Source organism: Leptospira gomenensis, from assembly GCF_004770155.1.
GTDB classification, from domain to species: Bacteria; Spirochaetota; Leptospiria; order Leptospirales; family Leptospiraceae; genus Leptospira; species Leptospira gomenensis.
Window position 1 is genome coordinate 1 of sequence record NZ_RQFA01000048.1, and the last position, 57,671, is coordinate 57,671.

52 protein-coding genes (1 of these 52 running past the window's edge) are annotated in these 57,671 nt (G+C 46.0%); 27 read left to right on the forward strand and 25 right to left on the reverse strand.

The features are described from left to right. The coding region (locus tag EHQ17_RS11655) for a hypothetical protein (protein ID WP_135736184.1) at positions 1-304 on the reverse strand (304 nt) is incomplete at its 3' end. A gap of 151 nt (positions 305-455) precedes the next feature. Further along, on the reverse strand, positions 456-1,163 hold the full coding sequence (locus tag EHQ17_RS11660; RefSeq protein WP_425460708.1) for a hypothetical protein: 708 nt from the start codon (positions 1,161-1,163) through the stop codon (positions 456-458). A 409-nt stretch (positions 1,164-1,572) separates the two neighbouring features. On the opposite strand from EHQ17_RS11660, the gene EHQ17_RS11665 reads away from it, so the two are divergent. The 5 genes from EHQ17_RS11665 (at position 1,573) to EHQ17_RS11685 (ending at position 6,036) form a co-directional block, all read left to right on the forward strand. Next, entirely contained in the window at positions 1,573-1,857 is a 285-nt protein-coding gene (locus EHQ17_RS11665; protein ID WP_135591415.1) for an LIC10235 family protein, read from the forward strand. A gap of 64 nt (positions 1,858-1,921) precedes the next feature. After that, a complete protein-coding gene (locus EHQ17_RS11670) occupies positions 1,922-2,446 on the forward strand; it encodes a tetratricopeptide repeat protein (protein WP_425460706.1) in 525 nt (174 codons plus the stop codon). A gap of 85 nt (positions 2,447-2,531) precedes the next feature. Further along, on the forward strand, positions 2,532-3,749 hold the full coding sequence (locus EHQ17_RS11675; RefSeq protein WP_135591413.1) for a cyclic nucleotide-binding domain-containing protein: 1,218 nt from the start codon (positions 2,532-2,534) through the stop codon (positions 3,747-3,749). Between the two features lie 143 nt (positions 3,750-3,892). Next, complete coding sequence (locus tag EHQ17_RS11680; protein ID WP_425460707.1) at positions 3,893-4,501, forward strand: DNA-3-methyladenine glycosylase family protein; 609 nt, start codon at positions 3,893-3,895, stop codon at positions 4,499-4,501. 317 nt (positions 4,502-4,818) lie between these two features. Next, positions 4,819-6,036, forward strand: a complete 1,218-nt coding sequence (locus EHQ17_RS11685) for a hypothetical protein (RefSeq protein WP_135591409.1) — start codon at positions 4,819-4,821, stop codon at positions 6,034-6,036. A 311-nt stretch (positions 6,037-6,347) separates the two neighbouring features. Here EHQ17_RS11685 and gmd read toward each other — a convergent pair whose 3' ends face one another. Next, positions 6,348-7,370 carry a GDP-mannose 4,6-dehydratase gene (gene gmd, locus EHQ17_RS11690; protein WP_135591407.1) on the reverse strand — a complete coding sequence of 341 codons (1,023 nt, stop codon included), beginning with the start codon at positions 7,368-7,370 and terminating at the stop codon, positions 6,348-6,350. A gap of 417 nt (positions 7,371-7,787) precedes the next feature. Further along, entirely contained in the window at positions 7,788-9,161 is a 1,374-nt protein-coding gene (locus EHQ17_RS11695) for an MATE family efflux transporter (protein ID WP_135591405.1), read from the reverse strand. 134 nt (positions 9,162-9,295) lie between these two features. Between EHQ17_RS11695 and EHQ17_RS11700 the strand changes: the two genes are divergently transcribed. Genes EHQ17_RS11700 through EHQ17_RS11715 form a run of 4 tightly spaced genes read left to right on the forward strand, consistent with a single transcriptional unit; the run spans position 9,296 to position 13,957 of the window. Then, entirely contained in the window at positions 9,296-10,597 is a 1,302-nt protein-coding gene (locus EHQ17_RS11700; RefSeq protein WP_135591403.1) for an amidohydrolase family protein, read from the forward strand. Between the two features lie 60 nt (positions 10,598-10,657). Further along, positions 10,658-11,431 carry a hypothetical protein gene (locus tag EHQ17_RS11705; protein ID WP_135591401.1) on the forward strand — a complete coding sequence of 258 codons (774 nt, stop codon included), beginning with the start codon at positions 10,658-10,660 and terminating at the stop codon, positions 11,429-11,431. Beyond that, a complete protein-coding gene (locus tag EHQ17_RS11710) occupies positions 11,431-13,230 on the forward strand; it encodes a TrkH family potassium uptake protein (RefSeq protein ID WP_135591399.1) in 1,800 nt (599 codons plus the stop codon). Before EHQ17_RS11705 ends, EHQ17_RS11710 begins: the two co-directional genes overlap by 1 nt. 13 nt (positions 13,231-13,243) lie before the next feature. Beyond that, a complete protein-coding gene (locus tag EHQ17_RS11715; RefSeq protein WP_135591397.1) occupies positions 13,244-13,957 on the forward strand; it encodes a potassium channel family protein in 714 nt (237 codons plus the stop codon). On the opposite strand, the gene EHQ17_RS11720 is transcribed toward EHQ17_RS11715, so the two are convergent. Beyond that, the gene (locus EHQ17_RS11720; RefSeq protein ID WP_135591512.1) at positions 13,942-14,928 is read right to left on the reverse strand and encodes an aldo/keto reductase; all 987 of its coding nucleotides are present in this window, start codon (positions 14,926-14,928) and stop codon (positions 13,942-13,944) included. The two genes, EHQ17_RS11715 and EHQ17_RS11720, sit on opposite strands and share 16 nt — an antisense overlap. 200 nt (positions 14,929-15,128) lie before the next feature. On the opposite strand from EHQ17_RS11720, the gene EHQ17_RS11725 reads away from it, so the two are divergent. Further along, complete coding sequence (locus EHQ17_RS11725) at positions 15,129-16,658, forward strand: exonuclease (protein ID WP_135591395.1); 1,530 nt, start codon at positions 15,129-15,131, stop codon at positions 16,656-16,658. Between the two features lie 22 nt (positions 16,659-16,680). On the opposite strand, the gene EHQ17_RS11730 is transcribed toward EHQ17_RS11725, so the two are convergent. The 3 genes from EHQ17_RS11730 to EHQ17_RS11740 are packed head-to-tail and all read right to left on the reverse strand — an operon-like array spanning position 16,681 to position 17,894. Then, complete coding sequence (locus EHQ17_RS11730; RefSeq protein ID WP_135591393.1) at positions 16,681-16,968, reverse strand: acylphosphatase; 288 nt, start codon at positions 16,966-16,968, stop codon at positions 16,681-16,683. Between the two features lie 3 nt (positions 16,969-16,971). Further along, positions 16,972-17,409 (reverse strand): globin domain-containing protein, encoded by a 438-nt coding sequence (locus EHQ17_RS11735; RefSeq protein WP_135591391.1) that lies wholly within the window; start codon positions 17,407-17,409, stop codon positions 16,972-16,974. Then, positions 17,406-17,894 (reverse strand): RNA pyrophosphohydrolase, encoded by a 489-nt coding sequence (locus EHQ17_RS11740; RefSeq protein ID WP_135591389.1) that lies wholly within the window; start codon positions 17,892-17,894, stop codon positions 17,406-17,408. Before EHQ17_RS11740 ends, EHQ17_RS11735 begins: the two co-directional genes overlap by 4 nt. A 152-nt stretch (positions 17,895-18,046) precedes the next feature. Between EHQ17_RS11740 and EHQ17_RS11745 the strand changes: the two genes are divergently transcribed. Continuing rightward, positions 18,047-18,478, forward strand: a complete 432-nt coding sequence (locus EHQ17_RS11745; RefSeq protein ID WP_135591387.1) for an SET domain-containing protein — start codon at positions 18,047-18,049, stop codon at positions 18,476-18,478. Between the two features lie 32 nt (positions 18,479-18,510). Here the strand turns inward: EHQ17_RS11745 and EHQ17_RS11750 are convergent, their stop codons facing one another. The 4 genes from EHQ17_RS11750 to EHQ17_RS11765 all read right to left on the reverse strand — a co-directional run bounded on the left by EHQ17_RS11750 (position 18,511) and on the right by EHQ17_RS11765 (position 21,863). After that, a complete protein-coding gene (locus tag EHQ17_RS11750) occupies positions 18,511-19,557 on the reverse strand; it encodes an alpha/beta hydrolase (protein ID WP_135591385.1) in 1,047 nt (348 codons plus the stop codon). A 138-nt stretch (positions 19,558-19,695) separates the two neighbouring features. Further along, entirely contained in the window at positions 19,696-20,481 is a 786-nt protein-coding gene (locus EHQ17_RS11755; RefSeq protein ID WP_135591383.1) for a glycerophosphodiester phosphodiesterase, read from the reverse strand. Positions 20,482-20,563: 82 nt separating this feature from the next. Then, positions 20,564-21,373 carry a hypothetical protein gene (locus EHQ17_RS11760; protein ID WP_135591381.1) on the reverse strand — a complete coding sequence of 270 codons (810 nt, stop codon included), beginning with the start codon at positions 21,371-21,373 and terminating at the stop codon, positions 20,564-20,566. 106 nt (positions 21,374-21,479) lie between these two features. After that, positions 21,480-21,863 (reverse strand): phasin-related domain-containing protein, encoded by a 384-nt coding sequence (locus EHQ17_RS11765; protein ID WP_135591379.1) that lies wholly within the window; start codon positions 21,861-21,863, stop codon positions 21,480-21,482. Between the two features lie 318 nt (positions 21,864-22,181). Between EHQ17_RS11765 and EHQ17_RS11770 the strand changes: the two genes are divergently transcribed. Further along, complete coding sequence (locus EHQ17_RS11770; protein ID WP_135591377.1) at positions 22,182-22,892, forward strand: hypothetical protein; 711 nt, start codon at positions 22,182-22,184, stop codon at positions 22,890-22,892. A 252-nt stretch (positions 22,893-23,144) separates the two neighbouring features. Here the strand turns inward: EHQ17_RS11770 and EHQ17_RS11775 are convergent, their stop codons facing one another. Then, positions 23,145-25,112, reverse strand: a complete 1,968-nt coding sequence (locus tag EHQ17_RS11775) for a motility associated factor glycosyltransferase family protein (protein ID WP_135591375.1) — start codon at positions 25,110-25,112, stop codon at positions 23,145-23,147. Between the two features lie 18 nt (positions 25,113-25,130). Further along, on the reverse strand, positions 25,131-26,936 hold the full coding sequence (locus EHQ17_RS11780) for a penicillin-binding protein (protein ID WP_135591374.1): 1,806 nt from the start codon (positions 26,934-26,936) through the stop codon (positions 25,131-25,133). A 694-nt stretch (positions 26,937-27,630) separates the two neighbouring features. Here EHQ17_RS11780 and hrcA point away from each other — a divergent pair. From hrcA to EHQ17_RS11815, 7 genes are all read left to right on the forward strand, one after another. Next, complete coding sequence (gene hrcA, locus EHQ17_RS11785) at positions 27,631-28,659, forward strand: heat-inducible transcriptional repressor HrcA (protein WP_135591372.1); 1,029 nt, start codon at positions 27,631-27,633, stop codon at positions 28,657-28,659. A gap of 15 nt (positions 28,660-28,674) precedes the next feature. Continuing rightward, a complete protein-coding gene (gene grpE / locus EHQ17_RS11790; protein WP_135591370.1) occupies positions 28,675-29,316 on the forward strand; it encodes a nucleotide exchange factor GrpE in 642 nt (213 codons plus the stop codon). Positions 29,317-29,358: 42 nt separating this feature from the next. After that, entirely contained in the window at positions 29,359-31,290 is a 1,932-nt protein-coding gene (gene dnaK, locus EHQ17_RS11795; RefSeq protein ID WP_135591368.1) for a molecular chaperone DnaK, read from the forward strand. 6 nt (positions 31,291-31,296) lie between these two features. Beyond that, complete coding sequence (dnaJ, locus tag EHQ17_RS11800; protein WP_135591366.1) at positions 31,297-32,415, forward strand: molecular chaperone DnaJ; 1,119 nt, start codon at positions 31,297-31,299, stop codon at positions 32,413-32,415. A 114-nt stretch (positions 32,416-32,529) separates the two neighbouring features. Continuing rightward, positions 32,530-33,498 carry a Gfo/Idh/MocA family protein gene (locus EHQ17_RS11805; protein WP_135589977.1) on the forward strand — a complete coding sequence of 323 codons (969 nt, stop codon included), beginning with the start codon at positions 32,530-32,532 and terminating at the stop codon, positions 33,496-33,498. A 25-nt stretch (positions 33,499-33,523) separates the two neighbouring features. Continuing rightward, positions 33,524-34,072, forward strand: coding sequence for a YqgE/AlgH family protein (locus tag EHQ17_RS11810; protein WP_135590847.1), 549 nt, complete (start codon positions 33,524-33,526; stop codon positions 34,070-34,072). Positions 34,073-34,145: 73 nt separating this feature from the next. Then, the gene (locus EHQ17_RS11815) at positions 34,146-34,436 is read left to right on the forward strand and encodes a hypothetical protein (RefSeq protein WP_135590848.1); all 291 of its coding nucleotides are present in this window, start codon (positions 34,146-34,148) and stop codon (positions 34,434-34,436) included. Between the two features lie 116 nt (positions 34,437-34,552). On the opposite strand, the gene EHQ17_RS11820 is transcribed toward EHQ17_RS11815, so the two are convergent. The 3 genes from EHQ17_RS11820 to EHQ17_RS11830 form a co-directional block, all read right to left on the reverse strand. After that, positions 34,553-35,104: a DUF1564 domain-containing protein gene (locus EHQ17_RS11820; protein ID WP_135590849.1), complete on the reverse strand. Its 552-nt coding sequence runs from the start codon at positions 35,102-35,104 to the stop codon at positions 34,553-34,555. 186 nt (positions 35,105-35,290) lie between these two features. Beyond that, complete coding sequence (locus EHQ17_RS11825) at positions 35,291-37,828, reverse strand: ABC transporter permease (protein WP_135590850.1); 2,538 nt, start codon at positions 37,826-37,828, stop codon at positions 35,291-35,293. After that, positions 37,825-38,562 (reverse strand): ABC transporter ATP-binding protein, encoded by a 738-nt coding sequence (locus EHQ17_RS11830; protein ID WP_135590851.1) that lies wholly within the window; start codon positions 38,560-38,562, stop codon positions 37,825-37,827. Before EHQ17_RS11830 ends, EHQ17_RS11825 begins: the two co-directional genes overlap by 4 nt. A 302-nt stretch (positions 38,563-38,864) precedes the next feature. Here EHQ17_RS11830 and EHQ17_RS19815 point away from each other — a divergent pair, with 302 nt between their 5' ends. Further along, the gene (locus EHQ17_RS19815) at positions 38,865-39,032 is read left to right on the forward strand and encodes a hypothetical protein (protein ID WP_167881190.1); all 168 of its coding nucleotides are present in this window, start codon (positions 38,865-38,867) and stop codon (positions 39,030-39,032) included. A gap of 8 nt (positions 39,033-39,040) precedes the next feature. After that, positions 39,041-41,629 (forward strand): leucine--tRNA ligase, encoded by a 2,589-nt coding sequence (gene leuS / locus EHQ17_RS11835; protein ID WP_135590852.1) that lies wholly within the window; start codon positions 39,041-39,043, stop codon positions 41,627-41,629. A gap of 243 nt (positions 41,630-41,872) precedes the next feature. Here leuS and EHQ17_RS11840 read toward each other — a convergent pair whose 3' ends face one another. From EHQ17_RS11840 to EHQ17_RS11860, 5 genes are all read right to left on the reverse strand, one after another. After that, positions 41,873-42,943 carry an LIC10486 family protein gene (locus tag EHQ17_RS11840; RefSeq protein WP_135590853.1) on the reverse strand — a complete coding sequence of 357 codons (1,071 nt, stop codon included), beginning with the start codon at positions 42,941-42,943 and terminating at the stop codon, positions 41,873-41,875. A 10-nt stretch (positions 42,944-42,953) separates the two neighbouring features. Beyond that, positions 42,954-43,679, reverse strand: coding sequence for a hypothetical protein (locus EHQ17_RS11845; protein WP_135590854.1), 726 nt, complete (start codon positions 43,677-43,679; stop codon positions 42,954-42,956). 95 nt (positions 43,680-43,774) lie between these two features. Continuing rightward, positions 43,775-45,124 carry a threonine synthase gene (gene thrC, locus EHQ17_RS11850; RefSeq protein WP_135736185.1) on the reverse strand — a complete coding sequence of 450 codons (1,350 nt, stop codon included), beginning with the start codon at positions 45,122-45,124 and terminating at the stop codon, positions 43,775-43,777. Between the two features lie 3 nt (positions 45,125-45,127). Continuing rightward, the gene (locus tag EHQ17_RS11855; protein WP_135594257.1) at positions 45,128-46,120 is read right to left on the reverse strand and encodes an SPFH domain-containing protein; all 993 of its coding nucleotides are present in this window, start codon (positions 46,118-46,120) and stop codon (positions 45,128-45,130) included. Between the two features lie 87 nt (positions 46,121-46,207). Continuing rightward, positions 46,208-46,786, reverse strand: coding sequence for an LIMLP_15305 family protein (locus EHQ17_RS11860; RefSeq protein WP_135594259.1), 579 nt, complete (start codon positions 46,784-46,786; stop codon positions 46,208-46,210). Positions 46,787-47,021: 235 nt separating this feature from the next. Between EHQ17_RS11860 and EHQ17_RS11865 the strand changes: the two genes are divergently transcribed. Then, a complete protein-coding gene (locus tag EHQ17_RS11865; protein WP_135594261.1) occupies positions 47,022-48,641 on the forward strand; it encodes an LA_3751/LA_3752 family putative glycosyltransferase in 1,620 nt (539 codons plus the stop codon). 194 nt (positions 48,642-48,835) lie between these two features. Next, positions 48,836-50,473 (forward strand): LA_3751/LA_3752 family putative glycosyltransferase, encoded by a 1,638-nt coding sequence (locus EHQ17_RS11870; RefSeq protein WP_135594263.1) that lies wholly within the window; start codon positions 48,836-48,838, stop codon positions 50,471-50,473. A gap of 63 nt (positions 50,474-50,536) precedes the next feature. On the opposite strand, the gene EHQ17_RS11875 is transcribed toward EHQ17_RS11870, so the two are convergent. Next, complete coding sequence (locus tag EHQ17_RS11875) at positions 50,537-51,724, reverse strand: acyltransferase family protein (protein WP_135594265.1); 1,188 nt, start codon at positions 51,722-51,724, stop codon at positions 50,537-50,539. Positions 51,725-51,905: 181 nt separating this feature from the next. Here EHQ17_RS11875 and EHQ17_RS11880 point away from each other — a divergent pair, with 181 nt between their 5' ends. The 4 genes from EHQ17_RS11880 to EHQ17_RS11895 all read left to right on the forward strand — a co-directional run bounded on the left by EHQ17_RS11880 (position 51,906) and on the right by EHQ17_RS11895 (position 56,616). Then, positions 51,906-53,495: an LA_3751/LA_3752 family putative glycosyltransferase gene (locus tag EHQ17_RS11880; RefSeq protein ID WP_135594267.1), complete on the forward strand. Its 1,590-nt coding sequence runs from the start codon at positions 51,906-51,908 to the stop codon at positions 53,493-53,495. 65 nt (positions 53,496-53,560) lie between these two features. Then, complete coding sequence (gene lepB / locus EHQ17_RS11885; protein WP_210412895.1) at positions 53,561-54,142, forward strand: signal peptidase I; 582 nt, start codon at positions 53,561-53,563, stop codon at positions 54,140-54,142. A 67-nt stretch (positions 54,143-54,209) separates the two neighbouring features. Next, on the forward strand, positions 54,210-55,403 hold the full coding sequence (locus EHQ17_RS11890) for an acyltransferase family protein (RefSeq protein ID WP_135594270.1): 1,194 nt from the start codon (positions 54,210-54,212) through the stop codon (positions 55,401-55,403). Positions 55,404-55,431: 28 nt separating this feature from the next. Continuing rightward, positions 55,432-56,616 carry an acyltransferase family protein gene (locus EHQ17_RS11895; protein WP_135594272.1) on the forward strand — a complete coding sequence of 395 codons (1,185 nt, stop codon included), beginning with the start codon at positions 55,432-55,434 and terminating at the stop codon, positions 56,614-56,616. Here EHQ17_RS11895 and EHQ17_RS11900 read toward each other — a convergent pair. Further along, positions 56,613-57,395 (reverse strand): hypothetical protein, encoded by a 783-nt coding sequence (locus tag EHQ17_RS11900; RefSeq protein ID WP_135594274.1) that lies wholly within the window; start codon positions 57,393-57,395, stop codon positions 56,613-56,615. The two genes, EHQ17_RS11895 and EHQ17_RS11900, sit on opposite strands and share 4 nt — an antisense overlap. Before the next feature lie 57 nt (positions 57,396-57,452). Continuing rightward, a protein-coding gene (locus EHQ17_RS11905; protein ID WP_135594276.1) for an Lcl C-terminal domain-containing protein crosses the window boundary here: on the reverse strand, positions 57,453-57,671 show its 3' portion. It continues 1,191 nt past the right edge of the window; 219 of the gene's 1,410 nt are visible here — the last part of the coding sequence; its start codon lies off the right edge, out of view; its stop codon occupies positions 57,453-57,455.

The following is a 57,671-nucleotide window of genomic DNA, read 5'->3' on the forward strand; positions in this document are numbered from 1 at the left end:
TTCGTGTGAGTTCCCGCACTTCTTTGTAGGGAAAACTTTCGTTCCAACCGGAGAAGTTTCGTGTGAGTTCCCGCGCTTCTTTGTAGGGAAAACTTTCGTTCCAACCGGAGAGGTTTCGTGTGAGTTCCCGCGCTTCTTTGTAGGGAAAACTTTCGTTCCAACCGGAGAGGTTTCGTGTGAGTTCCCGCACTTCTTTGTAGGGAAAACTTTCGTTCCAACCGGAGAGGTTTCGTGTGAGTTCCCGCACTTCTTTGTAGGGAAAACTTTCGTTCCAACCGGAGAAGTTTCGTGTGAGTTCCCGCATTTCTTTGTAGGGAAAACTTTCGTTCCAACCGGAGAGGTTTCGTGTGAGTTCCCGCGCTTCTTTGTAGGGAAAACTTTCGTTCCAAACCTCCCCTTCGCACAACCGGACCAGAGCGCACAGCGCACCCGTAAGAGCTCCTACAAAACGAAACTCAGTTGACTTCGACCCGATTCAATTCGTCCAACTCCACATTCCAAGAATGAACGATCTGAACCATCACATCCAAAACCTCGGGATCGGGAGAATCATAAGAATCCGCCGCAAACGAATCCACGTTCCGAAAACCGCGAATCGAATCCAAAGAAACGCGTTCCACCCTTGCCCGAAAAACCTCGAACTCTTCGATCGATTCCGTAGGAGAATTTTTAACGTAATACGGCTTAACGATGCTGATTCGGAAACTTTCTATCGGAAGTTTCTGCAACGTTTGCCACAGGCGAAACGTCATCAGAGCCACCTCTAACTTCATTCTTTCCTTATATTCTTTTTGACCCAAAAACGTAAGCGCCGAATTTCCTCCCACGGACAAACTCACCTTCAGTTTACCGCTCGGAGTTCCGTCCACTCCTATATCGGGAATAACTTCGATCTCCTTCAAACGATCTCCCAAAAGCAAAAACGAAGCCTGACGCACTTTTTCCTCCGCGGGGACGCGCGGATTAACGATGATTTTTTGAATTTCGTCTTTCGGATTCTGCTTACATCCGATCGAACAAAAAAATAAAAGACAAAACGAAGAACAAAAAATGGCCAAAGACGACGAACGGTTCGAGTCGTCAAAACGCTGTTTGGCGATCATAGATCGTATAGGGTGAAACACCCTATGTACGAAATAAAAAGCGGCAAAAATCGGAAACATACGTGCACAGCTAAACTTCTCCTGGCTGATCATTTTGATTTGAATTGAATTCTTCATAGGAAACGTCCTTTCTTGATTCTGAAACGAAGATTCTTAAATTTTATCCGTTTTGCGACCTTTGGCAAGCCTTTCGCCGATTGGAAAAACTCCTTCTTTCCGCATCTTGGACGCCGTAGAATCGAGGAATCCACCGACCGATGGTCGGCGCTTTCGGATAAGACGAAACCGATTCGTTGAGGAAATACGGAGAATCCGAAAGGACGCATAATGGAAAAAAATTATAAACCTAAGAAACGAAATGAAAGGAAATTCAACGACCGTCGGTCGTTTTGATTCCGCTTTTAAAAAAAAACCTAACAACGATTTTTTTGTGTAATTTTAATTAGGTGATTTCGTCTCAAATAAAAGTATGAAACCAAAGAAAATCTCAAACGAAGATCTTGAATCCCTGGTAACGGGAGTAAAGACCCAGTCCCTCGAAGCAGTAGGTAATTATCTATATAAAGGATTCAGAATACAGGTAAGTAAATACAATCTTTCCGGCGCGGAAAGGGTCCAACTTCTGTATCAAAGAAGAAGAAACAACGGCCTTTGTATCATCTGCGGAACCAAAGTCGCCAAAAAGAACCCGTCTTCCGGCAAACTTTACAGACTTTGCGAACAGCACCGCAAAACGATCGACAAGAAAAAGTAATCAACCTTTTCGAAAAACCTGCAGATAATCGTAAGTAGGGAAGAACATTCCCTCGAGGTTTATCTTGCAGGCGAAGGTTTATTTTCTTTTTTTACTCGTTCCGACTCTAACGGCGGTTATCCTTTCCGGGCCTTTGCGATCGGAAACCTCGCCGAAGTCGCTTTTGGAAACTCAGGCGGAAAATCTTCTTCGAATCGCGGAGGAAGCCTACAAGGACCGCAAATTCCACAAATCCATAGAAGAAATAAAAAGTTTCCTGATCTTATATCCGTTCAGCAAATCCAAAAATCGCGCCTACGAAGTCCTAAAAAATAATTATTCACGTTTGGGTCGTCCCGAAAAGGTTCTGGAAATCAGCCTTCGTCAGTACGCGGAAGAACCTACTTCCACCCTCGGGCTCAATTCCTATTTCGAAGCCGGTAAATTGTATTTGGAAATCGGAGAAGAAGAAAAGGCGAAAAAAGTGTTCCAATCCATCTGTAGCCAATCTTTTTCCAGGGAATTGGCCGAAAAAGCCTCTTTAGAACTCTCGGAATGGGAGATTTTAACCGGATCCAAGTCTGAAATACAGGAATGTGCGGAAAAGTAGTTCTTTTTTTGAGGTTTTGATTCCTAAAAACCGATAATGAAAACAGTTGAACTCTGATTTTCAAAAAAAATACTAACCCAACAGCATGTCCACAGGCATCTTCCAAATCGTCAATTTTCAAAAAGGCTCCTACATTATCGTAGAGGGAAAAAAGGATTCGCCTAGTTTCTTTATCATTCGCGAAGGGAAGGTGAAAATCGGTCGGGAAAACCCCGTAGTCGGAGAAGATCCGAACTCGGTGCAAGGACCCGGCGACTTTTTCGGCGTCGTTGCCGCCATGAGCCAACACGCACAGATCGAATCGGCGGTGGCTCTCACCGATGTTTCCGTGATCGAAGTGAGTTACGATCAATTCGGGACCCTCATCCAAAGAAACACTCCCGTAGCGATGAAAATCATCCGCTATTTTTCGATGAAACTGCGGCAGTTCGATCAGACCATCACCCGTTTGACCTTCCGTTCCGCCGTGGAAGAGGATCCGAACGAACTTTATAACATCGGGGAAAATTACTTCAATCAGAAGAATACCCAACACGCTACATACGCGTTCCAAAAGTATCTGCAATATCTTCCCAATGGTCCGTTTGCAACCCAGGCAAAACTGAAACTGCAGACGATGAATCAGCCGATGCAGGCGCCGGCGATCGATCTTACGAAATTCAACCGTATGTACGCCGACAACGAGATGATCTTTTGCGAACACGAGCCCGGCCGCGAATTGTATATCATCCAAAACGGTAAGGTAAAAATCACAAAAATCGTCGATAAGAACGAGGTGCTTCTCGCGGTTCTTCAAAACGGAGACATCTTCGGAGAAATGGCCCTTCTGGACAACAAACCGCGTTCCGCTTCGGCGATCGCCTGGGGAAACGTTCAACTACTCGCGATCAACAAAGCCAACTTCGAAGGAATGGTGAAAGCGCAGCCTCAACTTGCGACTCGTCTGATCACTCTTCTTTCGGAAAGAATCTGGACCGCTTACAAACAACTCGCCAACTTGATGATCAACGATCCGCAGGGAAGAATCGCGGATACTCTCCTCACTCTTGTGGAAAAAAATAGGATCAAAATTTCTCCGAAATTCTCCTATAACTTCGAAATCGGGACCAAGGACTTGATCAAGATGGTGGGGCTTTCCTATCCCAAGGACGAAAACCTAGTTCTGGATCTGATTACGAAAAACAAATGGATCAAGTTGGACCAGGGCAAACTCAGTTGTACCGATCTTGTAGAATTGGAAAAACTCGTTCATATTTACAGAAAAAAATCCCAGATGGAAAACAAACTTAAGAAAAGAGCATAACGCGGCTTCTTAAGATGACTTCCCCGAAAAAATCCTCGAACTCGGGAAATTCCCCCTCCGATAAAACCGTACGAAAAAATTCGAAGGGAAATCCCCCGGGTTCGTTTCGGAACGAAGGTCCTGTTTCAGATCGGGACCTTCGTTTGAAAAAAGCGACGTCTTGGCTTCGGAAAAAGGATCCGATCACCCGGAAATTGATCGATTCGGTCGGTCCTTGCGGTCTAAAAACGATCGGCGCCCCGTATCAAGTTTTGATCAAATCCGTTTTAGGACAACAATTGTCCGTCAAGGTCGCGCTTACGTTCGAGAGAAGATTGATCGCTTTGGCCGGAACCAAAAAAATCCCTTCCCCGGATCAAATAGTAAAAATTCCTAATTCAGAATTGAGAAAGATCGGCGTTTCCCAAGCGAAGACCGAAACCGTAAAACGCGTCGCGGAAGCCTACCAAGTCGGTCTTCTATCGGATTCGAAACTGCGTAAATCGGACGACCTTGCGGTCATGGAACTTCTCTGCTCCTTAAAAGGTGTGGGGCCCTGGACCGCGGAAATGGTTTTGATCTTCGCTCTGGATCGTTGGGACCATTTTTCGATCAACGATCTTATCTTAAGAAAAGCGGTCGAAAAACATTACGGAATTCTAAAAGACGATAAAAAGGAAATTCAGGAATTTCTAAAGTCGTTTTCTCCGTATCGCACCGTTCTTTCCTGGTATCTCTGGGCCGACGTGGACGGCGGAGAAGGTTGGGGTTAAGAGGGAAAATTCCGCGTCAGCGACGGGGAGCGTGCGAAGCAGTCGGATCGAAGATCCGACCGAGGCGAAAGCCGGAGCGCGGAACCGGCGCGGCCGAGCGCCGCGAGGAGACGCCCGAAACGTTTTCGAATTTTTTCCTTAAAGTATGTAACGTTATTATAATACGAAATTTCATTCCCTGCGGGATGTGTTTCGTTCCGTTTCATGGAATTTATAGTACGAATTTTTTCGATTTCAAGGATCAGGAACCGAAATTTTGGCGAAGAAGGCTTTTGAATTTCTTAATATAGATGAGAAAATATTAGGCTAGGTTCCCCATGTTAACCCAAATAAAACAACGCTCCGTCGTTACGACCCTAGAGAAATCGAAAGTGGTTCCTTACTCGGTTCGTATCTTTCTTTCTCTTTTAATCGGTTTTTTTTCCTCAACGAATTGTAATCAAAGCGGGGGAAATCAAAGTGAACTTTTGTCCTCCGTTTTATTTTTGCTCGGAAGTCGAAGCGGATTTCAATTGAATACGACTCTGAAGGATTCCAATTCGATCAACTCCGCACAAAGTTTTTCGTTACCGAACCAAGTCGGTTTCGGAGGACAAGCAGCCGCGATTTCGAACGATAACGTCCAGGGACTTTTTATCAATTATTTAGAAGCGACCGCTTTCGACTACCGCCCCGACGAAGAAGAGCAGGAATCCGTTAAAGAATACGGTGTGAACGCACCCGATTGGAGTTATTGGTTGGTCGTTCCTCCTCCCGGTTTTTTCCCTTCAACGGAAGTATACGAATCGGCGATGAATAACGTCTTAAAAATCGGCGGTGAAATTCATCCGGATTGGTATCGTCTCGGCGGAATTTCCGGTAAAAGGGATTTTGAAATAGACGCCTTTAGTCTTACCATCGATGCACCGGGTTTGGTTTATAATGACGAATATTTCGGCGTGACTTGGGGCCCAGATTCCACCGCGCTGAACGGCAAACATCCGCTGTTTAAATACGAACAATGGAGCGATGCTCCGATTCATACCGCTAAATTGGATTTTCCGGGATTCCATTCCCTGCAGGACGTTCCGGGAAATACCTTTCTTACCGACGCTTCGATCACCGTCATCTTTATCAGAAACGACGTTCTGACCGCTCCGGCTCAAATTCAATTGACGGAAGAATCCTATATTCATCCGGGAAATTATCTGAACGTCGGATACAAAAGCCGAACGCTAACGGACTCCGAAAATGACTTCGTCCTTTCGATGTTGAGACAATCGTATCCGCTTACGTATCGCACGAATATTCTTTTGATTCCGTTCGACGGTCCGATTACGATCGTTTTCGAAGGGGAAACGAACTTGGAACAGAAAAGATTCCTTTGGAAAGAAACCGACATTCAAATCGGTTTCGATTTGTCTAATATAATCGATACGGATCCGACTAAGTCCAGTTTGGAAAATCTTTCGTTTATGATGAAAGGAGATACGAATAACGTCCCTTTCGGAATGAACATGAAGGTAGTAAGAAAGGAAATCGGAATCTCTAAATAAAACGTTTAAACGAAGAGGGAAAATTCCGCGTCAGCGACGGGGAGCGTGCGAAGCAGTCGGATCGAAGATCCGACCGAGGCGAAAGCCGGAGCGCGGAACCGGCGCGGCCGAGCGCCGCGAGGAGACGCCCGAAACGTTTACCCGAACCCTTTTTGAAAAAAGAAAAAATAAGAGAAAACAAAAAAGAGAGAAAGAAAACGTTCGACCGATTCGTTTCGAAAAACGTTCTCGTGGGAGACGCAGGTCGAACGCGTTCTTAGTTCCTTGTTAGCCGTTAGGCGGTCACGGGCCCGCCGGCTACGATTCGTCGGTTAGAGTTTGATTCCGACCAGCTCACAATCCGCTTTGGTCATGATCTTGACGAGTTCCTCGAATTTTACCTTAGGTTCCCAGCCGAGTTTCTGTTTCGCCTTGGCGGGATCTCCGATCAGGATATCCACTTCCGTGGGTCGGTAGAATTTAGGATTCACTTCCACGAGAAGTTGTCCGCTTTTTGTGTCGAAGCCCTTTTCGGTATCGCCCTTTCCTTCCCAGCGGATTTGTATTCCCGTAAATCCGAAGGATTTTTCGACGAATTCACGAACCGTATGCGTTTCGTTCGTGGCCACTACGTAATCGTCGGCATCCGGTTGTTGCAACATCATCCACATCATTTCCACGTAGTCGGGTGCGTATCCCCAATCCCGTTTCGCATCCATGTTTCCGAGTTGTATCGGACCGCCTTTTTTCGCCAAAAGATTTGCGACTCCGATCGTGATTTTTCTGGTTACGAAACCTTCACCGCGACGAGGAGATTCGTGATTGAAAAGAATTCCGTTGGAAGCGTGGATCCCGAACGCTTCTCTGTAGTTTACGACCGCCCAATACGCGTACAATTTGGCGACGGCATACGGTGAACGCGGATAAAACGGGGTCGTTTCGGTTTGCGGAATGGCCTGCACTTTTCCGTAAAGTTCCGAAGTTGAGGCTTGGTAGAATCGGCTTTTGACTCCGATTTGTTTGATTGCGTCGAGAATTCTGAGTGTTCCTACCGCGTCTGCTTCGGCGGTGTATTCCGGAACTTCGAAAGATACTCCCACATGGGATTGTGCCGCAAGATTATAAATTTCGTCCGGAGCCACTTTTTCCAAGATCCGGTTTAGATTGCTCGAGTCGGTCAGATCTCCGTAATGCAAGATTAAGTTGGAGTTCCCGCGAATGTGTTCGATTCTTCCGCGGTTGAACATACTGGATCTACGGACGATCCCGTGCACCTGGTAGCCTTTTTCGAGGAGAAACTCTGTTAAATAGGATCCGTCCTGGCCTGTGATCCCGGTTATGAGCGCTTTTTTCATCTTCAGACCAAAAAAACCGCAAAAGCGGATCTGGCAAGAACGTTTAAAGGGGATTTTCCGGGGGATCGTTTGCGATTGTGATCGCTGAAATCGAATTCATTCGGTGATTTTTGTGGGAACTCCCCACCATCGGCTCCGTGAAAGGAACGATTTGTTCCCTTGTCAGTATCGGCGTATGAGTTCCCACGCGAACCGGGATAACGAATGTGAACTCGGAAACGTTTTCGTAAACTGAAAACGTGAGAGTTCCCACACGAATCTGCCTTTTTGGACGCGGCGGTTTCCTTCGGTCGAGCCGTGACGAACCGTATGAGTTCCCACATCCCTTGCCTAGTACGACAATTCCCCATCCAAGCCCGTCCGTCGATTTTAACGACGGACTTTCCGCGCCCAACCGTTTGCGGGAATTGCAGGAACTCACACCTGATTCTGCGCCCAATCCCGCTTTCTAAATCGAATCAAAAAGGTCACTGCAAGCACAAATACCCAGGCTACGATTCCGGACCACAAACCCGCCGAACCGAGCCCTAAATAAATTCCCAAAAAATACGCCGTAGGTAAAAACACAAGATAAGAAGCCGTCGTATACGCCCGAAAGACGAAGCCCTGCAAACCCGCACCGCGGAGCGCGCATGCGATGACCATATGATACGCGTCCGCAACTTGCACGATTCCTAATATTACTAAAGGCGCATACGCTTCCCGAATCAATTCCGGATCGTTCGTATAAACCGAAAGCATATCCTTTCCGAATAGAATAAAAGCCGATCCCATACTTCCCATGACACAGGCGGCGAAAAACGCCGAACGAAACGCCCCGTGATAGGCCAGCTTGGCCTTACCGGCTCCGATGGCTTGACCTAAAATAGTCGTAGCGGCGACCCCGAACGCATAACCGGGAAGAAACGAAAGACTCAATGTGCTGAACAACATATTCGTAACCGCCAAGGCCGTAGTTCCGACCACCGTGGCGAATTCCGTAAAAATCATAAAAGAAATGTTGTTGAGAAGTTCCGCGAACGCGGGCGCCGTCCCGGCCTGGAGAATTTCCTTCAGATGAGAAAAGCTGAATCCCCAAGAGATGCCGCGGAAATACTTCCCGAGACCTTTCTGATAAAAGTAAAACGGAAACGCGAGAAGCCCAGCCCCTCCGGCGAGTGAGGACGCGATCGCGGCACCCGTAACCCCCATCGCTTCGAAACCCAAATTGCCGTAAATCAGAACCCAATTCAGAAATATATTAGCAAAACATGTTATAATCATGGATGCCAGGCCGGCCGTGGTGATTCCCAAACCGTCCGTAAACGCGCGGGTAGTAAAAAGAAGAAAGAAAAACACCGTTCCTAAAAATCGATAGTAAAGATATCCGCTCGAAAGATCTAAAACGATCTTGTCTTTATTGAGAACTTCCATCAAAGGCCGGCTGATCTCCGCGCCTCCGAACGAAATCAGTGTCCCCACAACTAAACAAAGATACAGGGACGTGAGGCCGATTTTTCCGATTTCGGAATCGTTCTTCTCCCCGAACCTTCTGGAAATGATGACCTGAATTCCCATCGCAAAGCCCATCAAAAACGCGAGAACCGTAAAATGAGCGATGCCCCCGATCCCGATCGCCGCGATGGAATTTTTTCCGAGACGTCCCACCATCATCGTATCCGTAACCCAAACGACGGTCTGACTGAGCATTCCGAATACGACGGGAACCGCCAACTTTAGAATTTTCGTATTCAAAAGACTAGGTCGAATGTTTCTATAAAACGTATGAGCTAAATGACGCAATGTTTTCACGGTTCATCCAAAATTATAACGAGGGGGCAGAAAACTACCCTTTTACGAAAAAATTTCTTTCACGTTGGAGTCTTCTTTATTCGAATGCGAACTGGCATCCGTAAAACCGAAACGAAAATGCCGACCAAACTCCTATGAAACGATACGCGGATTTACACAATCATCTTTACGGTTCCATTACGGCGGAATTTTTATACGAGATCGGAAGATCCAATCCCTCTCCGCGTTGGGAAATTTTTACGAATTCGTATCTACAATGTTTCGGAGAAAAAATTTCCACCGAGACCTTTTTCGAAGACTACAAGGACCCGGCTGCGTTTCGCGGATTATATCAATTCAACCATCACGGACCGTTTCCCGAATTCCAGGCGAAGTTCAATCTTATCATCGCTCTCTCCCGATTCGATCGGGAGGAAATATCGCGCGTATCCTCTCGTATCGTGGAGGATCAATTCCGCCAAGGAGTATCGTACGGAGAATATAGGATCATGTATTCTCCTTCGGAAACCGACGAAGGAGTTTACGAAAAGACCCTGGCCGCCTGCGAAGGTCTTGCGTTAGGCGAACAAAAAACCGACGGGCAAGCGGAGGGTAAGTTGGCCGTTTCGCTTCATAGAAACGGGGACGTGTTCCGTTCGTATTCGTTATTAAAACGATTGATGGAAAAGGATCCGCTCATACGCAAGTATCTCGTAGGATTAGATTTTTGTTATATAGAAGAAGGATTTCCCCCCAAAGAAAAAAAGGAATTCTTCGAGGAGGTGAATCGGGACAACACCTCTTCGCGCGAAACCGCGCTCGCCATACTCTATCACGTGGGGGAAAGTTTTCAGGATAAATCCTTACTTTCCGCGTGTCGTTGGGTTTTGGAATCTGCGGAATGGGGAGCGCATCGTCTGGGCCACGCGATCTCACTCGGCATCGATCCTTCCGAAAGGATCCGACCAACCGTCGTCGAACCCAAATCGGAACGACTCGATCAGCTACGGTTGTATTACGATCGGAAAGAGGAGTTGGAATCCTACTTCGACGTGCCTTCTCGAGAACGGATCGGAAACGAGATCGATTCCTTAAAACACAGGGAAATCGCGGAATTAAACGGGGGACTTTCCCATCGGGAAGAATGTCTCGGCTTTCAAAACTATTGCATCGATCGGATCAAACGAACGAATGCGATCATCGAATCCTGTCCGAGTTCGAACGAATACATCGGCATGGTCCGCGATCCCGCTTCGCATCCGATCCTACGATTTGCGCGACACGGATTGAGGTTCACGATCTCTACGGACGATCCGGGAATATTCGGAACCACCATCGAAGAGGAATATTCCAAAGCAGAAAAAATAGGATTGTCCTCGGAAATTCTGGAGGAAGTGAGACGGAATTCGTTTTTATACGTTTCGGAGATTCTGAGCGGTCGAAAAACCGCACCCTAAATTCGGCTAAAATTTCTTGCCTCGCCCCGCGCCGCGAAGATTGTAGAGGAAAGGCTCCTCATGTTTTCGGAAATCCGCAAGTTTACTGCCCTGGTTCTCGTTCTCGCCTTTCTTTCCGCGAGCGGAACCAATGCGCAAAGTCAGAGCGATTTTGCGGATCCGTACGACTTCAATCTTAGAAATTATAAGGACTCCGGAGGAAGGGAAGGATATCAGGAATACACGATTCCTCCGAATTTAAAAAAGCCGTATCTCGTATCTCCGAAAAACGCGCAGGTTCCTTTTGAAAGTCCCTTCCCCACCACGGGAGGTTTACGCAGAACCGCAAGTCCGAACAACGAACGGACGCAGGAAGCGCTCGTAAATCCTCTCACGGGCGAAATCAACGTGGAAGCCATTCTCCAACGACAGGCACAACAAGCCGAACGTAAAAAAAGACAAAATCAAATCGTGGAAGAGGAAAAATATACCGAGACCACGTTCCGCCGTTTTACGATCATCTTTTTTATGACGCTACCGATCACCTTGGGAATCGGATACGCGATCGCTTCCGCGGCGAAAATACCCGGAATCGGAAAATTCCAAAAGACGTTCGGCGGATCGATATTCGTTTTCACGTTCGGAACCGGACTGGCCTTTGCGAACGCATGGCACGACATGAAGGAATACGAATCCATGAAACGGGAAAATCAACCCGCTTCTCCTCCGGTCGAACCCACTTCCTCCGATTCTCTCGGTTTCGGAAACTCGTTTCCAATGTCCGCCGCCGGAGTTTCGTTGTTTCCGGGCAAAGAATACAAGATCGATATCTCCGTATTTCAAATCAGTTTCTAATGGAACGTTTCGAGGAAATCCTTTCCGGTTTCCTGAAAGCGCGTCATAACGCGTCCGTCGTCTACGCGCAAACCGTACAACCTTATCTTAGAATTTATTATTCCTTCTGCGGAGTACTGTCGCTCGCTCTTCTCGTTCTTATATACGGATTTTATTATCCGCACGAATGGACTCACTGGATCCGAATGCTCGTAAACGGATTGGTCGTGTCGCTCGTCGTCTACGAGGCGCTTTCCTTTTTTTTCGCAATCGGAAAATTCAAGGAATATCTTGGAGCGCACAAGGTGGAAGCGCTGGTGGTTTTCCTTCTCGTTTTTCAGGAAATCATCAGCAGGGAAATTTACGAAATTCTAACGTTCAATTCTCTAAGCGGAGAAGACGCAAGCCTTGCGTTCCTTTCCCTAAGTCAGATATTTCTGTTGTTCAGCAATTTTTCCAGACTGATCCGCAAAACCGATCTTCTCAACTACAGACAAATCAGTCCGTCCTTGGTGATCGCCGGAAGTTTTGCGACGTTGATCCTACTGGGAACCTTGGCCCTTTCACTTCCGAAAGCGCAGACCGGAACGATTCCGCTCATCGACGTATTTTTCACAGTGGTCAGCGCCGTTTGTGTAACCGGATTGAGTACGATCGACGTGACGTCGCAGCTTACGGGAACCGGACAAACGATCCTCATGGTATTGATCCAAATCGGAGGATTGGGATTGATGACCCTCACCGTTTTTTTCGCGATTTTTCTCGCGGGTCAGGTGAGCGTCACCAATAAATTATTGATTAAGGATCTATTCAGTCAAGAGAGCGTCGGACGTGCGGCATCCGTGCTCAAACAGGTGGCGGTGCAGACGTTCGTAATCGAAGCGTTAGGCGCCTTGTTGTTGTTCCTATCTTATCCGAAAACGATACAAACCGATCTTAAAGGAAGAATTTTCGGTTCCTTGTTTCATTCGGTGAGTTCATTCTGCAACGCCGGATTTTCCGTCTTTCCGGGCGGATTCGAAAACGAATGGATCGTGGAACAAAAATTCTTCCTTTCGATCGTGATGATCCTGATCGTATTCGGAGGTTTGGGTTTTCCGACGGTGCATCATTTGATCGGTCTCGTTTTCGGAAAGGGCGGTTCGCCGAAACGTATGGAGTTGGAGGCGAGACTGATCCTAAACGTATCGGCGTTTTTGATACTATTCGGCGCCGCGGCTTGTTATTTTCTGGAATCTCAATATTCCCTCTCGGATCGGGGCGAAAGCGATCGGCTGTTTCATTCCCTGTTTTATTCGGTAAGTACTAGAACGGCGGGTTTTAATACATTCAATATTTCTAAAATGGGAATTCCAATGGTTTTCGTTTCTTTGTTTCTGATGTGGGTGGGCGCATCGCCGAACTCAACGGGAGGGGGAATCAAAACGACGACGCTCGCCGTAGGGGGTCTTCATCTTTTCGGTCATATACGCGGCAAAGACGAGGTGGAAATTTTCGGACGTAGAATATCGCAAGGATCCGTATCGAGGGCTTCCGCCGGAGTGCTCGTGTCCCTCTTTCTGATCTTTTTCGGAATTTTCATTTTAACCTGCACCGAACGTTTCGAATTTATAGATCTTTGTTATGAAACCGTATCCGCGTTCGGAACCGCCGGGCTTTCCCGGGGAATCACTCCTTCGTTGACTTCTTACGGAAAACTTACGATCTGTTTTATGATGTTCTGCGGAAGAGTGGGGATATTGACGATTCTGATCGCGTTCGTACCCAAAGAAAAAAAGTCGGGGCTTCGGTATCCGGAACAATCGATCATAGTAGGTTAAAGGCGGTGAACTCGTGGCGGTAAAAAGAAAAAACGGAATTCGCAAAAAACGGATCGCGGTGGTAGGACTCGGAGAGTTCGGCAAAAAACTCGTACGGTATCTGAATGAAAACGGACACGAAGTTACCGCCGTAGATAAGGACATGAAAGTCGTCGAGGAAATCAAGGATCACTGCGCGCTCGCCGTATGTCTGGATACGAGCAACAGACAAGCGCTCGAAGAATTGGATCTGGAGGATATGGACGAAATCGTGGTCGCACTCGCGGAGAACTTCGAGGCGTTGATCACTACCGCGTATCATCTTAAAGAGATGAATTTAGAATCCATCCACGTCCGTTATCATTCCGAAGTGAACCGTAAGATCCTCGAAATGATCGGCGTGAAAAATCTGTTCAATCCCGAGGAAAAGGCCGCGGCTTCCATGGCGGAACAACTCAGCTACGAAGGGGTAAAACAGGCCACTTTGTTAAGCGAAGAATACAGTCTATTCGAAGTCGAGTTGTCTCCTCTGTTGATCGGAAAAAAACTGAAAGAGTTGGGTCTTCGGGAAAAGTTCGCGCTCAACCTGGTCGCGGTTCGTAAATCCGAAACTTCGAACAAAAATCCGGAAAAAAACGGGATATTTCTCCCTGAATCCGGAATCGTATTCGAAAAAAATGAAATTCTAATACTCTTCGGAACGTCCGACAGCATCAAACGTTTTACCGAAGTTTATCCCATAGGATAAGGTATCGTTTTCGAAACCTCGTCAATTTTTTTAAGAACTTCTTCGTTTAACAAAACTTCCTTGGCCTTAAGACTTTCCTCGAGTTGTTCCACGGTGTTGGCTCCTATGATGGTGGAAGCGACGTAGTCGTGTTGTTTGGACCAGGCCACCGAAAGCGTAGTGAGCGACATCCCCGCTTCGTCCGCTATTTTCATCAGCTTTTCCGCGGAAGCGAGCGTGGCTTCGTTCAAAAACCGGTGCGCCATTTTTTTTTGTCTTTCTCCCGAACGTAAATAACGGCTGAAACGCGCGTTTTGAGGAGGATTGGGCGAATTGTATTTTCCGGAAAGAACCCCGCCCGCCAACGGGGAATACGGAAGGAGGCTGACGTTTTCCCGCTTACAGATGTCGGCTAACGCGTCTTCGAACCTTCTATTAAGGATACTGAAGTTGTTTTGTATCGACTCGTAACGCGCAAAGCCGCGACGTTCCGAAACGGACAGACTTTTCATCAAACCCCACGCGGTTTCGTTGCTGCATCCCGCATAACGCACCTTACCTTGGTCGATCAATTCGGTAAGGACCTCCATCGTCTCTTCGTAACCGAAATCCGAATCCGGCCAATGAGTCTGATATAAATCCACGTAATCAGTACCGAGACGATGTAAACTTCCTTCTATCGCCGTTCGAATATTTCTACGATCCAGAGAGGTTTTACCGGCTCGAACGGGAGGAACGAACCAACCGTGTCCCGGACCGCAAACCTTGGTCGCAATGAGGACGGAATCCCTCGGTTTCGTTTTCAACCATTTGCCGAATATTCTTTCGGTTTCATTCACATAACTCGCGTCAGGTGGAACCGGATAAATTTCGGCCGTATCGAAAAAATCGATTCCCGCGTCGTATGCCTTGTCCAAAATCCGGAACGCCTCGTTTTCGTCGCAGCTCGACCCGAACGTCATCGTTCCCATGCAGATTTCGGAAACCACCATCCCCGATTTACCCAGTCTTCTTTTTTTCAATTTGTTCCCCCGTACACAAGGACCAGAATAGGATCTTAAACGGCGAAATCAAGACCATTCGAGCAAAACGTATTTTCCGTTCGTAATGTGTTTTTTGCTGTTTATGAAAACGATCTATTGTAGAATCGTTAAACTTCGAATTCAGTAGGCCGTCTAAACGAGGTTGACTTTTGAATCAAGACTCATTGTATGATCCGCAAAAATACGAAACGCTTATGCCCTCGTATCTCTATCTCAGAAACGAGGCGGACGCGACGGATCAGGAAGCGATATTTCTCAATCCCAAAGAGATAGAAATCCTATATCAAATCCGCAACCACACCACGCTCGAGGGATTTTTTTCCGGCAAGATCCTGAAAATTTGGAAGGACGAAGGCTCCAAACCCATCTATGTGAACGTGCTTAAAAAACTTTCGGAACTCAATTTGATTTTCGTTTTTCCGGAGTTCAGACTTCAACAGGAAACGGGGCAACTAAACGTATGTCTTTGTCTCGTATCCGAAAAGGCGTTCAAACCATCCAATCGGGAGAATCTCAAGGAGATCTATCTCAACAGCCTGAGCAAATCGTCCTTCGCGATTCAAAATTACATCCTGGGAAGTGAACCGTTTCAGATCAGCGAATTGATCTCCGTACTGGAATATCTGATTTCGGGAAGGGCGGGCACTTTCGTACGAGATTCGTTTAACGTGAAAAAATGGATCCGTTCGTTTACGTTCTCCGAACTTCTCAAAGAGGAAACGATCGAGGACTCCTGCGAAATCATCATGGAAACGATCCGGGAAAACGGGCACGTCGCTGTGACAAAAACCGTCGGCCTATTTCACGTAACGCACGATTTCGCTGGAAAGGCGTTCGACGTATTGAAAAGTTTTTACCTCAATCAATTCTCGAGAAAACTGAAACAGGAATACCCGAACGCCTGGGAATCCGTCCTGAATCACCGAAAGGAATTCCGCGTGGACGAATCCGGTTCCTTGATCGGAATCGAAGAAAAATTCGTTTCGGAGGAACTGAGGATTCTCGGCGAAAATCTGACGGGAATGATTCCTAATTCATACAATGATTTTCTAATATTAGCGAATTATATCTCCGAAAAAAACGACCAAGAAAGGATTCTTCGGTCCACGAACGAGGAATTGAAATCCATCAAGATGTTGAAGACGATGATGTCCATGAAAAGCGAAACTCTCTCCCAGTTTGTAACGATCAACCTGGAGGAAGACAAGGAATTTACTCATTCGGTGGTGGACAATCTCCGAAGGGATCCGGATTGTATCGTCTGCGACTGGTATGAAAAAGGGAAAAAAATCACCTGCCTCTGCTACAAAAAGGAGGAAATCCTATTCTCCCTGATCCATAGTATGACCGAAAAATATCCGTTTAAAACGGACCTAATCAAGAACTTTCTTTTTCTCGTGAAAAAGGAAAAAAACGCGATCGGACCCTTGTATCAAAAACCCGAATTTAAAAACGCGATTTTAAGACTCAAATACGTGTGTTACAAAAACCACCTTTCCTGGTTTTCGAAAATCTTCGCGGTGTTGGGCGCTTACGGAATGTTGGAATCCTCCCTGGATCACGAGGAATCCGTCACGCAGTTCGAGCAGTTAACAAGAGAAATTGAATATAAGGAAAATCGAAAGAAGCAGTTCGAAAAGATCCGATCGGTCTGGCTCGGAGAAATGGAATCGAATTAGTGCGGCTTCCTTTCCGATCCGTTTATTTTTTGATCTCGAAAGTTCTGAAGTTGCCTTTGGGCTCTTCCCAGGAAATGAGCGCCTCTTTGACTTCCGAGCCTTTGGGCCCCCTCTGGATGGCCTTATACAGATCCTCGATAAACATCTTATCGCCTTCCACGATCGTTTCCACCTCACCTCCGGGAAGATTCTGCGTAAAACCGCTCAACCTGCATTCCTGCGCGCGCTGCAGAATGTAATACCGGAATCCGACTCCTTGTACTTTACCTCGCACCAAAATTTTTGCTCTTGAATTATTTTTGGATCCCATCTTTCATTCCTCCGGTCTGTTCTCCAGATTGACCATCCACGCCGAAAAGTCTTTCAGAAAATTCCATAGAATCTCTTTCTGAGTTTCTCCTTGGTCCCAAAGATCAAGGGCCTTTCGATAACAGGAAAGCCAAACCCTTCTCGCTTTTTCGTCGATGGGAAAAGGTAGATGCCGCGCCCTCATCCGAGGAGGACCGTAATTTTGGGAATACAAAGGCGGGCCTCCGGTGACCTGGATCAGAAAATCCGCGGACTTAATCTTACTTTCCTCCAAGGTTTCCGGAAACATAAATGCGATCGGGCTTTCGGGAATCAGATCGTAAAAATCCGAAACGAGTTTTCTCAGAGAAATCTCACCTACCGCGGCGAATACCGTCTGTAAACCGGGAACCGGGCCGGGAGGACCGCCGGGTGGAACGTAAAACGGGCGCTGTTCCGTCATGGCTTTGCGCCCGATTTGTCCAGATAAGAACGGATCTTAGGACCGAAGTCCTTAACGATTTTATTATATACGTCTTTTTTAAAGGACACGATGGTCTCCAGGGTTTTTTCTATGGGAATAAATCGTACGGATTCGAATTCGCGTTCGTGCGTTTCCAGATCGCAATCCTCCGCGTTTCCGTTCCAATAAATCAGAAACCATTTCTGAAGTTGACCTCTGTATTTTTGGAGATTACGACTGAGGGGAAGATTGTCCGGAAAATCATAAGCGATCCAGTCCGGGTATTCGGAAACTACGATACCCGTATCGATGCCTACCTCTTCGTACAATTCCCTAAGGGCCGCTTTTTTAGGATCTTCGTCATCGTCGATTCCTCCTTGCGGAAATTGCCAAGATCCTAAAAAGTTCAATCGTTCTCCGACCAACACTTCTCCCTGCGCGTTGAACACCGCCATCCCGACGTTCTTTCGATACGGTTTTTCCATACGAATAGACTTCGGGTCGAGGGATTAAATGACAAGAAGATTTAAACCGAATTATCGTACGATCGACGAACGATAAGAATTCAGTTGCAAAATTTATACTCTCTAAGGAATGATACTCAATACTATCACCGGTCGGAGTTCGAATCCCTACAATGCAGTTACGTAAACAATCTTCCCGCTCTCGCATCTTTAAGGAAAAGGATTTCGAAGTAAAACCATCTTCCATACCGGGAATCGGAATGGGCCTTTTCGCAAAAGAAACCCTTTCCAAAGGAGATACGGTGGGTTATTATACCGGAAAAATTCTTACGGATAAGACCGCCAATTCCTCCAAGTACTGCGAATCGAAATATCTCCTTTGGATCTGTAAGGATCATTGGATTTACGGCGAAGGAAAAGAAAGCAATTATACCCGATTTATGAATCACAGCACGAAACCCAACGTAAAACTTGTGGTTTCCGTACGTTGGAAAACGGCCCGTTTCGAAACGATCCGCAAGGTCAAGGCGGGAGAGGAATTGTTCTTCGATTACGGCGACGAATACTGGATCAATACGGACATCGATCCGGTCGAAAGAAACTGATTCGGTCCCGGATCGATCGAGACCGTAAGAAGTTAACTTCTGGACGCGTGTTTAAAGAAAAAGGCGAAACCCGATAGAAGTTTAAAGATGGCGGGCAACGTCCGTAAGGTGATACCGATATCCCCGTGCGAAATCAAAGGGGTCAAAACAAGTTTCGATCTATCTTTGGGAACGTCCCTTTCACGCAGACGTTCCAAAATCAAACCTGATTCGGACGCGGGAACCACGTTATCCGAAACACCATGAATCAAAGCCACGTGCGCGCGTAGATCCTCCAATTTATTATCAACCTGAAGGTCCTGTAAAAACGAACGGAACGGCCCCGCGTTACGAACGATCTTGTTCCAAATTTCGGCGCGGAATTCCCGATCTTCTTTGAGTTTGAGAAAGAGTTCGCGATTGTCCGGACGGATGGAATCTAAAACCTTCGGAAGTTCGGGGGTTTCGCGTAAAAAACTGCCGTCCAAAATGCTCGCGTGCAACGCCTTACGTATTTCTTCGTTTTCTCCGATTCCGAAATGAACGAAGTTCCAGAGGAGAATCATACGTCCGTATTCGTCCGAACCCTCCGCGGACATCAGATAATCCAACGTTGTCTGGACGTTACCGTAGGCTCCGATCGTAAGAATGGATTTCACCTTTCCTTCCAACTGGGGCGCGGCAGCCGCGATCAGACCCATACTCGCGGAAAAGGAAGGAGCAAGCAGGGAAATCGTACCGTCGGGACAAACGTTCGCGTCGGAGGAGAACTTCAAAATCAACTGTTTGATCTTTTCGATACTTTCCAATCGAATCTTAAATTCGCTGATTTCCTGCATTTGCGGACAAAACACGAGAAAACCGCAGGAGGCCAATCCTCTGCACACCGCTTGAAAACGCGGATCCTTGTTACCGAGATACGCCATTCCGTTGATGGCGAGAATCGTTCCCTGAAAGGAAGTTCGGTTGGCGGGAAAAAATTTCAGAACTCCGACGGATTCTCCCGAAAGGGAAACGGTGAAATCCTCTTCTTGAATTCCTTTTGAGGAATTACTGCGCGTATTGAGAGCGAATCGAATCGCCGAAAAAAAATGTTTCATAACTTCTTCGTTAACCTTGTATAAGATCCGCATTGAATGCGGACCGATTTCTTTATAAAAATCTGACCGTATCGACTTTGAATGTTTCCCGTTGGACGATTATTACGAAACGGTTACGTTTCGTAATAATCCGAAATCCTAATATTCTTTTCGTAATAATTTCCTCATCCGATCCGGGAAGTTCGTAAAAAGCCCGTCCGCACCGCGATCCAAAAACGTTCGCATATCGGCGGTTTCGTTGACCGTATAAACGACTCCCAGTAAATTCTTTGCGGAGATTTTCTCCAAATTTTCCTTCGAAGCCTCGGACACCGAGGGATGAACGCTCCACGCGCCGACTTTTTCCGCGAATCCGATCGCTTCATCGACGGACCCGCTTTCCTCTCCGACCAAAACTCCCAATTTGATTTCGGGATCGATCGTACGGATCCGTTCCAAACATTTCCAAGAAAAGGAGGAAATCAGAATTCGTTTCCTAAGTTCGACCCGGCGAATCAGATCGAGCACGAGCGATTCTATGGAATTTCCGGAAACGACATCGTCCATCGCGGTCGATTTGATTTCCACGTTTAAATCCGTTTCCGATTTACGGATCATATCCAGTACGTCCTTTAAAAAAGGAATCGTTTCTTTCTTAAATTTACGGGAAAACCAGGAACCGGCGTCGAGTTCGCGTAGAATTTCCGATTCGAAATCGCGCACGTTGCCCACCAATCGAGTCGTTCGATCGAGGTCGTCGTCGTGAATGACCACGACCTTTCTGTCTGCCGAAAGGGTGACGTCCAGTTCGATCAGATCCGCTCGACTCGAAATCGCCTTTTTGAACGCGATCCTTGTGTTTTCCGGATATTCCCCGCTGGCTCCCCGATGCGCGAACACCAAAGGGCGTTTCAGGTTTTTAGGGCCTCGAACTTTCTCAATCATATTATATTTTTTAAATATTCAAAAAATGGAACGTATTGTTTTTCCGAAGAGGCGCTTCAAACCGTTTCTACGCCGAGTCCGGTCACAGAGACAAACCCACAGCAAAATCGAAACCCGCGTCGGAAACCTTTCCACCGTGATCCCGTTTGATTTCCTCTTTACGGATCCAATAGTCCGAAACCGTGGCAGAATGGTCCGCATATTCCAAGGATTGAACCGTAACGTTTTTGTGGTAACGGCCGAAGGTTCGAACCACAACTTCGAAACCGAAAAAGAATCCGGATTCCAACTGATGTCTAAAACCGATACCGGTTCCGACGTAGTATCTCGGTCCGTAATCCAAATGGATGCGCTCCGAGCGATACGAAGAAGGACCGCGCAGATCCACGAACTGATCGTAAACGGTTTGACGGAAGTATTCCGCTCCGACATGAATCGGAATGTATAAGGAGGAATCCGCCAAAAAATAATTCAAGAACACACCTCCTCCCGCGTTCTTCCATTCCCGATCGGATTGTCTTGCCGCCGCGTATTGGACGAAATAAGCGTAACGACTGTCGAAATCGCCGTTGATCACGTACGAGTTTTGGTAGTATTGAAGACCGATCGCGACTTTTTCCCAAACGTTCCAGCCTACGATTCCGGAGCCGTATCCTTTGAAAAAACCTCCTCCGAAAAAAAACTTTCTCTTTCCTCGAATTTCTTTTTGGGACGGGGATTTATCCTCGACTTCATCTTTCCCTTGGGAATTCGATTCCTTCGTTTCCGAAGACGGGGCGGAAGCGGGAGTGATGTTTTGGGAAAACGTCGCCTGAAACGAAACGAGCAGAAGAATGCAGATGAAAATTCGTTTGAGCGCGGTCGAACTTCCGCGGCGGTACAAAGGTTCCATAGGACGAAAAGTTTATGAAATCGGGAGGGATTGTCAAGAGAAAGGAAGGGGAAGAAAGGGTTCAGGCGGGTTTTCGATCCCGCCCGAGAGGGAAAGTAACTCGATCTTATTTAGAAGCGGGAGTTTTTCCGGAAGTGGTATTTTTGATCGCTTCAGCCACTTCGTTGATTTTAGCTTTTACAGCTTCGATTTGACCTTCAGGGATTTTGTTTTTGATCTCATCGGTGATTTTGTTGTAGTTCTCGATGATCTTAGATCTGGTTTCTTCGTAATTCTTTCCTGCAACGGAAGTCACTTCCTTGATGTCGTTGATTACTTTATCAACGGTTTCGCGGATTTTTACGGTCGCTTCGGAATTGTCGGAAGCTCCTTTTGTAACCAGCTCCAAATAGGTTTTTTCGAGATCAGCTTTCGCTTTGCCCAGACCTTCTTGACCAGCTTTGATGAGTCCAAGACCCGCATTCAGAACATCTAGAATTTGCTTTTCCATTCGATTTTTCTCCTTGAGATTCGTTGTGCATCGCACAATCCTTTTGTATTGCGCCGCACAATTTTTGTCAATCCAAAAAAGAAAAAATTTTGGCAAACTTTCATTTTCGGGAAAAAAGGAAGTTTGCCCTTGTTTTTAAGATAGGAGATAAAATTGAATTCCTTTCATCAAAAATCGCATAGGCGGTTTATTTTTTAAAAGAATTCATCCGGTTTGCCGCTTTCGAATCCTTCGTTTTGGAAAATTATTTTTGTTCAACGAGGGAGTTCTTGGCGCTCTTCGATTCCCTAAAAACAAAAGATTGAGATTCAGTAAAAAATGACAGATTCCACAAAAACAAAAATCAAAACTTCCGACCGAATGATTCCCGGCGTTCTCGCGTTAGCGTTTTCGCTCCTGCTGATTCAATGTAACACGGAGAAAAACGAAACTTCTACGACCGAATTTTTGGCTCTTTTGGGAACGAGCACAAGCGTCGTAAAAGTCCAAAACGACTTAAATCGCAACGGCGGTCTTACGACAAGGGAAACCGATGCCGGAAAAACTCCGACCAATCCTACCAACGAAACCAATTCTTCGGACGGACATACGGCCATTCGACTGATCGGTGACGGGACGATGGTCGGCGGAGGTTTGTTGGTTTATGTGAGGGAACAAAGCGGTTTCGCAGGAGACATCGCACCAGTCACGATTACGGAGGGAGTTCCCACGTTTCGTACCGTTCCCGGTAAGGAATACTTCGCCTACTTGGAGTTTTTCATAGACGGAGCGAACGACACCGAAATCGACGGAGCGGCGTTGATTGTTCCGTTTACCGCCACGGAAACCGACAAAATCGATTTTTACGTAACGGGAACCGGGGCGGGACTTTTCGTAAACGACGCTTCCCACGTTTCGAATTTGTTCTACGATCCGGTAGGCCAAAATGGGATGGGGAACAATCCAGAGGAAAGAGCCGCTTGGAGAAGATCCAATTTTCTCCTATACGGAGGGGAAGGTTTCGTAGTGGAATATCTCTACGGGCCATGAGGATTTTTTTTCGTTGAACAACGATTTGACGATTCAGATCGGACGATCCAAATCGAAAACGGCCGGACTTAGGGGTGAATCCTTCGAAAACCGACCCAACAAAACGCGTCCTCACAAGGGGCGCGGTTAAAATCCTCATAAAACGCGGCCTCAAAATCCACAAGAAACGCCGTTTCGATCACGACAATTGTATTATAAATTTATAATATTATACTTTTTAAATTAAATCCCGGAGGCCGAAACGGAGCGGAATCAGGATTTTGCCCGCATCCTTTCGATCGTTTTTCCGATGAGTTTGGAGTGAAGTTTACAAGCCTCTTCCAGGCCTTGGTAAAGAAGCAGACTTTTTTTGGCGATCCCAAGTCGTTCGTTTTTCTTTTCCTCCAAAGTCAAACCGCCTTCGTAACCTTCGGTGATCATAAGGACCGTCCTTTGAATGCTCATTCCTAAAATTTCGGTCAAACCTTTTCGGGAGGAAACCTCTTCGTCGATCGTGTCCATTTCTTTTAGGTTTTTCAGAATCTGATCCTTAAAACGATCCTCCGCTTTGACCTGCGCATAAAGACGATCGGAGAGGATTCTTCCTTTCGCAACCTTTTCGGAAAACGCTTTGAGTTCTCGGGAAAGGGCCAGCAATTCGTCGAGAATCGCGCCGAAACGATTTTCTTCGGAACGGTCTTGCGGTTCGGTTTCCGATGAATCGGCTATCGCCCGAATCCGATCCCGAACGGATTGGACGAATCGTAAATCGAATTCATTTTTTTGAATGTATTGATCGGCGGAGACGTTCGGGATTCCTTCCAACCTCGCCCCTTCCTTTCCGAGATTGAACCACGCGATCCGTTTGGGATGTTCCTCGAACCATTTTTTAAAGATCAGAAGTTTTTCGTTGGTTCGCAGACTTCCTCCGTTCAAAGAAGTAGTGTATTTCGCGGGAAGCGCGGTCATCTGTTTATGGTTGTGATATTCCCTTCTGAATTTTCTGGATTCGAGATGATTGAGGCGTTCCTCCAAAACCGCACCCTTACAGTGCGCCAGTTTCGAAGGAAAGGAAAGATCCTGTCCGACGAGCAACAGATTTCTCGCCTTCATCTTTTCGGCGAGACTGACCGCATTCGTCGAAACCGATCCTCCGAAATCGACCGCTCCGATTTCCTCTTCCGGAATTTTAGAAAGAATACGAATCAACGGAAACGGAGAAGAAGTATAATATCCTTTTTTGAAATTTCCCGGAAGCCGCAACGTATGATACGAAGACGTCGGATCGAATACGATCCTCGCCTCCCCTTCGTAACCTTCCAGATATTTGGAATTGAGGGCCTGCGGATCCACCGAGTACGTCAGATCCGGATCGATCCCCGCCTTCCACAACACCGTCAACGCGGTATCGACGGCGATCAAAACGAAACGATCGCGATATCGTTTGATGTCTTCTAAGGAATCCGACAAGGAAGGCCCCGCTCCGCACACGAGAACGTCCGCCGTTCCTTCACAAATTCCGAAAAGATTCCGAACCGGTTTCATATCGGAGATCTCGGGAAGATTATGTACGAAGTTACGCGTCCATATTCTTTCGAAACGGGTCAAGGTGGAAAGATTTACGTCCTTTTTATGGAAAAAACTTTCCGAGATAAAACGAAGCTCCTCGTATTCTTCCTTTTTCCATTGATAACTTCCCCGATGCGGAATAAAACTCACCGGAAATCCGGAGATTCCTTTAAAGGCGGAATAAAGTTCCGGCTCGTTCAACGGAGTCAGAAGAATCCTAAGTTTTCCCGAAATCAAAAAAGAAGAATAGTCGAAGTAAGAAAGCGCATAACGTAGAACCGCGGGCCTCGCTTCCATCCAAACAACGGTCGTGTTTTTATACTTTAAACTTTCCTGAATTCCGTAACCGAGACCCGCTCCGAAAAAAAGGAAAACCCTTTCCTCGTCCTCTTTTTTGAGTCCTTCCAAAAGGCGTTTCGCTTCGACGATCGGATCCATTCTGCTGTGAAGATATATTCCGTCCGCTTCCAAAACCGGAAGCCCCGTTTTTGAAATCCGGACTTCCAAGACGCTTTCGTTTTCCGCGGTTTCGATCCTTTCCGCGATACCGTAGGTTTTTCCTCGAACTTCCCTTCCCCGAAAATCGTCCTTTAGCGTAGTATCTTCGCCAGCGACCGTTTCGAGGGCACGAAGATTTTTTTGTAACAGGGATTCGTCGGCGGACGGATTCATAAATATGGAATATTCCAATTACTTAAAATATAAGTTCAAACGATCGTCGCCGAGTTTGTTTCCGGGAGACGGTTCCTGACGATAACAGAATCCGCTGCCGTGGAATTTTACGGGGATTCCCAATGGAGCGAGGATTTCCAGCGATTCGCGTTTGCTTTTGCCGATCAGATCCGGAATTTCTCCCGCACTCGATTTGAGGTTTTTCCGTTGGAACCTTTTGAGGGAAACGTCCACGGTTTTTTCACCTTGTTCGATGATGGGAATGATGTTTTCCACGACTTCCTTAAAAACCGGAGCGGCCAAACCTCCTCCCGAATGTGTCCCTCCCTGCGGTTCGTCGAACAGAATCAAACCGACGATCTTGGGTTTTTCCGCAGGGAAAAAACCGAGAAAGGAAGCGGACCACAAACCTTCGACATACCCTTTTCCGGAAACCGCCTTTTGTCCGGTTCCCGTTTTTCCAGCGATCGAATATTCCTGAATGTAGGCGTTTTTTCCGGTTCCGGATTGAACCACCCTCGTCATCGCTCGGATCAATCGATCGGTCGTATAATCGCGGATTCCGATCGGAGTTTCCTGCGTTTTAAATTCGTGTAATATTTCTCCGTAAGAATCGCTCAAGTGGGAAACCACTCTCGGAGTCAGCATCCTTCCCCCGTTTACGACCGAAGCAGCGGAGGCGACGAGTTGAATCGGTGTGACCGAAACTCCCTGGCCGATCGCCATAAACATGGAAGTGGCGGGCGTCCATTTTTTCAGAGGAGGAAAATAACCCGCGGATTCGTTCGGAAGAAATCCGGTTTTTTCTCCGAATTGGAACTTCTTCATATAATCGTAAAGCAGCGATTCGGGAATTCTTTGTGTCGCCTTGATGATTCCTACGTTGCAGGAATACTGAAGTATCTCCTCCAGATTGAGATGACCGTGCGCTTCCGTACATTTGATCCTGGTTTTTCCGAGTTCGACGTAACCGGGACAATGAAACTTTTCGTCGGAACGTATTAGGTTTTCGTTATATAAGATCGAGGCGAGGAATATTTTCATAGTGGAACCCGGCTCGTAAACGTGACGAATCGCCCAGTTGGTGTGGGAATCCTCTCCCGATTCGTTGTATTGATTGGGATCGAAGGCGGGAAAGGATGCCGAGGCGAGAATTTTTCCGGTGTTGATTTCCATCAAAATTCCGATCGCCTTTTTGGATCCGGTTTCCTCGAATCGTTTTCCCAAGGCCTTCTCGAGTTTGTATTGGATGAGTCCGTCGATCGTAAGATGAAGATTGCTTCCCCGGGACGAATCCGATTCCGTCGAGGTCATCAGTTCCTGATTGTATTGTACTTCCAATCCGGAAAGGGCCCGGTCATCGTCCATTCCCGTAAACCCCACGAGGCTGGAGGCGAGGGTTCCGTGCGGATAAACGCGTTTGTATTCTTTTTCCCTTCTGACTCCGGGAAGGGAAAGATCCATGATCTTATTTCCGAGCGATTCGTCGATTTCTCGTTTGAGAAGAAAGTAACGGCTCTTTTCTCGGATCATCGCTTCGATTTTATCCGGAGACAGGTCGAGATACGGCGCGAGTTGGACCGCGGTAAACGTGGGGTCGTAGATATTGGCGGGATAAATTCCGATCGTCGCCGAATCTACGGTCATCGCAAGTTCGATCCCCCGGCGATCATAGATCGCCCCGCGCATGATCCGGTCCCCTGTTTTGAGAACCGTCTCGCGCTCGTTTAAGAAAGTGAGAAAAATCACCCGGCCGATCAAAATACAAAAAAGGAGACAAAGAAAGGAAAATAGGATCGTAAGTCTGGTTTTGCGGGATTTCATTCTTCTTGGATAAGATCGTCCAAAAACCGGATTTCGAAAAGTCCTGTTTTGGTAGGAGAAAGGGAGATTTTCTTTTCTAAGAATTTGCCGAACCCGTTTCACATAAGAGACTTTCTCTGTTTTAACGGAATCGTGTTGGTAAAGGGTAGGCCAACGCTAATTTTTCTGTGAATCTTGCGAGGCGTGTGAGTTCCCGCACACTTTGTAGTACCAACAATCTCCGACCAATGTACACATCCGGATTTTGTTCGCAAAATCGCACTTTCAACGGGAGAATCGAAGCCATTTCCGTCGGGCTTGGGGCCTGGCCGGTCTATCAACAGGAAGTCTAAATTGGAGGATCGGAACCGGGTTTGCAAATTTTTTCTCGGATTTTCTCGAAAGCTCATAAACCTGCCGAGGAATCGGAGGAGTTCCCGCAATTTTCGTATTCTCGAGAGAAGGAAACCGCAGACCCGCGAAAACGTATGAGTTCCCACAATTCTTAGAACAACGAAATCTGACTTTGAAATCAGCCACAACGTATGAGTTCCCACAATTCTTCGGCACTCTACCCCCTGAGATTGCCAAAAAAATGGAGAAATTCCCATTCCGATCGACCCATATCCACTTTCTTCCTTGACAATTTTTCTCGATATCGGGAAACTTATTGTATAACTTAGCACTCTAACATTCAGAGTGCCAAAAAAGAACGATGGATCTCACAGAACGTCACAAACGAATTCTGAAAGCCCTTGTGGACGAGTTCATTCAGGAAAACCGACCCGTAGGTTCCAAAACCCTGTATGACAAACACGATATCGGCCTTTCGCCGGCTTCGATTCGGTCCGTCCTCAAGGATTTGGAAGACTACGGCTATCTGGCTTCCCGACATACCTCGGGAGGAAGAATTCCGACGGAACGCGGATATCGATTTTACGTGGATTCACTCGTAATCCTTTACGAACTCACGATCAAAGAAAAGCAAAGGATTCAGGAAGAATACCTGAAGATGCAATTCAAACTGGATCAGATTCTAAAAGCGACCGCGTCGGTACTTTCCTCGCTTTCGAACGCGGCGGGAATCGTAATCGGTCCGGCGAGAAACTTGGACACTCTCAAACACGTCGAATTGATTCACGTGCACGGAGACGAAATTCTGATGATTCTCGTAATGAGATCCGGAACGGTACTTCACAGAAACATATTCCTGGATCGCAATTACTCGCAGGAATCTCTCTATCAGATTTCGAAATATCTCAACGAGAATTTGAAAGGATATGATATATACGAAATTCAGAATGTAGTTATACCGAAACTGAGCGTCCGTCGGGACGGGCCGGAAGAATTTACAAGAATCGCCCCTTTGATCTCGTCGGCGATGACCCCGGATAATTCTGAAGTATCTTTGTACATCGACGGATTCAAAAATCTTTATTCCAATTTCAAGGACGAAGAGGAACAATTTTCCCAAGTACTTTCGCTTTTGGACGATCAGGGATTTTTGCGCGGATTCTTTTCGGAATACATCGATCAAGACGGCGTTTATACGATCATCGGAAAGGACGGCGATCAGTTTATGTCGGGGGTTTCGATTATCACTTCCAACTACAAAATGGGAGAAAAGAAAATCGGCGCGTTAGGCATCATTGGTCCGCAGAGAATGGACTACAATCGAGCCCTGCCTTTGGTGGATTTCACCTCGAAACTCGTATCGGAAATGGTGACTCGCATCAGTAAATAAAAAAGGAGAGACTGTATGGCCGAATCGTCGAACTCGAAACAAGAAACTTCGAAGGAAAAAAAGGCCGACGGAAAAAATTCTCAAACAGCAACAAAGGAAATGAATACAGAAGCAATGAATCCGGAAGAAACCGCACAAACCACAGAACCGCAAACGGAAGCGCCCGCCCAGGAAACGACTTCCCAAACCGACGAACTCGGAGCGGCCAAAAAGGAAATCGAAACCCTCAAGGATTCCTGGGCGAGGGAACGCGCGGAGTTTCAAAACTTCAAACGCAGATCCGCGCAGGAGTTTACGTCCATCCGAAAGGAAGCGGTGAAATCCCTCATTTCGGGGTTTTTAAATCCGATCGACAACCTCGAACGGGTGGGAGCGAGCGCCCCCGCAACCGAGGAATTGAAACCGTTCGTGGACGGAGTAGGAATGATCCTCAAGGAACTCTACTCTGTATTAGAAAAATCGAATGTATTTCGATTCGATCCGAAGGGAGAATCCTTCGATCCGATGTCCATGGAAGCGCTTTCTTCGGAGGAAGGAGAACAATACTCGGAAGAAACCGTGATCGAAGTCTATCAACCCGGTTATTATTACAAGGAAAACGAGGATAAGTTTCCGTTGCGGCCCGCAAGAGTACGGATCGGAAAACCCAAAGCGTAGGCAGTCATTAGGAATCTCAGGGAAGTATTAAAGGAGAACAACATGTCCAAAGAAAAGATCATAGGAATCGACTTAGGAACCACCAACTCGGTCGTTTCCGTCATGGAGGGCGGGGACCCGGTCGTCATTCAAAACTCGGAAGGAGCCAGAACAACCCCTTCCATAGTAGCTTTCACCGCAAAAGGAGAAACGTTGGTCGGTCAATTCGCCAAAAACCAAGCGATCACCAACGCGGCAAACACGGTCCGTTCCGCAAAACGGTTTATCGGAAGAAGACTCAGCGAATGCGAATCGGAAATGAAACACGTTTCGTACAAAGTTGTCCGTTCCGGAAACGAAGGTGTTAAGTTCGAAACTTCCGCAGGAGAATTCACTCCTCAGGAAATTTCCGCACGCGTCCTGATGAAGATGAAACAAACCGCGGAAGACTATCTCGGTCAAAAAGTGACCAAGGCGGTCATTACGGTTCCTGCATACTTCAACGACGAACAACGTCAAGCGACGAAAGACGCCGGAAGAATCGCAGGTCTTGAAGTGGAGCGGATTATCAACGAACCGACCGCCGCCGCTCTTGCGTACGGTTTCGATAAGAAAAACGTAAATTCCAAAATCGCGGTTTACGACCTCGGCGGCGGAACCTTCGACATATCGATCCTAGAATTGGCCGACGGAGTATTCGAAGTGAAGTCAACCAACGGTGACACACATCTCGGAGGGGACGACTTCGACATGGCGATCATGGAATGGATGATTTCCGAGTTTAAGAATCAAACCGGAATCGACATCTCGGCTGATAAAAACACAGTACAACGTCTGAAAGAAGCCGCGGAAAAAGCGAAGATCGAACTTTCCGGAACGATGTCCACACAGATCAATCTTCCGTTTATCACGGCGGATGCATCCGGTCCGAAACACTTGGATATGACTCTTTCCAGAGCCAAGTTCGATCAGTTGACTAAAAATCTCGTGGATCGCACGCGTATTCCCTGCGAGAACGCGCTTCGCGACGCGGGCCTCAAGGCTTCCGAAATCGACGAAGTGATTTTGGTCGGAGGATCAATCCGGATTCCGGCGGTTCAAGAGCTGGTAAAACAGATCTTCGGCAAGGAACCGAATAAATCCGTAAACCCGGACGAGGTCGTTGCGGTCGGCGCCGCGATCCAAGGCGGTGTGTTGGCGGGAGAAGTTTCCGACGTTCTGTTGTTGGACGTAACACCACTTTCGCTCGGAATCGAAACACTCGGCGGAGTGATGACCAAGTTGATCGAAAGAAACACAACGATTCCCACCAAAAAATCGCAAGTGTTCTCGACTGCGGCGGACAATCAATCCGCGGTATCGATCCATGTTCTTCAAGGAGAACGCGAGATGGCTTCCGCAAACAGAACGCTCGGACGGTTTGATCTGATCGGAATTCCGCCCGCACCGAGAGGAGTTCCTCAAATCGAAGTTACCTTCGACATCGACGCGAACGGAATTGTACACGTATCCGCGAAAGATCTGGGAACCGGTAAGGAGCAAAAGATCCGCATCGAATCTTCTTCCGGATTGTCCGAAGACGAAATCCAAAAGATGGTCAAAGACGCGGAAGCACACGCCGCGGCCGACAAAGCGCAAAGAGAAGTCATCGAAGCGAAGAACGAATTGGATACGCTCGCCTATTCTCTCGAAAAAACCGTAAACGAAGCCGGAGATAAAATCGGAGCGAGCGAAAAACAACTCGCTACAGACGAAATCAAACGCGCAAGAGAAGCGATCGAGAGTAACGATAAGGCGAGAATCGAATCCGCAAAGGCTTCCATCTCCAAGATAGCTTCCGACATCGCGACCAAGATCTATTCCCAAGGCGGAGCGCCGGGTGGAGATCAAGGCGCGGGTGGTCCCGGACAAGGCGGTGCGGAAGACAATTCGGCGAACAACGGGGAAAAGGTCGTGGACGCGGATTATACCGTAGTGGATGATGAGAAAAAGTAAAAACCGATGAGCGATAGAAGTTACTACGATATTCTTGGAGTTTCCAAGAGCGCTAGCGACGAGGAAATCAAATCCGCGTATCGTAAGTTAGCGATCAAATATCATCCCGACAAAAACAAGGGTGATAAGGAAGCCGAAGAGAAGTTTAAAGAAGCGACGGAAGCGTATGAAATTCTGCGCGACGCGAAAAAAAGACAAGCCTATGATCAATTCGGCAAGGCTGGAGTCGGCGCGGGTGCGGGAGGATACGGGCAAGGAGCTTACACGGATTTCTCCGATATCTTCGGAGACTTCGGGGATATCTTCGGTGATTTCTTTGGCGGCGGCGGTGGAGGCCGTTTTGGCGGAGGAAGAAGATCGGGACCGCAGAGAGGTTCCGATCTTCGTTACAACTTGGACGTATCCCTCGAAGACGCCGCGATGGGACGAGAATACAAGATCGAAATTCCCAGACTCGAAACCTGCGGAGATTGCAACGGTTCCGGAGCCGCAAAGGGAAGTTCCCCTACCACTTGTCCAGACTGTGGAGGAGCGGGTCAGATCAGAAGAACCCAAGGTTTTTTTTCCGTTGCCACGACCTGCCCAACCTGCAGGGGAAAAGGAACCACGATTTCCAATCCGTGTAAGTCCTGCGGCGGACAAGGATTACAGGAAAAACGTAGAACGATCAATATCAAAATTCCTCCGGGAATAGAAACCGGTTCGCGGTTGAAGGTTACCGGCGAAGGGGAAGCTGGACCGAACGGCGGTCCCCACGGGGATTTGTACGTGGTAACCCACGTAAAAAAACACGAATTATTCGAACGTCAAGGCAACGATCTGATTCTCGTTCGTAAAATCACTTTAGCACAGGCGATTCTCGGAGCAGAAATCGAAGTGCCTACGATCGACGGTAAAAAGGCGAAGATGAAGATCCCGGAAGGAACCGAATCCGGACAGGTATTCCGCCTAAAAGGACACGGAATGCCGTATCTCGGCGCCTACGGAAAGGGCGATCAACACGTGATCGTAAAGATCGAAATTCCGAAGAAGATCAACCGAAGACAGAAGGAACTCATCGAGGAATTCGCCCGCGAATCCGGAGAAAATATCCCCGGTTCCAAGGGGAAAATTTTCACGAAATAAAGACGATGGGCGATGTATCGCGCCCGCAAAGCGGGCGCGATACATTAATTTATTATAAAATTAGAACATACTTCTTCCCTCCGGCGGAAGACGTCGAAGACCAAAGGAAATCAAATGACAGAAAGAGTAAAACTCGGAGTAATCGGAACCGGACACATGGGTCAATACCACGTCAACGTCGCAAAAACGCTCAACGATGCGATTTTGGTCGGAATTTACGACGCTGATACCGAACGAGCCAAACAAATGGCCGACAAACACAAAACCTCCGCGTTCGCTTCAATCGACGAATTGATCTCCAAGGTGGACGGACTCGTCATCGCCGTTCCGACGTTTCTCCATCACGAAATTGCGAAAAAAGCGTTGGATGCCGGCAAACATGTGTTAGTTGAAAAACCGATCGCCGAAACCGTAGAACAAGCGAAAGACCTCGTAAAAATGGCGGCGGATAAAAATCTGGTTCTACTCGTCGGGCACGTGGAACGTTTTAACGGAGCGGTTCTCGAATTGGGAAAAATCGTAAAAGACCCGCTTTTAATAGAATCCAGACGATTAGCTCCTTACAATCCGAGAATCAAGGACGTCGGTGTGGTTTTGGATATGATGATCCACGACATAGACATCGTTCTCAACCTGGTCAATTCTCCAGTAAAAAAACTTTCCGCTTCCGGAACCAGGGTACAATCCAATCACGAAGACATAGCCAATGTATTGTTGGAATTCGAAAACGGATGTCTTGCGAGTATCACTGCCTCGCGTGCCACTCAAGCGAAAATCCGCACGTTAAACATCACCCAAAAAGACGTTTATATTATGCTGGATTTTACGGATCAGGAAATCGAACTTCACAGACAGGCGACTTCCGACATACTTTTATTGTCGGAAGAGATCAAATATCGTCAGGAATCCATCGTGGAAAAGATTTTCGTCCACAAGGATAACCCGTTAAAACAGGAACACGAACATTTCATCCGTTGTATTCGAAAGGAATCCGATCCGATCGTTCACAGAAACTCCGACGTTTCCACCTTGGAGATCGCATATAAAATTCTTTCCGAAATTCACGGAACTTCCAAGAAGTAAATCGGTCTAAACGGGAACCGAAGTTATGGAAGAAAGTTACAACGGAAAAATATTGATCTCCAACTCTTCCATCGTCATGGATTATTTCAATCGGACGGTGATACTCATAGTCGAACACGATGAACAAGGCGCGTTTGGCTTGGTTCTGAATAAACGCCAGGAGGCATTTATCGGAGACGTGATTCAGGGAGTTCCCGATCACCTCAGCAAAAATTTTCCGATCTATTCCGGCGGGCCCGTAGATCCCACGTTCATTTCCGTTCTTCATGAAAACGCGAACATAACCCAACCTGGAATCGAAGTGATTCCCGGATTGTTTCTCGCGAGAAGTTTCGACACGCTTTTGGAATTGATGGAATCCTCTTCCAAGTTTCACGTGTATCAGGGGTATTCCGGTTGGGGAGCGGGGCAACTCGAAGGGGAGATGATCCGCAAATCCTGGGTCGTTCACGAAGCGCCCAAAGATTTCGTCTTGAATCAGGATCCGGAAACCACTTGGCAGGAAGCCTTACGAAGCAAAGGTGGAATCTACCGCTACTTCGTGGAACACACGAAAGATCCGATGTTGAACTGATCGGTTTGCGGTTTTCGAATTTAACCTTTACAGAGAAGTTCTCGATTCTAAGATCGGGAACCGGGAAATAACGATGAAAAAGATTCAGATTTTACTCGTTTCATTTTGTTTTTTATTTTTATTAGCTTTCGTACAATCGGTTTCCGCCGACGGCTGTTATATATGTACGAGCGGATCGTCGGATCTTTGTAGAGACTATTGCCGCTACGTCGGATCCGACTCGTTTGATAATAGAAAAAAGTGCCAGGATCGAGGTTGTAAAGTGGGTGGAACAGCCTCTTGTCCTTCCGCTTCCAATTACAAAGTCTGCTCGGCGAAATCGAATATCGACCGTACAAGCCCCTTCCTTTCTCTCAGAAGATAATTTCCTTTAAGAGTCGCACGGTTTTTCGTTTCGAGAATCGCTTCGAGCAACGATTTGCTCGGGATGATTTTGGAACGAACCCGGAAATTTTCTCTTCATCCTCTTGTTGGTCGTTTTTACGTGTTATCCTCTTGTATCACCCAAGGAAACTGTACATGTGCGTAGAGCGGATGAATAGGATTTGGGGAAAATCGCAGAAAACGTGTTATCGTATTGTGAATTAGGTCGAGCTCCCAGATGTAACTGTAAACATCATGAAAGGTAGGAACTCCTTCATTCAAACTCTCTGCGATAGAATCCCCGACTTCGACCCGATCCAAAAACAACAAAAAATTAAAAAGATAACATCGGGAAACGCCGTGTGCATTCGCAAGCACTCCCAACAAACTCCAAAACCCGGTATTCATCCGCACATTCAATTTTTTTAATTTTCCTTGATTCTTTTGATAAAGCGTGGTGATTCCTTCATCGTTAATCCGACTTCGAGAGGCCATAAACTTCGCATATCTTCGCAAAAGTTCCGGAACGCGTTTTACGAGATACCTTTGATCCTCGTTCGATAATTTTACGAAATACGATTCCGGAATCAAAAGGCTAACTACCCTATTTTTTCTCTCCGTCATCGCAGATTGAATTTTTTCTTCGGTATTTAAGAATATCGTTTCCATACCGAATACGGTTCCTTCCCGATTACGAGCGAACACGAAGTAAAGAAAAAATAAACGTCGAAATTCGAAAAAACTCTCATAAAAAAACCGCTCCCGCCACGACCGAATCGATCAAAGACCGGACGGCGATTTTACGATTTTATTTTGAACGGACCACTTCATTCCGAGCGAATCGTTTCGAAAAAATCACATCGATTTCATAAAGCTGACGGGAGGTTTTTTCCATTCTCCTTGAAGATTGAAATAATAAACCGTGCTCGTCGCTACGATCGTAAAAAGGTAAACAATTCCGTATTCAAAAATCGGATGAGAAGGTTGAATTTCCAGAATCTGCGCACTGATCAGCTCGTTCGCGACGCAGGCGAGAACAAGCGCCAATAAATAAGAAAACGTTCCAAGCAGAATCCCTTCCCACAAAAAGATTCTCTTTAGAAAACCGGAAGTCCCTCCAATGATTCGAAGAAGAGTGGTTTCTTCGATTCGTTCTTTTCTGCTGGAATTCAAAGCGGTCAAAACCAAAAGCAAAGAGGCGCCGAGAATAAGCCAAGTCATCAAACGAATAGTGAAAGAAATTTTTTCCAAAATTCCCAAAAAGGATCGAACCGCTTTGTCCGTATCGATGATCGTCAAATTAGGGTATTTGGAAACGAGACTTTTCTGTAATTCGTACCGTTTGGATTCCGATTCGATTCGCAAAGAACTCAGATAATAACCCGGCGCCTTTTCCAAAATTCCTTTGGAAAATAAGACCACGAAATTCGGCCGCATATCGGACCAATTCACTGCTCTAAAGTTGCGGATAATCCCCGTGACCTCCACTCCTCCGATCGAAAACGTAAGACTATCCCCTAGTTGCACTTTGAGATGAGTGGAAAATTCCTTCTCGATGGAAATCTGATCCTCTTCCCCCTTTCTCCAAAAATCCCCGTCTACGATCTTTTCCGTCGGATACGGCTCGTTGCGGTAGGAAAGAAAGTATTCCCTTGTTCTCGCTGTAGATCTCCAATCCCTTCGAAACGCGGAAGAATCGGTTTCCTCTTTTTTGACCGGTTCTCCGTTGATCTTCGCCAATCTCGCTCCGATCACGGGCGCAACGATCATCCTCTCCGCGCCGAAATCTTTCGCAACTTCCTCAAAATGTTCCTTCTGTTCGGCGCGGATATCCAAAACAAAAACATTCGGTCTTCTTTCCTTATCCTTGGAACCGCTGTATTCGAGTAGGCTTTCACTGACGATCAACGACAAAAGAAGAATAAACAAAGAACTGGTCAAACCGATGACGGACAAAGACAAGGTCGTTCCCGGTCTGTCGAATTTCCCCAGGACAAAACGCAAAAACGGAGAAAGATCTCCCCTATCACGCAATCCGGAAAGGAATATTCTAATTCCAGAATATACGAAAAATACGATCAACGGGAGCCCCAGCAGAATGGAACAAAGGAGCGCTCCTTTAAGGGGGCTTTCCGTTTCCCACCAAGCGAGAAGAAAAAACAAACCGAACAAAATCGAATACGCAAACACTTGCGAAATTTTGAATCTAAAGATTCGGTTGGTTTCCTCTTGAAACTCGTTTTTAACGGCTAAAATCGGTTTTAACGTCCGAATCTCGACCAAAGATTCAATGGAGGAAAAAAACGGAACCAAAACACCGATAAGAATTCCCCAAAAAAAGGAAGAAGCGCCTATCGACGGTCGAAACGAAAGTATATCTTCTCCGGCAAGATCGGGAATCCACCCCAACAACAACGCGCCCAAGAGGATTCCTAAAACCGAACCGATAGCGGAAAAGAAAAACAATTCCCCTAAAACTATCAGACTGACCGTATTCGGACTGGCTCCGAGGCATTTTAGAACGGCAAGAGTTCCGGATTTTTCGCGGATTCCCGCTCGGCTTGCCAGCAGAATCGAAATTCCTCCCAGAAAAAACGCGGACAAACCCAAAAGACTGAAAAAATCCAACGTGTTCGTAAGAAACTTCCTGGATCCGGAGTTGGTTTCGGTCGAATCGTAAAGAGTTAAGTCTTTTTGAATATACTCTTTGAAACTTTCCTCTTTATATTTTCCGGAAACGGAAGGATCCTTCAATTTGACGGGAACCAGATAACTGATTCTCGATCCCCTTTGTTCCAATCCCGTCGAAGCCAAAGAAACGCCCGAAATGATCGAAGTGGGCGCCATGGAAAGAAAGTTTCCTGCGATTCCCGGTTCCTTTAAAACTTTTCCTTTTAATACGAATTCGCGTTCGCCTAACACGACCGAGGCGCCTATCTTCAATTTCAAATTGAGAATCAGACTTTCCTCGAGAAGGATTTCTCCGTCCTTTAAACCGCGATAAATTCCCGGCGGTTCCGTGACGATTTCGCCGTAATACGGGAATTTTCCTTTCATCGTTTTGATAAGCGACAAGGAGGTTTCGTCGTTTTCGGGATTACGAAGCATCGAAGCAAACTGCACGAGTTCGCTGGTTTCGGAACCGGATGGAAGGCTTCGGGACATAAATTCCCTTTGTTCTTTCGTAAACGGAGACGAGCTCTGAACGAGCAGATCCGCGCCCATCAAATTCCGCGCCTCCTTCAAAATGGAACGGCTCAACTCTTCCCTATACGCGTGAATCGCGGTAACGGAACCGGTGCCGATGGCGATCGCCAGTACGATTTGCAACGCGGAACTTTTTCTGGATCGAATGTCGCGTAGGACGGAAAGAAAGAAAAATCGTAACTTCATCGTTTTTTCTTTGCGGTCTTCTTTTTGACCGGAGTTTTTTTGTTCGACTTCGTTTTGCCGACGATCTCGCGGACGATTTTACCGTCGCTCATTTCCAAAACCCGATCGGCAAGACCTGCGACCGAATGATCGTGTGTTACCACGATCAAAGTGGAGGAGGTTTTTTGATTCAATTCGGCAAGAAGGTTCATCACCATCTCTCCGTTTTTTTTATCCAGGTTTGCGGTAGGTTCGTCTGCGAATAAGATTTTAGGATTGTGGATGAACGACCGTGCGATCGCGATCCTTTGTTCTTCTCCTCCGGAAAGTTGACCGGGGAAGTTCAACGCCCTTTCCTTCATCGAAACTTTTTCTAACCAAGTCAGAGCCAACTCTTTAATTCGAGCGGAACCAAAATCGGAATTCAAAACAAGAGGAAGAGAAACGTTTTCGAGAGCGTTGAGCGATTTGATCAACTGAAAATTCTGAAAGATAAAACCGATTTTTTCTCCTCTTAACTTTGCAAGATCGTCTTCGTCTTTTTCCAAAAGCGGAATTCCGTCCAAGATCACTTCCCCTTCGTCGGGACGGTCCAAACCGGCTGAAATGGCAAGCAAGGTGGATTTTCCCGAACCGGAAGGACCGATAATCGCGATAAATTCTCCTTCTTCGATCCGAAAAGAAACGTCCTTAAGTACATCGAGTTTTTTTCCGGAAATCGAATAGGACTTATTGAGATTTTTTACCTGTAGCAAATCGTTCACCTAACCTTATAAAAACAATCGAAGAAATAAATTTCTAATTTTTTGTCTATCAACCATTGGAAACGTCCAGATAAAAAAGCATTCCACATAAAACAAAAGATCTCCCTTTTTTTAAAAAAAATTCCGACGATTTCCCGCGACTGTCGGCTAATTTTTTTTGACTCTAAACAACCTGATTTTTATAACGTAATCTCCGATCGGGCCGGGAAGGATGTTGTTGGATCACGTTTCTTTCCGGATTTATTGACACTCTGTAAATAAACACAATCAGCATGGATAAGTCTGGGAGCAAAATGCAGGCACTCGAAGAAAAACAAACAGAAGCTAAAGGAAATCATCTTTTGACTTGCTCAGGATGCAGAGCAAAAGTGACGCAACTCTACCAATACGATCTTTGCAAATCTTGTTTGAGTAAGACCTTCCAAAGATTGGTCAAGGTAATCGACTCCGTAAGAAAGTAAGGATCCAAATGCAATATCCCTTTCAGGAAGTAGAATCTTTTTGGCAAAAATTCTGGGAAGATAATCACAGCTTTCAGACGAACATCCGCTCTTCCAAACCCAAATTCTACTGCTTGGATATGTTTCCCTATCCGTCCGGCGCAGGACTTCACGTCGGTCATCCGGAAGGATACACTGCAACGGACATTCTCTCTCGCTTTAAGAGAATGAAAGGTTTTGAAGTTCTGCATCCCATGGGTTGGGATGCATTCGGACTTCCCGCAGAACGTTATGCAATGCAAACCGGAATTCATCCGGCAATCACTACGAAAAACAACATCGATAATTTCCGTCGTCAGGTCAAACTGATCGGTTTGTCGTACGACTGGTCCCGAGAACTTTCCACGACGGATCCTGAATATTATAAATTCACACAATGGATTTTCATTCAACTCTACCAATCCTGGTTCGATACGGAGCGGAAAAAAGCGGCGCCGATCCAGGACCTGATTGCTCGTTTCGCTACTGACGGTTCCCAAGGCCTGGATTACAGACAATTTAGCTCCGCAGAATGGAATTCCTATTCTCCTGCGGAACAGGAAAAGATTCTTTCCGATTTCAGATTGGTATATCAGGCCGAAATTCCGGTAAATTGGTGCGAAGCTCTGGGAACCGTTCTCGCCAACGAAGAAGTTGAGGAATGGGTAGAAAAAGGATACGAAGTCGTTCGTAAACCGATGCGTCAATATATGATGCGGATCACCGCGTACGCGGACCGTCTTTTGGAAGATCTTTCCTTGGTTCAATGGCCTACTTCCACTTTGGAAATGCAGAAAAACTGGATTGGAAAAAGCGAAGGATTGGAAATCAATTTTCCGCTGAAACAACCGATTTCCGATTTAGATGGAATTCGGATTTTTACCACGAGACCGGATACGATCTTCGGTGTGACGTATATGGTCGTGGCTCCGGAGCATCCGATCGTACCAAAGATCACCACCGCCGAACAAAAACAAAACGTGGAAGCGTATCAAAAATCCGCTTCTCTCAAAAGTGATTTGGATCGAATGGAGTTGAACAAGGACAAAACCGGAGTTTTTACCGGTGCGTATGCGATCAATCCCGCAAACCCTTTGCAGGAAATTCCGATTTGGATCAGCGACTACGTGTTATACGGATACGGAACCGGTGCGATCATGGCCGTTCCCGCACACGACCAACGCGACTTCGAATTCGCAAAGGCGTTCGATTTGAAAATCATTCCCGTGATCCAAGGAGAAATCGGAGACGCCGCTTTCGATTCCAAAACATCCGTTTGTATCAATTCCTCCTCGAAAGAAATTTCCATCGACGGGTTGGACTACGCATCCGCTTCCTCGAAGATCATACGCTGGGCGGAAGAAAAAAGTATCGGTAAAAAGAAAATTCAATTCAAATTGCGCGATTGGCTTTTCGCACGGCAAAGATATTGGGGCGAGCCGATTCCTTTGGTTCATTATCCTTCCGGAGTCACAAAGCCGATTTCCGAATCGGAGCTTCCTTTAGTGCTTCCGGATCTGGAAGAATTCAAACCTTCCGGAACGGGTGAATCCCCTCTCGCCCTCGCCAAAGACTGGCTGAAATATAAAGATCCTGAAACGGGAGAAATCGGAACGCGCGAAACCAACACGATGCCGCAATGGGCGGGATCGTGTTGGTATTATCTACGTTATATCGATCCTAAAAACGGAAAATTATTCTGTGATCCCGAGTTGGAAAAAAATTGGATGCCGGTCGATTTGTATGTGGGCGGTTCCGAACACGCCGTGCTTCACCTTCTTTATTCCCGTTTTTGGCACAAGTTCTTATACGATATCGGCGTCGTTTCGACCGCGGAACCGTTCGCCAAACTCGTGCACCAGGGTTTGATTCTCGGTGAGGACAAACGTAAGATGTCTAAGTCCTTAGGAAACGTAGTCAATCCGGACGACGTGATCCGAGAATACGGCGCCGACAGTTTACGTCTTTTCGAAATGTTTATGGGTCCGCTCGAAATGGTAAAACCTTGGAGTACGCGCGGTGTCGAAGGTGTATTCCGTTTTTTGAATCGGATTTGGAGACTTTTTCATGGAGGCGAAGGAGAATCGTTCCGTTTGGAGGAACTCGAGCCCACCGTCGAAGAATGGAAGGTTCTTCACAAAACGATTCAAAAAGTGAGCGATGACATTCCCAACTTTTCGTTCAATACTGCGATCTCACAGTTGATGATCTTTGTGAACGAATTCACTCCTTTGGAAAGACGGCCTAAAAAAATCTTGGAACCATTTATCCTTCTTGTCGCTCCGTTTGCACCTCATTTGGCCGAGGAACTCTGGAAACGCACCGGGAAAACCGAGTCCTTGACTTATGAACCGTTTCCCACGGCGGATCCGCAATATTTGGTCGAATCCGAAATTCTCATCGTGGTTCAGATCAACGGAAAACTGCGGGATGAATTCAAGGCTCCTAAGGACGTCTCTCAATCCGACGCGATCTCTATGGCGAAAAATTTGGATAAAATCCGGGGGATCCTGGAAGGCAAAACCGTCCGAAAGGAAATTTACGTTCCGGGTAAACTCGTCAACCTAGTCATTTCGTAGGTTGGTTCAATCGGAATTTTGTTTTCATTGAAATCCGTGTGAGTTCCCACACCGCTTCGTTTTACAAAGAAACGTTCCACCGAGAAAGCGCTAAATCCGTGTGAGTTCCCACACCGCTTCGTTTTACAAAGAAACATTCCACCGAGAAAGCGCTGAATCCGTGTGAGTTCCCACACCGCTTCGTTTTACAAAGAAACATTCCACCGAGAAAGCGCTGAATCCGTGTGAGTTCCCACACTTCCTTTATTTTAAGATTAAAAACACAAGCAAGCCGAGAACAACGACAACGCCGGCTACAATAATCATTCCCAAAGAACCGCCGCCCGCCTCCACTTTCGAAGGAGCGGCCGTAGCAGGAGCCGATTTACCTTTCAGCTTTGCGAGACGAACCGGCCGCTCTTCAAAGGCTTGAAGCAAAACCCCCGAAGGCCCCTTAGCAAAGATATGATATTCCCCTTTCCCGGCGGCGATCCCGATAAATTCACCCACGACATTCTTGGGATTTCCCGCGTCATCATAACCGCCCAAAGTCTTCGCCATAGCCTTTTCATCCATGGTGCCCATTGGAAGTTGAAACAAAAGTTTATCGCCTTCGTTGAGATCGTCGAAATCCACTCCACCGACCGGGGACAAAACCGTTTTCGCCTGCACGACCCTACCGAACGGCTTGCGAAATTGGTCGATTTGTCTTTGAACCGGAGTTTTCTCTTGAGTCTCTGGAATTTGTCCGAGTGAAGGTTCTTCGGCCGGGCGATTGACCGCAGGCAGAATTCCGGAAAAAACGTTCTTCGCGCGAAACTTCACGCTGGAAACGTATTCGACATCCGCTTGGATGCGAACTATATTCACTTTTAATGATGTTTTAATCTGATTTTCGAGAATATTGACGAGGCTCGACGCGTCGTTTCTTTCCCAGTTCGCGTAGGAGGATTCCAAAACCGCTTTCGTAAGTTTGGAATAAACGATTCTACCGATGCTGTCGGAAAGTCCCGGATCAAACGGTTCTGACTTGGCCGCTTCGACCATGTCCAAAGCGAACGCTGCGGAATCCTCGAAACTTCTAATCTTACGGATCAACGAAGAATTGGAAAATAAGGAGAAGATTTCGATTACGTCGTTTTTATATTTGCTGACCAGCGCCACCACTGCTCCGCTTCTGTTTTCTATATCGATACGGATTTTCAGCAAAAAAGCGTCCCTGATTTTTCCCTGAATCAACTCGACCGCTTGTTCTTCCGTAAGTACGGACTCAAGCGCAAGATTCATCATGTTCGCTTGTTCCTGAAGTTTATTGACTTGATTACTCGGTTCCATTCATCCTCGTCTACACATTAGCCGCAAGGTTTTGATCCTTGGCAAATTTCCATCTTCGCGGAATATAATCTTCACGCAACGGGATTTCGACTCTTGCTACAGTTTGAGAAATACCTTTTCTACTGTAAATCGTAAACAAGTGTCTGTCAAATCCACTCTGTGCAACTAGAATTTCCACCATCGTAATTCCGAGCCCAGCTCCTTCTGTCGAATCTCCGAACTTCATAAAAAACTCAAAGAGATTGTCGAAGTCCCTTGATATTCTGAATTTTTCCCGAACCCGTTTTTCTTCCTGATCCGTAAGCGGAAAATTGTTCAAAATCTTCAAAATGATCCGATGTTCATTGAAATAGAATGTCACTTTGATCGCAAGATCGTGTTCCTTCATTTTCTCTCTATAAAATGGGAACTTTTTATCGCTCAAACTGCTGTGAAACGACTCCATTCCTTTTTGATAATCTTCCGAAGACTCGATATCGAGTCTGGATTCCTTAAAAAGGATCCGTTTGATGGCGGCCTTTGTCGCATTAACGATCAATTCTTTCGAGGAAGTATAAAGTAATTCCGTCAAATCCAAACGATCGTAATGGGTCAAAATCGCCTGAATGATGTATTTCAGTTTTCTTTCGCCCTGGGGGGTTAGGACGTAGGTGATCAGCGAAACGGGGATTTCTCTAGAAATGGCGGAGTCAACTTCCATTCGAAAGTTTGCGGACAGATCGTCATAATCCCTCATGGATGAGAAATATGACGAAAAAGTTCTCCGTTTCGACGAAAAAAAAAGTCTTAAGAAAAAAAGTAATTAAAAAAGAGACGGAACTCGTTCAAAAATCATCCCAAATGTAACAAATTTCGAATTAGATCCATCACTTTACCGGGTTTCGGCTCTACCCGATGGATGGAATTGATCAATTTGGAATCGGCCCCGGGGATTTCTCCTCCATGGAATTTCAGTTTGAATTCAGTGAATTTGAGTCCGTGCGCAGTGGAAATGACTACGACACTTTGTCCTTTGGAGATCGTCCCTTTTTTTAAAAGTTTTTCCAAAGCAGCCAGAGCCACACCCGTATGAGGATCGTTGTATAAACCGAACAAATCCGCTCGAGAAGCGGCGTCCGCTAATTCGGATTCACTGGCTTGTTCCACGATTCCTTGAAACCGCTGTAACGTTTTGATCGCCTTTTGAATCGAAACCGGATTTCCGATCTGAATCGCGGACGCCAAAGTCGTCTTTGCGACCACGGGTTCGAAACTTTCGAAATTCTTTAGATAGGAAAGATACAAAGGATTGGCATGTTCCGCCTGAGCCAAAACGATCCGAGGAAGTTTATCGATCAAACCGAGAGACAACATCATTTCGAAACCGGCGCCGAGAGCGGAAACGTTTCCTAAATTTCCTCCGGGGATGACGATCCAATCCGGAACCTTCCATTCCAATTGTTGCGTGATTTCCACGGAAATCGTTTTTTGTCCTTCGATACGAAGCGAATTCATCGAGTTCGCCAGATAAATTCCGGCTTCACGCGTCACTTCCTTGACGATCTGCATACAACCGTCAAAGTCCGTGTCGAGCGCGATCACCTTCGCACCGTTCGATACGGGTTGAATCAATTGGGCTTGCGAAACCTTTCCCGCGGGAAGAAAAATAATCGCGGGAATTCCCGCTTTGGCCGCGTAGGAAGCGAGCGCTGCGGAAGTATCTCCGGAACTCGCACACGCAACCGCACGGATCGGAACTCCGGAAGCGATCATTTGTTTGACCTGGGACAAAAGCACCGTCATTCCCAGATCCTTGAAAGAACCAGTGTGGGAGATCCCACACTGTTTGACGTAAAAACTTCCGAGCCCCAAATCCTCCGTCAATCGATCCGAAGAAAACAGATGCGACAATCCCTCTCCGGAAGTTACGATATTCTTATCTTCGATATGGGGCAGAACCCATTCGCGTTTGTTCCAGATTCCGGAGCTGTTGGGGAACTTCACCGAACGAAAACGGGAATCGAAAAGATTCTTCCACTCTTCCCCGGAAATCGATTTCAAAGCGTTCAAGTCGTGGGAAACCTGAAGCAAACTTCCGCATTTCCTACATTCATAAACGACCTCGTTGAGATCGTATCGAGTTTTGCAGGAATCGTTGATACATTCGAATTCCGCTTTATATCGGGTAAGAGTGGAGACCATAGTTTAGATAGAATTCAAAATGTCCTTTTTTTTGGTATCAAATTCTTCCTGAGTGATCAACCCCCCGTCCAAAAGGGTTTTCAGTTTAGCCAATCTGCCCGCAGCGTCTTCTCCCGCAGGTTTTCCTCCGGGCTGATTTTGACCCATCATGTTGGCCATCATACCGGCCATGTTCATCCCCATTCCGAGTCCCATACCGGCACTCATACCTTCTCCTGCGGAACCGCCCGGATTGTTCGCGGCCGCTTCTCCGATATCCAACATTCTCTTTTGTTGATACATGTTTCCCATCGTATCGATCTCGAACTTGTCGGTGAGAATTTTCTGAATCTTCTGAAAGTTGGGATCGTTCTGATCGAAGTTGATCGACTGTACGAAAAAGTCCACGATCTCCAAACCGTACTTCTGAAAATCCGGCTGCGTTTTCGTTTTTCCCGAAGAGGAAACCTCTTCCAGATGTTGCGAAATCTGAGTGATCGGAACTCCGTTTTTTAATACGACTTCGGAGATGAAATCGCTGAGACGGGTCACCACCATCGGTTTCAGAAGTTTATCGACCCCGTCGTGGTTGAAACGTTGTTGTGTTCCCACAACTCCGTTTACGAAAGATTTGGAATCGATTACCTTAATATTATAATTTCCGAATGCTCTTAAACCGAGTGTGATATGATACTTGGGATCTTCGATTTGGATCGGAGCCGGAGTTCCCCAAGTCATATTGATCACGGCCTTGTTGACGAAGACTACCTCCGCTGTAAACGGAGTCTGACCTCCGAACGGAAGATTGACGAGTTTTTCCAGCACCGGAATATTTCCGGTCTTTAACGTATGTGTTCCCGGCCCGAAAACGTCCAAAGCCTTTCCTTCCTTAAAGAAGACCGCTTCTTGACTTTCGTTTACGACCAATTGTCCGAAATGACTGATGTCGTTTCTCGGATATTTCCAAACGATTTCGCCGGGTTGTCCTTCGTATTTGATTACGTCTATCAATGCCATGTTTTTATCCTTCGGTTGAATTCCCGTTTAGAACGGGTGTTGGATTTTATTTGAAATCATTCGAAACATAAGACCTAGTTTCGAATTTTAGAGTTTCGTAAACAGATCCTTGCGGGAACGGAACGCGTTTTCCAAACCGTCCAGTGAGGATCGCACCTCTCCGACCAGGTTTCGGATCTCCTCCACGGAGGATTCCGCGGAAGTTTTCAAAGAACGGATCTTTTCGCCGATCCCTTCCACTTCCTGGAAGAGGGAAAAATCGAATTCCGCAAGTCGCTCCAATTCCTCCGGAGTTCCTTTGAGTCCGCTTCCGAGACCGTTCCAACCGTAACCCGCAGCTTGAATCGCCTGCGTAAGTTTATCGATCAAAACCACCGCGATCTCGCTGCTTCCGATCAGATCCATCTTTCTCGCAGAGACAAAACCTTCCTCCATACGACGAAGCGGCTCTTTTAACGAAGCTACTTTGGAAGCGAGTTCCTTACGTAAAAGCGAATCCGTGTTCTGAAATTCGGAGCCTTTTAGGCCGCTCGAATACAAAGGCAGCTTTTCCATAAAGGCGCGTATTTTGCCTTTTTCGGATCGATAACGATCGATCAAAGTTTTCACGGGTGACTGTGAAAGAAATTGACCGATTGGATTTTGATCGGAAATCTCTTGTTGCATACTTCAAGTTTTACACGATTCGAACTCTGGATCAATGAAAAAATTTTTCGCAAAGTCGGGGCGCGGTATTAAAGCAAATTCGATTTTTAGGAATTTATGGAAAACAACGGGAAAGAAGAACATCGATTCTCTTCTATCCAAGTAAAAGAAAGCGAATTGACCGGATACGCGTACGGCGTATCCTGACTTCGTTGTACACATCGGGATAAATCCAAATCCTTCGGAACTAAGACAGATGACTTCAAAATTGAAACGTTATTGGAACACGTTCTTAACGGGCAAGTTCTCGCTTCCGTTGGCCGCTTTTCTGTTTCCCCTTTTCATTTATCTTTCGATCCCTCCTCGATATCTTCTCTCTGCGGATCATTACGAAAAATTCGTTTTAGGAAAATCGATTTTTGAAAGCGGCTTTCGATCCTTGGACGTATTTTATCCAGGCTACGATTTTGATCCGGAGCTTAGGTTCAGCTTATTGAAGATGTCCGTCGTAAACGGACACAAAATCATCGCGTTTCCCGTTTCACTGGGAATTTTATACGCGGCCGCGTTTCCGTTCGGAGGAGCGAACGCAATTTATTTCCTTTCCGCGTTTTTGATCGGTTCTTGTCTGTATCTTTTGGGTCGGGAATTTTCTATCCCTTCCGGTAGAATCCTACTCTTCTCGGCGGCCACGCCCATCGTAATGAACGGATATCTATTTATGGACGTCGGAGTCGCGCTTTTCCTGTTCGTCTCCGGCTCTATCCTTTATCGCAGATCTCGAAGGAAGGAATCCCTAAGTTTAACGTTAGTCGCAACACTGTTGTTTTCGCTCACATACTGGTTTCGACTCGAATATCTGATCTTTCTGGGTATTTATTGGTTTTACGAAACGGTGACATCTCTTTTTTCCGCTGGGAGAACCGAGGAAAGAAAAAAACTTTATTGGATCGGGACCGCGGCGCTCGTCCTGGGTTTTACGCTCTATTGCGCCTTTAACTATTCCTTCTTCCGTACCGTTTTGGGACCTCGATTCAACGCGAACTACGATTCATCGAGCGGATCCAATTTATTTAAGAATTTTATAAATTTATTATTTTATGGAAATCTAAAGTTAGGACTTTTCGGATACTCCCCGTTCCTTTTGATAGGCGCGGCCTTTTCCGTTTATTCGTTTTCCAAAATCTGGAAGAAACAGGACGTTTCCGAACGATCGTTGATTTCATCTTCCTTTTTAGGAATTGTGATCGCCGCAGCCACGGCCCCCAACGACGGAGGCGCGGAATTCGGGGCGAGATATCTGACTCCCGGAATTCCCGGATTACTTCTATGTGCTTCGCGGCTTTTAACCTTCGCCGAAGGCGGAAGAAAAACCGCAAAGATAGCCTTATATCTCATTTTAACGTTATCCGTAATACCGACATGGATATATTACAAAACCACCAAAGGTTTCGCGAAAAATTCTAAATCGGTTCAGGCTTTCATTTCGGAAGAACCTAAGGAAAATCTTTTGATCTTTCAGAACGGTTTAATCGGAGGAATGGCGGGCCCGGATTTATACTTTCAAGGAAGAGTCTATCAAGCCACGAACATCGACGAACTCGCGGACCTTTTGGAAAAATATTCGCGCGTAAAAATCGAAGACGGCCGCGCGAAACGAACCGTTCCTTTCGAATATTTCGCGTACGCGAAAGAATACACCGAAGGCATGAAGAATTTGGAATATGATCCGGGAGCCAAAGCGGGACTCGTCGAATACCTAAGTCGGTTCGATTCGGAAACGATTTCAAAACTACCCTCTTTCCGAATTACCGGAAAAAAAAGGATCGGATCGATCGAAATCCTATATGGAAACTACGAAACACTACGAAGATAAACGTTTCGATTCCACAAGTTCCGCGTTCCCTGAAAAAAATCCGGCTTTGAAAACGGAGCGCGGAGCGTAATAACCGAAAATCTTCCCTATCTTCGGTAATAACCTTCTTCATCGTTTCGTATGCGACGAACTTTTTCGGAGCCTCGGTCCGTTTTTGTTGGCGAAGTCTCGGAACCGCATCCGTATCACCGTCCATGCGGACGAAAGAAAGGGAGATCGACAAAGAAGAATCGATACTTCGTTTTAATGAATTCGTTAAACGAAATTATAAAATAAACGAAAAAGTTTCTCCTCGTTTCGTAGAAACTGTGAAACGGAACTGGGGATTGTTCTCTTCGTTTATGATTCTAGTTGCGGTTTCTCTATGGATCGACAGCGGAGAATTTTATATCGCGGATTCCGCCTTAAAGGCGATGCAAACCGAGTCTTTGATCGAGAACGGATTCGGAAGCGACGAAATACGTTACCCGGCTCAAAAATTGGATCCGCTCCGCGAAGCGTTTTTCCTACCCGGATTCGCGCAAAACGTAAATGGAAAATTCATCGGACAATATCCGATCGCGTTTTCGTTTTATTCCTCTCTGTTACGTGTCGCGGGTCTGGGTTGGAAGTTTATTCCGTTCGTAAATTCGTTGTTGTCCCTAATCGCGCTGTATCTACTTTCCCGCTCAGGAAGGATCGATCAAAAAACGGTCTTATTGGGATATAGTGGAACGATTTTATTGGCGTTGAATTCGGACTTCGGAGAATATCCCGTCTTTTTTCTGTTGAATACGGTCGGATTCGTATCTTGGCTTACGTATCGCGATACGAAACGTATTTCCTCGTTTTGTATCGCTTTGGCCGCGCTCACTACGGCGGTTTGGTTTCGGTTGGAATCCGTCTTATTTTTGACCGGATTAGCCCTGGCCGAATTGCCGATCCGTGCCGAAGAACGGAAAAAACTGACTCGAACACACAACGTATTTTTAATATCTCTATCGATTTCGCCTTTGATAATATTCTTTTTTTTGAATATAACGGAATACGGACATCCGTTCGGAGTAAGATATATTTTCAATTTCGGACGCGAAGAAATTTCGATTACTGAAAAAATCGTACGTTCTCTTTCGATCGTATTCGTCAACTTCGTGGAGGGAATTCCTAAGTTCGGATTTTTCTTTTACTCCCCTTTTTTGATTCTCCCGGTCGTCTATTATCTCTTTTTCGGAAAAAAACTCGATGAAAACGTAAAGTTCCTCTTGAAACTAGGAGGAATTTACTCCTTATCGGTCCTTCTTACGGCACCTAACGACGGTATAACGATTACGGGAAGATACTTGTTTTTATTGCTGCTTCCGCTCCTCGTATTATGGAGCGGCTGGAATCCGGGCAGCGCGGGGTTTTGGAAAAGTATTTCCGTCTTCTCGGTAGTGTTCGCGCTTTCCGCATCTGGAATCACGTTGAAGATTATGCGGCACGTTTCCAAACAGGAGAAATTTTTTCGGAATTCCTTCGCACAAAACGACACTTCGCTTTGGATCTTCACCGATCCGATTTTATGCGGACAGGCGGGAATCGATCATATCTCCCGTAAAATCCTCTGCATTCACCCCGATACCAACGTCGATAGAATCGTATCCAACATCGCGTCGGACGAATCCCTTGTTTCGGTTTCTCTTTTTTTTATGGACGAGAAGGAAACTCTCAAATTGGGGAATTCGTTTCCTTCTTTAAGCAGAAACAAATCGATCGAATTGGAAAGCGCATTGGAGAGCCGTTTCGGACAAGAAAACAAACGGACTCCCTTCAAAGGGTTTTACGCGGTAGAATATCATAAAATTCTAAAATAGAAAACACGGAATTCTCCCCGCGATCCTAAGTTTAAATAACGATACTTCCCCTCGGAAAGCGGATCAGTCTTTTTTCAATCTGTTCTTCCAATTGAGAAAAGGATATTCCACGACCATATAGGAGAAAAAAGCGAAAAGAAGAGCGTAAAAGAATCCGAACACCAGCGCCTTACCGAAAGCGCCCCAGGACACGGCTCGATCGGGACTTAAACCCAACTGTGTACTGACCACAAAAATCGCGACTATATGCCAGAGATACGTTCCGTAACTGATTCTTGCAAGAGGAGTAAAAATCCTGAGACTCAAAAACTTACCGATCCAGGAAAGATTGTGAATGCTGGCCGTCAAAATCATCGCGTAACCTAGATTGGAAAAATTAAAACGAAATACCGTGTAATAAACCGAAAACGAATACGGAACAAAACTGGCGATTGTAAGAAAGACGATTCCGGGAATTAGAAAAAACAACTCCCTGATCCGATCGTGTTTTTCAGGAATCAGATTCCAATTCTTATAAAGTTCGAAAGTCAAAATTCCCGCGACGATCGAATCGAAACGCGTATGCGCCGGTCTATGAAAAAGAAGATCGAAGGTATGATACGGTTGATCGCCGGCGTTCGATTGATAAACGAAGTAACGGATCAAAGCCGCGGAGGAATACAAAGCGGTTAAAAAGATCAACCTCGGTTTTTTCGAAAGTTTAAAAAGGATGAAATAACAGATCAAAGGAAAAACGAGATAAAACTGCTCTTCCAAAGACAGGGACCAAGTGTGAAAATGAGACGAGGTTTTATAGTTGGATATATACAATGCGTCGTATATCCAGCGATCGATGGTTTGTTTGTAGGAAGGAATCAAAGCCTGAATATTCGGATCAGGGGAAGCCTGGGCCAGTTTCAGATATAATTTATTGACGCCTAAAGTTAAAAAAACGAAAAAATAATACGCGGGAAAAATCCGCAGACTTCGATTGAGATAAAATTCCTTAAAACTAAGCGTTCCTGTTTTTTCCCAACCTCTATATAACACTCCGTAGATCAAAAAACCGCTCAAGATGAAAAAAAGATCCACGGAAGAGGTAAGATTGCTGATGAAGATATTGAGCGTCGCTTCCTCTTGAGGAAGTTGGTATCGAATGGGATCGGATAAATGAAAAACGAAGATACAGATCATCGAAATCGCGCGAAGACCGTTCAAGGAATCTTTTTCCCAGGTCCGCTTTTCGAAAATTGACAGGAACGCAGCTTTCATAACATCCTCGTAGACGCGCTTTTACGAAATAGTTCATGTAAAAAAAAACACGGGTATCTGTAAATCAATTTTGTTTTCTGATTGCTTCCAGTAAAAGACTGTACAATTTAGGAGTGCTTTTCTTCGTACGGAAAAACTTCCATCGGTTCCTTCTTCACGGCGAAATGAAAACGTTGCTCTTATGTTTATCGAACGAATTCGAAAATCAATCCATGATTCGGGACATCAAAAGGGGATCGCCTGGTTTCTGCTGATAACGGGAATTTTCGGCTCTATATACTTTACAATTCCTGCATATTCCTTATTTCAGGACAGCCACGACAAAGCGATACAGATCCATTCGCTTATCGAAAACGGATTCCGTTCGGAGGAATTGTTTTATCCCGGAAGAATCATGGACAAAAATCTGGAATTCTTTCACTTACCACACAACCTCCATCTTCTGAACAAAGGCAGGTTGATAAGCGCGTTTCCGGTTTCCTTCGCCGCGATAAGCGCTCCGTTCTATTATCTTTTCGGAATATATAATCTTCCCTACCTTTCCGCAATATTCGCGTTATGCGTCCTGATCCTACTCAGGAAATATTGGAGGTTCGATTTTTTCTTTTTGTTCGTTTCCTTTTTCTGTACGTTCGCGTGGCCGTTATCCCTCGATTTCTCGGAAAACAATTTAGTCATGCTGATCTCCGCGATCCCTTTAACCCTGCTTTTCAAGGGGAATCCGAGAACGGTCAGGACGTTTGCCGCAGGAGCGTTCCTTGGCGTCTCCGTATGGTTTCGATTGGAAGGATTGATTTATTCGGGTTGCGTCCTTTTCTTTTACATAATAAATTTATTATATTCAAACAATATAAAATATAAAAATTGGAAGCGATTCCTTTTCGCCTGTCTCGGATTTTCGATTCCCTTCGTTTCGTTCTGCGCCTGGAACTGGTACGACTACGGACATCCTTTGGGAACCCGTTATCTGGCAAACGCGCACGGATTTCAGGTTTCCCTGGGCCAGCGTTTGGACTGGATCGTAAATCTCACGTTGTTTGGCCCGCTTAAGATAGGCTTTTTCGGATATCTGCCGGCCGCCTCGTTTTTATTCCCCGTTTTAATATTCAACTTTCGCAAACTATCCGTCAACAATCGGATTCTATTCGGATCCTCTTTTTTATTTTTAGTTCTCGTTCTGATCACTGCCCCGAACGACGGATTCAATAATTGGGGGCCCAGATTTTTCGCGCCTCTGATCATCCCGTATACGATTTTGGTCCGCAGGATTTGGTTTTATTCTATCCGAAGCGGAAGAAAAAAAACGAAACGATTTTTGACTGCTTGTTTCGTTTATTCTTTTTTCCTCGGCCTGGCAGGTTTTGGAATTCAAAGAGGAAGAAGCCTTCACGTAAAAAAATTCTCGCCTATAATCGAATTTATCGACGCGAAAATTTGGATCTACACCGACTACCTATCCTTTTACACGATCGGACCGCATTACCTCGATAAGGTGACCTTCACCGCCGATTCCACCGAAAAAATCCTAACCATACTGAAACGCAGCCCTTCCTACTGGAAGGGTCAAAAGATCGCGTTCGTACAATACGATCTCTCCTCCGTCAACGCGGCGACCGAAGAAAGGATGAAAAAGAATTCCTTGGGAATGGAGATCGTAAAACCGATCGTCTGGGATAGAAAAATTCTCATCCCGAAAATGCAAGAATCCCTTTCTGAATTCGAAATATCCAAAAAAGGAAATTACGAAATCTGGAGCGGATTTTTAAAGTAAACGTTCGAACTCGGATTTTTGACTTTTCCTTCAACACACTTTCCCGGATTCTGTTCCAGTCTATTATGGAAACTTCGGAATCGAACAGCAGGATCAGAAAATTATTTTTGCAGATCCTTCCGATCTTTCTTTCTCTTTTTACGATTCTTTTGATGCGGATTTTTCTGTTTCAAATTTATTTCATATCGGGTTATTCCATGGCTCCTTCCTATAAGGAAGGTGATTTGATTTTAGTAACGAAATTGGGTTTCCCTGCGAGAATCGGAAAATGGGAAATTTCTTTCATCGAAGGAAAGGTGGAACGTTTCGACGTTCTCGTATTGGACGGAGCCGAAGAGGAGTTGAGTTTAAAACGGGTCGTGGGTCTTCCCGGAGATTACTTCCGTTTCGAAAACGACCGAATTCTCATCAACGACGGACCGCTCCAGGAAACCTTTCTGAAACCCGGTTTTAAGACGCTTGCCCCTTCCTTATCCATGATTCCGATGACCGCAGTCAAAGGAAACGTTCCGATCGGAGACGCAGGTAGAATTCCTCCCGGATATTTTCTCGTTTTAGGGGACAATAGGGAACACTCCACGGATTCCAGGAATTACGGCTTGATTCCGTTTCAAAAACTGAGGGGAAAGGTCTGGCTTTTTTTATAAGATCTCCGAACTAAAAGAAGACCCAAGAATAGATTAGAAATATTTTATATAAGGTATTTATAATACAATGAATTTAAAGAGCTACTTTTTATCCATATTTCAAAAAAAGGAAAACGAATACGAGAATCTCAACGGAATACGGGCCTTGTCCATCCTTTCCGTGGTGATTTTTCACGGTTGGGTCACCGCAAAAACGATCATTCCGGGCGATCCCGATCCACTTCGCCTTTTTTTGGGTTCCCTTTCTTCGGGAGTGGATTTTTTCTTTTTACTCAGCGGATTTCTGATATACGGAGGTTTATTTCGGGAAAACGAAAAAAAAGGGGAAATCGAAATCAAAAAATTTTTCGTTAGGAGATCTTTGCGGATTTTTCCCGCGTTCTACTTCGCCTTGGCGGTGTTATACTATAGCAAATCCCAGCAACTTCATAAATTAGAATCTCTGAATATAGCGAATCCTGAAATTCTCGCCTTGATGGCGGATGCGAAAACGAGACTACAACACGTATGGGTGGACGTTTTTTATCTTTCCGATTTTTTACCCCACGCCCTTTATAACGGAGGCTGGTCTCTTTCCATCGAGGAACATTTTTACCTCATACTTCCTTTTCTTTGTTCGATATTTTTATTCCGCGTCGATTTAAAAACCCGCTTCGTTTTTTATTTCCTTGGATTTTTGACCGCATTTTTCGTGAGGATGAAATTGGCGTTGCCCGACGCGAGTCTCGACGCCGCGTATCACTTTCACGCGAGATTCGATTCTATCCTTGCGGGAATGATCGTATACGAATGTTTTCACCGTTTCCCGTTGACCGAAGAGAGGATTCGAAAATATAAAGGAAGGCTCGATCTTCTGTTGTCGCTCGCGTTGATCGTAACGATCGGAGCGCATCAAGTCGATCCGGGAGAAGCGTGGGCTCTCGTGATACGACCGATCGCACTTTCGTTCGGCTTCGGCGTTCTGATGTATTTTTCCTTTTATCCCGGATATTTGAATCGAATCTTCAGCGCCGCCGTATTCCGTCCGTTTGCCCGACTCGGTTATACGGCCTATCTTTGGCACATATTCGCGATTCCAGTAGCTTCTAAAAAAATACTTCCTTGGATCCAAAACACGCCCAACGTCTGGGTGTTTCTCGCGTGTAGCGTTTATCTCGTATTGGTCACTTTTTTGATATCCTGGTTTTTCTTCCTATTGATCGAACAGCCGTTTTTGATTCTAAAGGACAAACTGACCGGGGGACAGAACAAGATAAGCTGACTACGCGTTTGTTCGTATAAGATGCGTTATGCGAGATTACGTATTTTCGATTTTTCGAAAGAGGGAAGGCGAAATAGACGCGTTAAACGGCGTTCGCGCATTCGCGCTGATCTCGGTTTTCTTTTTCCATAGTTGGGGCCTCGGAGGAATCCTACTCCGTGACATGAACCCAGTATATATCCGCTTTCTCGGGAATTTATCCTCGGGCGTGGATTGTTTTTTCGTCTTAAGCGGATTTCTGATCTACGGAAACTTGTTCCGCGAATTCAAAAAGAACGGAGACATCCGCTTTCGCGACTTCTACGCAAAACGAAGTCTTAGGATTTTTCCGGCATACTATTTCGCACTTTTAATAATATTCATTATTAAGAATATTCTTTTATACCGTTTTACGCAAAACCCGTCCTCGGCCGATACGGAATGGATTCGAATGCTTCAAAACGACATCGACAAGGTTTGGATCAGCGTATTCTATTTGTCCGATCTGATCGAATTCCAGTTTACGAACGTGGATTGGTCCCTCTCGGTCGAGGAACACTTTTATCTTGTATGCCCTTTCTTAAGTTTGTATCTATTAAAACGTTTCGGATTTCGGGGAAGGATGATCGTATACGGAATTCTTACACTGGTCGCGTTTTGTATCCGCAGTTATATGGCGTTCCGAAACGATCCTATGACGAACTTTTTCTTCTTTTCCAAATTCGATGGTCTGATCGCGGGAATGGCCTCCTATGAAATTTACGAACGTTTTTCGGGAACGATATCGGAACTTTCCCGAAAACTCGTCCACCTTTGTCTAATTCCGGCGGCGGCTTTCGTTTACGTTATCGCACATTCGTTTCAAAAGGATTCGTTGCCCGCATTGATCTTAAGGCCGAATCTGCTTTCGGTTTCTTTCGCGATATTACTTCTTATATTGTTTCAAAAAAAGAAGAACCTCGTATCGGTCGTCTTTTCCTTCGGAGGATTGCGACCGATCGCAAGAATCAGTTATACGATTTATCTCTGGCACTTTTTTTTAATGCCGGTGACGATTTCCGTCGCTTACAAGTTTATCAAAAGCGGAATTCTCGAAGTAAGTTTCACCGTCGCTTCGTGTATCGCGTTTATTATAAATTTCTTAATCGCTTGGATTTTGTATCTTATCGTCGAAATGCCGTTCCTAAAATGGAAGGATCGGCTTTTTGAAATGGAAAAAGCGAAAATCGACTAAAGACGGAACTCTTCCCCGTCGCGCAAAATCGCGGAGTCCTCGAATTCTGAGCCGCGATGCGGAAACGCCTGTTCGTAAAACAGCGCCGCGAACAATTCGAAATCCTCGTCGATCGGCAGTGAATTCTCATCCCAGAATTCGTTTCTTCTTTTGATCAACATGGAAATCGTTTCGTCTTCGAGGGAAAATTCCTCGCCCGCCTCGTTGAGTTTCCGGATCAACCAATTTAGATTGTAGATCGTAAACTGTCCCAAAAACTCGAGGGTGGCGACGGTCGGTTCCCGCTTCATCAACGCCTCGGTATGAAAGAGCGGAATTCTAAGATCGTACGCGTCCTGCGTCTTCAGATATTGTTTGTAATTGGCCGAGATCGATTCCAAAAAGGAGAAGGTATTGAGATAACTGTTCCGGATGAGATCTTCCTTTTCCGGATGAGAAAAAAGCACGTCGATTAAATCCACGAATTCGCCCTTGGCCATCGCCTCGCGCAAAACCGTATCCTTTGGTTCGGGTCTCGGAATCGGATCCACCAATTTTACGAACAGATATTTGATTTCATAGGCGAAACGGGATTCGCGGGGAATATAATATTCGATCCAAATCGGTTCTTTGTAGTATTGAACGAGTTCGCGTTTCGGAAGATCCGGAGTTACGTTTAAGGACTTTAACTTCTTTACGTCGTCTGTGAGAACCTTTTGGCCCTCGACTCGCGTTCTTGATTTTTTTATCTGACGGAGCTCGGATTTGTTTAAAAGGGGTTTCGGTTTGAACGGCTCCATAAATTCAATATCGGTTTTTCACGATTCCATTCTAAAATCGACCTTTCAAAATTCGCGTCACGGTCCGGTCGCTACACAACGGATCGATCCTCCGGCGCCCTTTCCCTGATCAACGACGAGATTTCCGGCCCCGAAATCGACGATCCAAGCGTTTGCGGGAACGGTCCCCGTGCTGGAAGTCCAAAAAATTCCGGCCGGTGTGTTGGGAAAGTAGGTCGAGTTGATGGCGGAAATCGGAAACGTTCCGGTCAAGTCGGCGATGGAACGCAATTCGTT

Coding starts and splice junctions, on each gene's coding strand:
- EHQ17_RS11880 (WP_135594267.1), top strand. CDS start 51,906: ATGTTTATCGAACGAATTCGAAAATCAATCCATGATTCGGGACATCAA.
- EHQ17_RS11685 (WP_135591409.1), top strand. CDS start 4,819: ATGTTAACCCAAATAAAACAACGCTCCGTCGTTACGACCCTAGAGAAA.
- EHQ17_RS11740 (WP_135591389.1), bottom strand. CDS start 17,894: ATGGAAAAACCGTATCGAAAGAACGTCGGGATGGCGGTGTTCAACGCG.
- EHQ17_RS11735 (WP_135591391.1), bottom strand. CDS start 17,409: ATGACGGAACAGCGCCCGTTTTACGTTCCACCCGGCGGTCCTCCCGGC.
- EHQ17_RS11875 (WP_135594265.1), bottom strand. CDS start 51,724: ATGAAAGCTGCGTTCCTGTCAATTTTCGAAAAGCGGACCTGGGAAAAA.
- EHQ17_RS11825 (WP_135590850.1), bottom strand. CDS start 37,828: ATGAAGTTACGATTTTTCTTTCTTTCCGTCCTACGCGACATTCGATCC.
- EHQ17_RS11700 (WP_135591403.1), top strand. CDS start 9,296: ATGAAACGATACGCGGATTTACACAATCATCTTTACGGTTCCATTACG.
- EHQ17_RS11720 (WP_135591512.1), bottom strand. CDS start 14,928: ATGGTGGTTTCCGAAATCTGCATGGGAACGATGACGTTCGGGTCGAGC.
- EHQ17_RS11895 (WP_135594272.1), top strand. CDS start 55,432: ATGCGAGATTACGTATTTTCGATTTTTCGAAAGAGGGAAGGCGAAATA.
- hrcA (WP_135591372.1), top strand. CDS start 27,631: ATGGATCTCACAGAACGTCACAAACGAATTCTGAAAGCCCTTGTGGAC.
- EHQ17_RS11845 (WP_135590854.1), bottom strand. CDS start 43,679: ATGAGGGATTATGACGATCTGTCCGCAAACTTTCGAATGGAAGTTGAC.
- EHQ17_RS11810 (WP_135590847.1), top strand. CDS start 33,524: ATGGAAGAAAGTTACAACGGAAAAATATTGATCTCCAACTCTTCCATC.
- EHQ17_RS11745 (WP_135591387.1), top strand. CDS start 18,047: ATGCAGTTACGTAAACAATCTTCCCGCTCTCGCATCTTTAAGGAAAAG.
- EHQ17_RS11860 (WP_135594259.1), bottom strand. CDS start 46,786: ATGCAACAAGAGATTTCCGATCAAAATCCAATCGGTCAATTTCTTTCA.
- EHQ17_RS11765 (WP_135591379.1), bottom strand. CDS start 21,863: ATGGAAAAGCAAATTCTAGATGTTCTGAATGCGGGTCTTGGACTCATC.
- EHQ17_RS11710 (WP_135591399.1), top strand. CDS start 11,431: ATGGAACGTTTCGAGGAAATCCTTTCCGGTTTCCTGAAAGCGCGTCAT.
- EHQ17_RS11805 (WP_135589977.1), top strand. CDS start 32,530: ATGACAGAAAGAGTAAAACTCGGAGTAATCGGAACCGGACACATGGGT.
- dnaJ (WP_135591366.1), top strand. CDS start 31,297: ATGAGCGATAGAAGTTACTACGATATTCTTGGAGTTTCCAAGAGCGCT.
- EHQ17_RS11900 (WP_135594274.1), bottom strand. CDS start 57,395: ATGGAGCCGTTCAAACCGAAACCCCTTTTAAACAAATCCGAGCTCCGT.
- EHQ17_RS11660 (WP_425460708.1), bottom strand. CDS start 1,163: ATGTTTCCGATTTTTGCCGCTTTTTATTTCGTACATAGGGTGTTTCAC.
- EHQ17_RS11675 (WP_135591413.1), top strand. CDS start 2,532: ATGTCCACAGGCATCTTCCAAATCGTCAATTTTCAAAAAGGCTCCTAC.
- EHQ17_RS11890 (WP_135594270.1), top strand. CDS start 54,210: ATGAATTTAAAGAGCTACTTTTTATCCATATTTCAAAAAAAGGAAAAC.
- EHQ17_RS11760 (WP_135591381.1), bottom strand. CDS start 21,373: ATGGAACCTTTGTACCGCCGCGGAAGTTCGACCGCGCTCAAACGAATT.
- EHQ17_RS11865 (WP_135594261.1), top strand. CDS start 47,022: ATGACTTCAAAATTGAAACGTTATTGGAACACGTTCTTAACGGGCAAG.
- lepB (WP_210412895.1), top strand. CDS start 53,561: ATGGAAACTTCGGAATCGAACAGCAGGATCAGAAAATTATTTTTGCAG.
- EHQ17_RS19815 (WP_167881190.1), top strand. CDS start 38,865: ATGCAGGCACTCGAAGAAAAACAAACAGAAGCTAAAGGAAATCATCTT.
- EHQ17_RS11780 (WP_135591374.1), bottom strand. CDS start 26,936: ATGAAATCCCGCAAAACCAGACTTACGATCCTATTTTCCTTTCTTTGT.
- EHQ17_RS11840 (WP_135590853.1), bottom strand. CDS start 42,943: ATGGAACCGAGTAATCAAGTCAATAAACTTCAGGAACAAGCGAACATG.
- EHQ17_RS11855 (WP_135594257.1), bottom strand. CDS start 46,120: ATGGCATTGATAGACGTAATCAAATACGAAGGACAACCCGGCGAAATC.
- EHQ17_RS11775 (WP_135591375.1), bottom strand. CDS start 25,112: ATGAATCCGTCCGCCGACGAATCCCTGTTACAAAAAAATCTTCGTGCC.
- leuS (WP_135590852.1), top strand. CDS start 39,041: ATGCAATATCCCTTTCAGGAAGTAGAATCTTTTTGGCAAAAATTCTGG.
- EHQ17_RS11820 (WP_135590849.1), bottom strand. CDS start 35,104: ATGGAAACGATATTCTTAAATACCGAAGAAAAAATTCAATCTGCGATG.
- EHQ17_RS11870 (WP_135594263.1), top strand. CDS start 48,836: ATGCGGACGAAAGAAAGGGAGATCGACAAAGAAGAATCGATACTTCGT.
- EHQ17_RS11815 (WP_135590848.1), top strand. CDS start 34,146: ATGAAAAAGATTCAGATTTTACTCGTTTCATTTTGTTTTTTATTTTTA.
- EHQ17_RS11730 (WP_135591393.1), bottom strand. CDS start 16,968: ATGGGATCCAAAAATAATTCAAGAGCAAAAATTTTGGTGCGAGGTAAA.
- EHQ17_RS11705 (WP_135591401.1), top strand. CDS start 10,658: ATGTTTTCGGAAATCCGCAAGTTTACTGCCCTGGTTCTCGTTCTCGCC.
- EHQ17_RS11755 (WP_135591383.1), bottom strand. CDS start 20,481: ATGATTGAGAAAGTTCGAGGCCCTAAAAACCTGAAACGCCCTTTGGTG.
- EHQ17_RS11750 (WP_135591385.1), bottom strand. CDS start 19,557: ATGAAACATTTTTTTTCGGCGATTCGATTCGCTCTCAATACGCGCAGT.
- grpE (WP_135591370.1), top strand. CDS start 28,675: ATGGCCGAATCGTCGAACTCGAAACAAGAAACTTCGAAGGAAAAAAAG.
- EHQ17_RS11665 (WP_135591415.1), top strand. CDS start 1,573: ATGAAACCAAAGAAAATCTCAAACGAAGATCTTGAATCCCTGGTAACG.
- dnaK (WP_135591368.1), top strand. CDS start 29,359: ATGTCCAAAGAAAAGATCATAGGAATCGACTTAGGAACCACCAACTCG.
- EHQ17_RS11770 (WP_135591377.1), top strand. CDS start 22,182: ATGACAGATTCCACAAAAACAAAAATCAAAACTTCCGACCGAATGATT.
- thrC (WP_135736185.1), bottom strand. CDS start 45,124: ATGGTCTCCACTCTTACCCGATATAAAGCGGAATTCGAATGTATCAAC.
- gmd (WP_135591407.1), bottom strand. CDS start 7,370: ATGAAAAAAGCGCTCATAACCGGGATCACAGGCCAGGACGGATCCTAT.